The sequence below is a fragment of the Pseudomonas sp. CFBP 13711 genome (assembly GCF_014842265.1).
GTDB lineage: Bacteria > Pseudomonadota > Gammaproteobacteria > Pseudomonadales > Pseudomonadaceae > Aquipseudomonas.
In genome coordinates this window covers 57,672-113,884 of record NZ_JACYVI010000004.1, presented here as the reverse complement: position 1 = coordinate 113,884, position 56,213 = coordinate 57,672, and the positions used below count along the sequence as shown (strand labels likewise).

At 59.5% G+C, this 56,213-nt stretch carries 55 protein-coding genes and 2 pseudogenes (1 of these 57 only partly in view); 19 read left to right on the top strand and 38 right to left on the bottom strand.

Going from position 1 to position 56,213, the window contains the following annotated elements:
* Window positions 1–63 precede the first annotated feature (63 nt).
* The 4 genes from IFT47_RS09655 to IFT47_RS09640 all read right to left on the bottom strand — a co-directional run bounded on the left by IFT47_RS09655 (window position 64) and on the right by IFT47_RS09640 (window position 3,956).
* On the bottom strand, window positions 64–837 hold the full coding sequence (locus tag IFT47_RS09655; protein ID WP_192172857.1) for an NAD-dependent deacylase: 774 nt from the start codon (window positions 835–837) through the stop codon (window positions 64–66).
* 8 nt (window positions 838–845) lie between these two features.
* The gene (gene hda / locus IFT47_RS09650) at window positions 846–1,550 is read right to left on the bottom strand and encodes a DnaA regulatory inactivator Hda (protein ID WP_074890952.1); all 705 of its coding nucleotides are present in this window, start codon (window positions 1,548–1,550) and stop codon (window positions 846–848) included.
* 216 nt (window positions 1,551–1,766) lie between these two features.
* A complete protein-coding gene (locus tag IFT47_RS09645) occupies window positions 1,767–2,840 on the bottom strand; it encodes an AI-2E family transporter (protein WP_192172858.1) in 1,074 nt (357 codons plus the stop codon).
* A gap of 54 nt (window positions 2,841–2,894) precedes the next feature.
* Window positions 2,895–3,956 carry a DUF2066 domain-containing protein gene (locus IFT47_RS09640; RefSeq protein ID WP_192172953.1) on the bottom strand — a complete coding sequence of 354 codons (1,062 nt, stop codon included), beginning with the start codon at window positions 3,954–3,956 and terminating at the stop codon, window positions 2,895–2,897.
* Window positions 3,957–4,287: 331 nt separating this feature from the next.
* On the opposite strand from IFT47_RS09640, the gene purM reads away from it, so the two are divergent.
* The 4 genes from purM to IFT47_RS09620 all read left to right on the top strand — a co-directional run bounded on the left by purM (window position 4,288) and on the right by IFT47_RS09620 (window position 7,201).
* The gene (purM, locus tag IFT47_RS09635; protein ID WP_192172859.1) at window positions 4,288–5,346 is read left to right on the top strand and encodes a phosphoribosylformylglycinamidine cyclo-ligase; all 1,059 of its coding nucleotides are present in this window, start codon (window positions 4,288–4,290) and stop codon (window positions 5,344–5,346) included.
* An 8-nt stretch (window positions 5,347–5,354) separates the two neighbouring features.
* Complete coding sequence (gene purN / locus IFT47_RS09630; protein WP_192172954.1) at window positions 5,355–6,005, top strand: phosphoribosylglycinamide formyltransferase; 651 nt, start codon at window positions 5,355–5,357, stop codon at window positions 6,003–6,005.
* 8 nt (window positions 6,006–6,013) lie between these two features.
* Complete coding sequence (locus IFT47_RS09625; protein ID WP_192172860.1) at window positions 6,014–6,730, top strand: DUF3108 domain-containing protein; 717 nt, start codon at window positions 6,014–6,016, stop codon at window positions 6,728–6,730.
* 282 nt (window positions 6,731–7,012) lie between these two features.
* On the top strand, window positions 7,013–7,201 hold the full coding sequence (locus IFT47_RS09620) for a hypothetical protein (protein ID WP_122535701.1): 189 nt from the start codon (window positions 7,013–7,015) through the stop codon (window positions 7,199–7,201).
* 73 nt (window positions 7,202–7,274) lie between these two features.
* On the opposite strand, the gene IFT47_RS09615 is transcribed toward IFT47_RS09620, so the two are convergent.
* The 7 genes from IFT47_RS09615 to IFT47_RS09585 all read right to left on the bottom strand — a co-directional run bounded on the left by IFT47_RS09615 (window position 7,275) and on the right by IFT47_RS09585 (window position 15,886).
* A complete protein-coding gene (locus IFT47_RS09615; protein ID WP_074890960.1) occupies window positions 7,275–7,817 on the bottom strand; it encodes a DUF2058 domain-containing protein in 543 nt (180 codons plus the stop codon).
* 26 nt (window positions 7,818–7,843) lie between these two features.
* Window positions 7,844–8,677, bottom strand: coding sequence for a nucleoside triphosphate pyrophosphohydrolase (gene mazG, locus IFT47_RS09610; protein ID WP_192172861.1), 834 nt, complete (start codon window positions 8,675–8,677; stop codon window positions 7,844–7,846).
* A gap of 192 nt (window positions 8,678–8,869) precedes the next feature.
* The gene (gene relA / locus IFT47_RS09605; protein WP_192172862.1) at window positions 8,870–11,113 is read right to left on the bottom strand and encodes a GTP diphosphokinase; all 2,244 of its coding nucleotides are present in this window, start codon (window positions 11,111–11,113) and stop codon (window positions 8,870–8,872) included.
* Window positions 11,114–11,269: 156 nt separating this feature from the next.
* Window positions 11,270–12,625 (bottom strand): 23S rRNA (uracil(1939)-C(5))-methyltransferase RlmD, encoded by a 1,356-nt coding sequence (gene rlmD, locus IFT47_RS09600; RefSeq protein ID WP_192172863.1) that lies wholly within the window; start codon window positions 12,623–12,625, stop codon window positions 11,270–11,272.
* Window positions 12,625–13,527, bottom strand: coding sequence for a cysteine synthase CysM (gene cysM, locus IFT47_RS09595; protein WP_192172864.1), 903 nt, complete (start codon window positions 13,525–13,527; stop codon window positions 12,625–12,627). Before cysM ends, rlmD begins: the two co-directional genes overlap by 1 nt.
* A gap of 227 nt (window positions 13,528–13,754) precedes the next feature.
* Window positions 13,755–15,131: a sensor histidine kinase gene (locus tag IFT47_RS09590; RefSeq protein WP_192172865.1), complete on the bottom strand. Its 1,377-nt coding sequence runs from the start codon at window positions 15,129–15,131 to the stop codon at window positions 13,755–13,757.
* An 8-nt stretch (window positions 15,132–15,139) separates the two neighbouring features.
* Window positions 15,140–15,886, bottom strand: coding sequence for a response regulator transcription factor (locus IFT47_RS09585; protein WP_192172866.1), 747 nt, complete (start codon window positions 15,884–15,886; stop codon window positions 15,140–15,142).
* Between the two features lie 468 nt (window positions 15,887–16,354).
* Here IFT47_RS09585 and IFT47_RS09580 point away from each other — a divergent pair, with 468 nt between their 5' ends.
* The 7 genes from IFT47_RS09580 to IFT47_RS09550 all read left to right on the top strand — a co-directional run bounded on the left by IFT47_RS09580 (window position 16,355) and on the right by IFT47_RS09550 (window position 23,218).
* The gene (locus tag IFT47_RS09580) at window positions 16,355–19,108 is read left to right on the top strand and encodes a response regulator (protein ID WP_192172955.1); all 2,754 of its coding nucleotides are present in this window, start codon (window positions 16,355–16,357) and stop codon (window positions 19,106–19,108) included.
* Window positions 19,109–19,287: 179 nt separating this feature from the next.
* Window positions 19,288–20,274: a 2-hydroxyacid dehydrogenase gene (locus IFT47_RS09575; protein ID WP_192172867.1), complete on the top strand. Its 987-nt coding sequence runs from the start codon at window positions 19,288–19,290 to the stop codon at window positions 20,272–20,274.
* 85 nt (window positions 20,275–20,359) lie between these two features.
* Entirely contained in the window at window positions 20,360–20,797 is a 438-nt protein-coding gene (locus tag IFT47_RS09570; protein ID WP_065992852.1) for a hypothetical protein, read from the top strand.
* Window positions 20,794–21,198, top strand: coding sequence for an META domain-containing protein (locus tag IFT47_RS09565; RefSeq protein WP_192172868.1), 405 nt, complete (start codon window positions 20,794–20,796; stop codon window positions 21,196–21,198). Before IFT47_RS09570 ends, IFT47_RS09565 begins: the two co-directional genes overlap by 4 nt.
* A 290-nt stretch (window positions 21,199–21,488) precedes the next feature.
* Window positions 21,489–22,010, top strand: a complete 522-nt coding sequence (locus tag IFT47_RS09560; RefSeq protein WP_192172869.1) for a cysteine hydrolase family protein — start codon at window positions 21,489–21,491, stop codon at window positions 22,008–22,010.
* A 143-nt stretch (window positions 22,011–22,153) separates the two neighbouring features.
* Window positions 22,154–22,588 (top strand): GNAT family N-acetyltransferase, encoded by a 435-nt coding sequence (locus IFT47_RS09555; protein ID WP_192172870.1) that lies wholly within the window; start codon window positions 22,154–22,156, stop codon window positions 22,586–22,588.
* 153 nt (window positions 22,589–22,741) lie between these two features.
* Window positions 22,742–23,218 carry an NUDIX domain-containing protein gene (locus tag IFT47_RS09550; RefSeq protein ID WP_192172871.1) on the top strand — a complete coding sequence of 159 codons (477 nt, stop codon included), beginning with the start codon at window positions 22,742–22,744 and terminating at the stop codon, window positions 23,216–23,218.
* Between the two features lie 146 nt (window positions 23,219–23,364).
* On the opposite strand, the gene IFT47_RS09545 is transcribed toward IFT47_RS09550, so the two are convergent.
* The 4 genes from IFT47_RS09545 to IFT47_RS09530 all read right to left on the bottom strand — a co-directional run bounded on the left by IFT47_RS09545 (window position 23,365) and on the right by IFT47_RS09530 (window position 28,200).
* Window positions 23,365–23,931, bottom strand: coding sequence for an ankyrin repeat domain-containing protein (locus tag IFT47_RS09545; RefSeq protein WP_192172872.1), 567 nt, complete (start codon window positions 23,929–23,931; stop codon window positions 23,365–23,367).
* A gap of 53 nt (window positions 23,932–23,984) precedes the next feature.
* Entirely contained in the window at window positions 23,985–25,460 is a 1,476-nt protein-coding gene (gene katB / locus IFT47_RS09540; protein WP_244655949.1) for a catalase KatB, read from the bottom strand.
* A 14-nt stretch (window positions 25,461–25,474) separates the two neighbouring features.
* A complete protein-coding gene (locus IFT47_RS09535; RefSeq protein ID WP_192172874.1) occupies window positions 25,475–26,740 on the bottom strand; it encodes an acyltransferase family protein in 1,266 nt (421 codons plus the stop codon).
* A gap of 209 nt (window positions 26,741–26,949) precedes the next feature.
* On the bottom strand, window positions 26,950–28,200 hold the full coding sequence (locus tag IFT47_RS09530) for an MFS transporter (RefSeq protein WP_192172875.1): 1,251 nt from the start codon (window positions 28,198–28,200) through the stop codon (window positions 26,950–26,952).
* A gap of 103 nt (window positions 28,201–28,303) precedes the next feature.
* Here IFT47_RS09530 and IFT47_RS09525 point away from each other — a divergent pair, with 103 nt between their 5' ends.
* Window positions 28,304–29,272, top strand: coding sequence for an AraC family transcriptional regulator (locus IFT47_RS09525; protein ID WP_192172876.1), 969 nt, complete (start codon window positions 28,304–28,306; stop codon window positions 29,270–29,272).
* Between the two features lie 143 nt (window positions 29,273–29,415).
* On the opposite strand, the gene IFT47_RS09520 is transcribed toward IFT47_RS09525, so the two are convergent.
* Together IFT47_RS09520 and IFT47_RS09515 are read right to left on the bottom strand one after the other, a co-directional pair.
* A complete protein-coding gene (locus IFT47_RS09520; protein WP_192172877.1) occupies window positions 29,416–30,537 on the bottom strand; it encodes an alkene reductase in 1,122 nt (373 codons plus the stop codon).
* A 2-nt stretch (window positions 30,538–30,539) separates the two neighbouring features.
* Window positions 30,540–31,583, bottom strand: coding sequence for an MsnO8 family LLM class oxidoreductase (locus IFT47_RS09515; RefSeq protein WP_192172878.1), 1,044 nt, complete (start codon window positions 31,581–31,583; stop codon window positions 30,540–30,542).
* A gap of 90 nt (window positions 31,584–31,673) precedes the next feature.
* On the opposite strand from IFT47_RS09515, the gene IFT47_RS09510 reads away from it, so the two are divergent.
* Window positions 31,674–32,240: a tautomerase family protein gene (locus IFT47_RS09510; RefSeq protein ID WP_342345373.1), complete on the top strand. Its 567-nt coding sequence runs from the start codon at window positions 31,674–31,676 to the stop codon at window positions 32,238–32,240.
* Between the two features lie 100 nt (window positions 32,241–32,340).
* Here IFT47_RS09510 and IFT47_RS09505 read toward each other — a convergent pair whose 3' ends face one another.
* The gene (locus IFT47_RS09505) at window positions 32,341–34,152 is read right to left on the bottom strand and encodes an ABC transporter ATP-binding protein (RefSeq protein WP_192172879.1); all 1,812 of its coding nucleotides are present in this window, start codon (window positions 34,150–34,152) and stop codon (window positions 32,341–32,343) included.
* A 241-nt stretch (window positions 34,153–34,393) separates the two neighbouring features.
* On the opposite strand from IFT47_RS09505, the gene IFT47_RS09500 reads away from it, so the two are divergent.
* Window positions 34,394–34,777: a response regulator gene (locus IFT47_RS09500; RefSeq protein WP_192172880.1), complete on the top strand. Its 384-nt coding sequence runs from the start codon at window positions 34,394–34,396 to the stop codon at window positions 34,775–34,777.
* A gap of 112 nt (window positions 34,778–34,889) precedes the next feature.
* Here IFT47_RS09500 and IFT47_RS28095 read toward each other — a convergent pair.
* The 9 genes and pseudogenes from IFT47_RS28095 to tnpA all read right to left on the bottom strand — a co-directional run.
* Window positions 34,890–35,126: pseudogene (locus IFT47_RS28095) on the bottom strand (methyl-accepting chemotaxis protein); the annotation flags it as partial.
* A 48-nt stretch (window positions 35,127–35,174) separates the two neighbouring features.
* Window positions 35,175–35,894: pseudogene (locus tag IFT47_RS28090) on the bottom strand (PAS domain-containing protein); the annotation flags it as partial.
* Window positions 35,895–36,464: 570 nt separating this feature from the next.
* Window positions 36,465–36,905: a DUF421 domain-containing protein gene (locus tag IFT47_RS09490; RefSeq protein ID WP_192172882.1), complete on the bottom strand. Its 441-nt coding sequence runs from the start codon at window positions 36,903–36,905 to the stop codon at window positions 36,465–36,467.
* Between the two features lie 7 nt (window positions 36,906–36,912).
* Window positions 36,913–37,425: a hypothetical protein gene (locus tag IFT47_RS09485; RefSeq protein ID WP_192172883.1), complete on the bottom strand. Its 513-nt coding sequence runs from the start codon at window positions 37,423–37,425 to the stop codon at window positions 36,913–36,915.
* Between the two features lie 173 nt (window positions 37,426–37,598).
* Window positions 37,599–38,093 carry a bifunctional diaminohydroxyphosphoribosylaminopyrimidine deaminase/5-amino-6-(5-phosphoribosylamino)uracil reductase RibD gene (locus IFT47_RS09480; RefSeq protein ID WP_244655935.1) on the bottom strand — a complete coding sequence of 165 codons (495 nt, stop codon included), beginning with the start codon at window positions 38,091–38,093 and terminating at the stop codon, window positions 37,599–37,601.
* Window positions 38,090–38,659, bottom strand: a complete 570-nt coding sequence (locus tag IFT47_RS09475; protein WP_192172958.1) for a nucleotidyltransferase family protein — start codon at window positions 38,657–38,659, stop codon at window positions 38,090–38,092. The genes IFT47_RS09480 and IFT47_RS09475 overlap by 4 nt, the downstream gene beginning before the upstream one ends.
* A 119-nt stretch (window positions 38,660–38,778) precedes the next feature.
* A complete protein-coding gene (tnpC, locus tag IFT47_RS09470; RefSeq protein WP_192172884.1) occupies window positions 38,779–40,305 on the bottom strand; it encodes an IS66 family transposase in 1,527 nt (508 codons plus the stop codon).
* 60 nt (window positions 40,306–40,365) lie between these two features.
* Window positions 40,366–40,623: an IS66 family insertion sequence element accessory protein TnpB gene (gene tnpB / locus IFT47_RS09465; protein ID WP_192172885.1), complete on the bottom strand. Its 258-nt coding sequence runs from the start codon at window positions 40,621–40,623 to the stop codon at window positions 40,366–40,368.
* Between the two features lie 74 nt (window positions 40,624–40,697).
* A complete protein-coding gene (tnpA, locus tag IFT47_RS09460) occupies window positions 40,698–41,021 on the bottom strand; it encodes an IS66-like element accessory protein TnpA (protein ID WP_197983856.1) in 324 nt (107 codons plus the stop codon).
* 504 nt (window positions 41,022–41,525) lie between these two features.
* Between tnpA and IFT47_RS09455 the strand changes: the two genes are divergently transcribed.
* Window positions 41,526–42,938, top strand: coding sequence for a PIN-like domain-containing protein (locus IFT47_RS09455; protein ID WP_192172887.1), 1,413 nt, complete (start codon window positions 41,526–41,528; stop codon window positions 42,936–42,938).
* Window positions 42,939–43,252: 314 nt separating this feature from the next.
* On the top strand, window positions 43,253–44,329 hold the full coding sequence (locus tag IFT47_RS09450) for an RES family NAD+ phosphorylase (RefSeq protein WP_192172888.1): 1,077 nt from the start codon (window positions 43,253–43,255) through the stop codon (window positions 44,327–44,329).
* A gap of 197 nt (window positions 44,330–44,526) precedes the next feature.
* Here the strand turns inward: IFT47_RS09450 and IFT47_RS09445 are convergent, their stop codons facing one another.
* Together IFT47_RS09445 and IFT47_RS09440 are read right to left on the bottom strand one after the other, a co-directional pair.
* Complete coding sequence (locus IFT47_RS09445; protein WP_192172889.1) at window positions 44,527–45,525, bottom strand: NAD(P)H-quinone oxidoreductase; 999 nt, start codon at window positions 45,523–45,525, stop codon at window positions 44,527–44,529.
* Window positions 45,526–45,621: 96 nt separating this feature from the next.
* Window positions 45,622–46,797, bottom strand: a complete 1,176-nt coding sequence (locus IFT47_RS09440) for a saccharopine dehydrogenase family protein (protein ID WP_192172890.1) — start codon at window positions 46,795–46,797, stop codon at window positions 45,622–45,624.
* A gap of 110 nt (window positions 46,798–46,907) precedes the next feature.
* On the opposite strand from IFT47_RS09440, the gene IFT47_RS09435 reads away from it, so the two are divergent.
* Entirely contained in the window at window positions 46,908–47,807 is a 900-nt protein-coding gene (locus tag IFT47_RS09435) for a LysR substrate-binding domain-containing protein (protein ID WP_192172959.1), read from the top strand.
* 178 nt (window positions 47,808–47,985) lie between these two features.
* Here the strand turns inward: IFT47_RS09435 and IFT47_RS27370 are convergent, their stop codons facing one another.
* From IFT47_RS27370 to IFT47_RS09410, 6 genes are all read right to left on the bottom strand, one after another.
* Window positions 47,986–48,360: a class I SAM-dependent methyltransferase gene (locus IFT47_RS27370; RefSeq protein WP_197983858.1), complete on the bottom strand. Its 375-nt coding sequence runs from the start codon at window positions 48,358–48,360 to the stop codon at window positions 47,986–47,988.
* A 24-nt stretch (window positions 48,361–48,384) separates the two neighbouring features.
* A complete protein-coding gene (locus IFT47_RS27365; protein ID WP_197983860.1) occupies window positions 48,385–48,618 on the bottom strand; it encodes a hypothetical protein in 234 nt (77 codons plus the stop codon).
* A gap of 56 nt (window positions 48,619–48,674) precedes the next feature.
* Window positions 48,675–49,088 carry a nuclear transport factor 2 family protein gene (locus IFT47_RS09425; protein ID WP_133776318.1) on the bottom strand — a complete coding sequence of 138 codons (414 nt, stop codon included), beginning with the start codon at window positions 49,086–49,088 and terminating at the stop codon, window positions 48,675–48,677.
* 82 nt (window positions 49,089–49,170) lie between these two features.
* Window positions 49,171–49,770: an NADPH-dependent F420 reductase gene (locus IFT47_RS09420; protein WP_192172891.1), complete on the bottom strand. Its 600-nt coding sequence runs from the start codon at window positions 49,768–49,770 to the stop codon at window positions 49,171–49,173.
* 93 nt (window positions 49,771–49,863) lie between these two features.
* Window positions 49,864–50,631, bottom strand: coding sequence for an SDR family NAD(P)-dependent oxidoreductase (locus IFT47_RS09415; RefSeq protein ID WP_192172892.1), 768 nt, complete (start codon window positions 50,629–50,631; stop codon window positions 49,864–49,866).
* An 82-nt stretch (window positions 50,632–50,713) separates the two neighbouring features.
* Complete coding sequence (locus tag IFT47_RS09410) at window positions 50,714–51,448, bottom strand: SDR family NAD(P)-dependent oxidoreductase (RefSeq protein ID WP_192172893.1); 735 nt, start codon at window positions 51,446–51,448, stop codon at window positions 50,714–50,716.
* A 140-nt stretch (window positions 51,449–51,588) separates the two neighbouring features.
* Here IFT47_RS09410 and IFT47_RS09405 point away from each other — a divergent pair, with 140 nt between their 5' ends.
* Window positions 51,589–52,659, top strand: a complete 1,071-nt coding sequence (locus tag IFT47_RS09405) for a LysR family transcriptional regulator (protein WP_192172894.1) — start codon at window positions 51,589–51,591, stop codon at window positions 52,657–52,659.
* A 439-nt stretch (window positions 52,660–53,098) separates the two neighbouring features.
* On the opposite strand, the gene IFT47_RS09400 is transcribed toward IFT47_RS09405, so the two are convergent.
* The 3 genes from IFT47_RS09400 to IFT47_RS09390 form a co-directional block, all read right to left on the bottom strand.
* Window positions 53,099–54,118, bottom strand: a complete 1,020-nt coding sequence (locus IFT47_RS09400) for a zinc-binding alcohol dehydrogenase family protein (RefSeq protein ID WP_192172895.1) — start codon at window positions 54,116–54,118, stop codon at window positions 53,099–53,101.
* Window positions 54,119–54,128: 10 nt separating this feature from the next.
* Window positions 54,129–54,422: a putative quinol monooxygenase gene (locus tag IFT47_RS09395; protein ID WP_192172896.1), complete on the bottom strand. Its 294-nt coding sequence runs from the start codon at window positions 54,420–54,422 to the stop codon at window positions 54,129–54,131.
* A 229-nt stretch (window positions 54,423–54,651) separates the two neighbouring features.
* Window positions 54,652–55,650 carry a zinc-dependent alcohol dehydrogenase family protein gene (locus IFT47_RS09390; protein ID WP_192172897.1) on the bottom strand — a complete coding sequence of 333 codons (999 nt, stop codon included), beginning with the start codon at window positions 55,648–55,650 and terminating at the stop codon, window positions 54,652–54,654.
* Window positions 55,651–55,752: 102 nt separating this feature from the next.
* Between IFT47_RS09390 and IFT47_RS09385 the strand changes: the two genes are divergently transcribed.
* On the top strand, window positions 55,753–56,213 hold the 5' portion of the coding sequence (locus tag IFT47_RS09385) for a LysR substrate-binding domain-containing protein (RefSeq protein WP_192172898.1). 427 nt of this gene lie beyond the right edge of the window; the window shows 461 of its 888 coding nt (coding positions 1–461); it begins with the start codon at window positions 55,753–55,755; the stop codon falls past the right edge of the window.

Here is a 56,213-nt window from a genome sequence, read left to right as displayed (position 1 = left end):
CACGACCGTGGCTGAAGTGTAAAGAAGCCGAGACTATGCCTTCAATCGTACCCATTTGCAAATTCAATCGAAACAAATGTGACTTACGATGTCGTCCATCACTTCTAAGGCTCTACACCTCAGAAACGCATCCATGTGCGCGGAATGATCGGTCGGCGAAGGGTTTATCTCGGCAGTAAAGCCTCCCGTCACCCGAGCGCGCAGCATGGGCTCATGAATGTATGGGAAGCTGGCGGTGGTTCCGATGCTGAGCACAGCGTCAAAGCCTTTTGCCATCTCTTCCTGAAGCACGTTCAGTGCCAACTCTGGCAACATCTCCTCAAACAACACCACCGATGGCCTCAAAACGCCAGTACAGCGGGCGCACAGCGGTGGCAGTGGTCGGTTGAGGCGCTCGCTCAACAGCGGATCCTCGGCGCCACAAGATTGACAGTAGAGCGGCGCCAACTGGCCATGAATTTCGATCAGGCGTTCTGGCGGACTGCCCGCAGCGCGATGATAGCCGTCGACGTTTTGCGTCAACACCCAGCATTCCGGCTTGCGCCGCTGCAATTCGGCGATGGCATAGTGCGCCGCATTGGGACGTCCGCCCAGGCAAGCGCTGCCCAATTGTGCAATGTATTTCCAGCACAGCGCCGGATCACGACGCAGCATCGGGCCGGACAACGCCATTTCGATCGGCAGGCCGTCGTCGGTCTCGCCGTTGTACAGACCACCGACACCGCGATAGGTCGGCAAACCCGAATCCGCCGAAAGGCCAGCACCGGTGATGATCAGGATGCGTGTGGCATGGCGCAGGGCCGCGGCAGTTTGCAGGACCAAAGCCTGATCGACCACGGACGCGCTTACCAACCGAGGGTTTCTTTCAGGAACGGAATGGTCAGCTTGCGCTGGGCCTGCAGTGAGGCTTGATCGAGCTGTTCAAGCAGGTCGAACAGCGCACTCATGCTGCGCTTGCCGCGGGTGAGGATGAAATGCCCCACTTCGTCGGTAAGGTGCAGCCCGCGGCGGGACGCGCGCAATTGCAGGGCGCGGAGTTTTTCTTCGTCGGACAACAGGCGCATCTGGAACACCAGCGCCATGGTCAGCCGTGATTTCAGGTCCGCCAGCTTGACCGGCAGCTCTCGGGGCGAGCATGAAGCGGCGATGAGCAAGCGTCGGCCACTGTCGCGCAGCCGGTTGAACAGGTGGAACAACGCCTCTTCCCATTCAGGCTTGCCGACCACCGCCTGAAGGTCATCGAGGCACACCAGTTCGTACTGCTCCAGATGATCGAACAGGCCGATGCCTTGATCGAGCAGTTCGGCCATCGGCAGATAAACCGCCGGCTCGCCCATCTGTTCGAATCGCAGGCAGGCAGCCTGCAACAGGTGCGTGCGCCCTACCCCGTTCTTGCCCCACAGATAGATGAGGCTTTCTGTCCAGCCGGCCTCGGCTTCGCACAGCCGCTCGACATAGCCGAGTGCAGCGGCATTGGCGCCTGGATAGTAATTGATGAAGGTGGCGTCATCACGCAGACGCACACTCAGGGGCAGCTGAACTGGTTTCATGCTGGCTGAACGGTTCGTGACGAACCGCCAAGGGGCCTCTGTGAAAAGTGCGCAAAGTCTATACCCGCAGGGCTGGCCGCACAATGCGGCAGACCGCCAGCAAAATCAAAGGCTTGCGTATGTCACTGGTATCACTGGGGAATACGGGCAAAACCCGCCGAGAAAGGAGGCGCGCGGTGAGCACCGCGCGCCGGTACGCATCCTGATTCGCGGGAATCAGAGATCCGGGTCGTCCAGACCGCCGTAGATGTCCGAATCCTTGTACAGGTCATGAACATGGCGCACCAGGACCATGATCACCGCCGCCACCGGCAGGGCCAGCAGGATGCCGGTGAAGCCGAACAGCTCGCCGCCCGCCAGGATCGCGAAGATCACCGCAACCGGGTGCAGACCGATGCGGTCACCCACCAGCAACGGGGTCAGCACCATGCCTTCCAGTGCCTGACCGACCATGAACACCGCGACGATGCCCAGCATCGGATACATGTCGCCGCCGAACTGGAAGAAACCCGCCAGAATCGCCGAGCCGATGCCGATCACGAAACCCATGTACGGCACGATGGCGGCCAGGCCGGCAATGACACCGATCAACAGCCCCAGCTCCAGCCCGACCAGCATCAGGCCGGCGGCGTAAATCACGCCCAGCGCGACCATCACCAGCAACTGGCCGCGAATGAACGCACCCAATACCTCATGGCACTCGTCCGCCAGCGCGACGATCTTCTTCTCGCGGTGACGGGGCAGCAGGCTGCGCACCTTCGCCATCATCACGTCCCAGTCACGCAACAGATAGAAGCAGACCACCGGGATCAGCACCAGGTTGGTCAGCCAGCCGATCAGCGCCAGGGTCGAGGTCGTGGCCTGGGACAAGACGATGCCGACGATGTCGCCGGTCTGGCCCATGTGCTCCGAGATCGCCGCCTTGACCTTGTCGAACTTCCAGAAGCCGTCTGCCAGCCCCAACTTGGCCTGCGCCCACGGCATGGCGGTGTGTTGCAGCCAGTCGAGGATTTGCGGTGCCAGTTCGTACAGGCGGTAAAGCTGCTTGGCCAGCATTGGCACCAGCACCAGCAGCAGGCCCATGAAAATCAGGGTGAACAACAGGAACACGGTCACCACACTCATGGTGCGGGACAGCTTCAGTTTTTCCAGCCGGTCTGCCAGCGGATCGCCCATGTACGCCAGCAGCAGCGCCACGAGGAACGGCGTCAGAATCGAGTGCAGCAGCCAGACGAACAAACAGACCAGGACAACCCCGCCCAGCCAGAACCAACGACGCGTATCAGTCATTACTGCCTCTTTCCCCAGGATGATGTGCTTCGAGCAACGTCGTTATGAACCTGTTCACCAACGGAAGTGCAATGCGCTGTCCGAAACAGCAGGCGGCTGCGGTGCTACCGGCGTGCCGTCCGCAGCAACGGGCGCGGCGTTGACCGGCGCGCTGGCGATTTCACCGGCCGGCACTTCCTGCAGTTTCGCCAGCGCCAGTTGGGAACGCAATTGATCGGGGCTGCCGCTGACGTCGAACGCGATGCGATCACCGTCGGCTGATTTCAGGCGGCCGCCGAACGGTTCGAGCAGGCGCAACAGCTGCGCGTAACGCTCAAGATTCATGCCCTGCACATCCAGCACCATGCCCGTCGAGGCACCCGGCTTGACCACGAAGCGCGGCGCCAGACGCTGGCTTACTGCCAACAGTACCGCGTCCGCCAGTTCCGCCGAGCTCGCGCCGCTGGCACTGCCCTGCTCCATCTTGTCCCCCAGCCACAGGTGCCATTTGCCCTGCCACTGGCCGCCGTTTTCCTGCGCGTGAACCGCCAGAATCGCGTCCGAACCGTAACGCTCGGAAGCCTCCTTGAGCGGGCCGACGTTGTTGCCGTCGAGGGTCTTGGCGTTGCCGATGCCCTGCTCGCCAAGGTCTGCCAGCGGCAGACGTAACGGCAGACCGCGATGCTGAGCGGCGCGGCGAAGAGGCTCGGCAGAGGCTTGGCCGTCGCCGACCAGGTTGGCGCCGTCAGTGGCGTCGTTCAGCCACCAGGCCATGATCACCGGACGGTTGGTGCCCCACAACGACAGCCCCGCCTGACGCATCACGCGTTCGGTGCTCGCCGGGTCGAAATCAACCTGCAGGGTTTCGGGCGGGCCGGCGTCGTAGCCGTACTGGCTGATGATTTGCTGAGGGTCCTTGCGCACCTCGGCGAGGCCGCCGTTCTGCACGGCCTTTGGGTCGCCGGTCAGGCGGATGACCAGGGTTTCCAGCGCGGCCTGGGTGGCGCGGGTTTTCTCGTCCGGGGTCTGGCCGCTGACGGGCTCGCGCACCTGATAGAGATTGTTCACCGTCTCGGCGAACGCCGGCAGACTCATCAATGAGAGGCAACCCACGAACAGGCAGTTTTTTAGGCGCATGAAGGAAGGTGGACGCATGAAGGATTCCCGCTGGGTAAAAAGGCAACGCTATAAATAGCTGCATGAACACGAGTGACCCGACTCTGACCGCAGACGCGCCCGAATCGCTCACTCAGGCGCCAACGTTACACCGGATCCCGCCAGCGACGAACGGGTGCGGCGGGATAAACCGGGTTATTTTTTCTTCACGACAGTCCTGCCCGTCGGCCCAAGGATGGCCGCTTGCGCCCAACCCTGATAAAATCGCGCGCCTTCGCAGACCGGCGATGACAAGGCCCCGCGTCGTTGCCACTCGGTCGTTACCCCGAATCCCCCCCTAAAGGCCTGGATCATGAGCAAGCAACCCTCCCTGAGCTACAAAGACGCCGGTGTTGACATCGACGCCGGTGAAGCGCTGGTCGAACGCATCAAGAGCGTCGCCAAGCGCACCAAGCGCCCGGAAGTGATGGGCGGCCTCGGGGGCTTCGGCGCTCTGTGCGAAATCCCGGCCGGCTACAAGCAGCCTGTTCTGGTGAGCGGCACCGACGGTGTCGGCACCAAGCTGCGCCTGGCACTGAACCTGAACAAACACGACACCATCGGCATCGACCTGGTCGCCATGTGCGTCAACGATCTGGTGGTCTGCGGCGCTGAGCCGCTGTTCTTCCTCGACTACTACGCCACCGGCAAACTGAACGTCGACACCGCGGCTCAAGTGGTGACTGGCATCGGCGCGGGCTGCGAGCTGGCGGGCTGCTCCCTTGTCGGCGGCGAAACCGCTGAAATGCCCGGCATGTACGAAGGCGAAGACTACGACCTGGCCGGCTTCTGCGTCGGCGTCGTGGAGAAAGCCGATATCATCGACGGCTCCAAGGTTGCCGCCGGTGACGCGCTGATCGCCCTGCCGTCTTCCGGTCCGCACTCCAATGGCTACTCGCTGATCCGCAAGATCATCGAAGTGGCAGGTGCCGATATCGAAAACATCCAGCTCGACGGCAAGCCGCTGACCGAACTGCTGATGGCGCCGACCCGCATTTACGTCAAGCAACTGCTCAAGCTGATCAAAGACACCGGCGCGGTAAAAGCCATGGCCCACATCACCGGCGGCGGCCTGCTGGACAACATTCCGCGCGTGCTGCCCGAAGGCGCACAGGCCATCGTCGACGTGGCGAGCTGGACCCGTCCGGCAGTCTTCGACTGGCTGCAGGAAAAAGGCAACGTGGATGAGCACGAGATGCACCGCGTGCTGAACTGCGGCGTCGGCATGGTCATCTGCGTCGCCCAGGAACACGTTGAAGTCTCGCTGAACGCCCTGCGTGAAGCCGGCGAGCAGCCTTGGGTGATCGGCCAGATCGGCACGGCTGCCGAAGGCGCTGCGCAAGTCGAGCTGAAGAACGTCAAGGCTCATTAATGCCTGACATGCCCCAACCCTGTGACGTGGTGGTGCTGCTGTCCGGCACTGGCGGTAACCTGCAGGCGATGATTGACAGCTTTCAGGACAGCGCGAGCCCTGCCCGCATCCGCGCGGTGATCTCCAACCGCGCCGATGCGTTTGGGCTCGAGCGGGCCGCCCGCGCAGGGATCGACACCCTGGTGCTCGATCACACCGGCTACGAAGGTCGCGAGGCCTTCGATGGGGCGCTGATCGAGGCCATTGATTCGTTTCAGCCGTCGCTGGTGGTGCTCGCCGGCTTCATGCGCATTCTCACGCCCGGGTTCGTCCGCCACTATCACGGGCGCCTGCTGAACATCCACCCTTCCCTGCTTCCGCTGTATAAAGGCCTGCACACCCATCAACGGGTGCTCGACGCCGGCGATGCCGAGCATGGCTGCAGCGTGCACTTTGTCACGGAGGAACTCGATGGGGGGCCTCTGGTCGTACAGGCAGTTGTTTCTGTAGAGTTGCACGACACGCCCGCCACGCTGGCACAGAGGGTTCACGCCCAGGAACACCTGATTTATCCCCTGGCCATTCGCTGGTTCGCCGAAGGACGTTTGACCCTCAACGAACATGGCGCCTCACTGGACGGCCAGCCCTTAGGGCCCAGCGGCCACTTGATCCGACCTTAGGAGATATTATGCGTCGCGCTTTGCTCTTCGCTTTCGCCCTTTTCGCACTTCCCGCAGTCAACGCGGCAGACCTTCAACCTTTCTCCGCCAGCTATACCGCTGACTGGAAACAGCTGCCCATGAGCGGTGGCAGCGCCAGCCGCAGCCTCGAGAAGAACGCCAACGGCACCTGGACCCTGAGTTTCAAGGCGTCGATGATGATCGCCAGCCTGACCGAAGTCAGCACCCTCAAGGTCGACAAGGATCAACTGCTGCCACAGACCTACCACTTCGAACGTGGCGGCCTGGGCAAGAGCAAGACGGTGGATCTGGTATTCGACTGGCCCACCAAATTCATCACCGGCTCGGACCGTGGCAACGCGGTGAAAATCCCGCTGAATGCCGGCATCCTCGACAAGTCCACCTATCAGCTCGCGCTGCAGCATGACGTGGCGGCGGGCAAAAAGAGCATGTCGTATCAGGTCGTCGACGGTGACGAAATCGACACCTATGACTTCCGCGTGCTGGGCACTGAAAAGGTCGACACCAAAGTCGGCTCGGTTGACGCCATCAAGGTCGAGCGCGTTCGTGATCCAACGCAGAACAAGCGCATCACCGTGATGTGGTTCGCCAAGGACTACGACTACCTGCTGGTTCGCCTGCAACAGGTCGAAACCGACGGCAAGGAATACAACATCATGCTGCAGGACGGCACGGTGAACGGTAAGTCGGTCAAAGGCAGCTGATGCACGCCTGACATCGAGCGTCATACGAAAAACCCCGCCTTCATGGCGGGTTTTTTTTTGGCGTCGGAAGGTGAGTCAGGCCTACATGAAAGATTCTTCATGGCCTTCAACCGGGTGTGACAAAACGCCACACACCCTTCGAATACAAGCATTTAGCGCACTGTTACGAATTCGGTAAATAACTGTTGCCAGATGTGCACATTTACTTAGCCGGCTATCAAAAACTATAAAGAAGGCCTGCGACGTCCTGCCGCAGATATCCAAGAGTCAGGAGTTTGCACTATGACCGTAACTGTTACTGAACGCGACGACGCCCATATCTCCCACGAGACCATCGCCGATGGCATCCAGATCTGGGATGTACGCCAACAAGACCAGCTGGTAGGGATGTTTCATCACGAATCGGACGCACAGCGTTACGCAGCAGAGCTTGCCGAGCAAGAAGCCAAGCTACAGGCCAGTCACTCGTAATTTCGGAATCGCAGCAAAACAAAACCCGCCTGTTGGCGGGTTTTGTTGTTTTAGCGGAGTGCGCGACAGACGCTTACCACATCAGATCATCCGGGATCTTGTACGCGGCGTACGGATCGTCGCCCTCCGGCTCCTCGGTCGGGGCGCTGAGCATGACGATACGACGCGGGTCGCGCTCCTGCACCTTGAGGGCGGCTTCGCGGGGTATCACCTCGTAGGTGCCTCCGTGGTGCACGATGGCCAGCGCGCCGCTGCTCAGCTTGCTGCGCATCAGGGCGTTGACCGACAGGCGCTTGACCTTCTTGTCGTCGACGAAGTTGTAGTAATCCTCGGTAGTCAGCTTCGGCAGGCGCGTGGCTTCGATCAACTGCTTGACCTGGGCGGCACGGGCTTTCTGCTCGATCTTTTCCTGCTGCTGACGATTCAACTCCTGGTCGCGTTTGGCTTTCTCGGCCATCGCTTCCTGGGCCGCGCGCTGGCTGGTGTCGTCCGCCACTGCTTGGCCCTTGTGCACCAGACGCTGTTCCTTCTGCTTGCTCTTGCTGGCCTGCTTCGCCTGTTTTTCATTGACCAGGCCGGCTTTCAGCAACTGGTCACGAAGGGAAATACCCGCCATCTGTCTTCTCTCTCTAAATAGTCAACTCAACCGCAGTTGGGCGTGATCTTTTCCTGGCGCTTGGCTTCGCCCCAGAGCGCATCCATCTCTTCGAGGCTGCAATCTTCGATGGGGCGCCGGGTGTCGCGCAAGGCCTGTTCGATAAATCTAAAGCGCCGCTCGAATTTGGCGTTGGCGGCGCGCAGGGCATTTTCCGGATCGACCTTGAGGTGCCGGGCCAGATTGACGGCGGCAAACAGCAGATCGCCGACTTCTTCGGTGATGGCCGCGCTGTCGTTGTCGGCCATGGCTTCGAGGACCTCGTCGAGTTCCTCGCGCACGTTATCGACCACCGGCAATGCGTCCGGCCAATCGAACCCGACCTGGGCGGCGCGCTTCTGCAACTTCGCTGCCCGCGACAATGCCGGGAGTACACCCGGCACGTCGTCGAGCAGGGAAAGCTGCTCCGGGGCACTGGCCTTTTCGGCACGCTCCTCGGCCTTGATCTGTTCCCAGCGATGCTTGACCTGCTCTTCGCTGAGGCGCGGGGTTTCCAGCGGCGCGTACAGATCGCCGGTCGGGAACACGTGGGGATGCCGGCGAATCAGTTTACGGGTGATGCCGTCGACCACGCCGTCGAACTCGAAGCGCCCTTCTTCCCGCGCCAGCTGGCAGTAATAGACCACTTGAAACAGCAGATCGCCGAGCTCACCGCGCAGGTCATCGAAGTCGCCACGCTCGATGGCGTCGGCCACTTCGTAGGCTTCTTCAAGGGTGTGCGGCACGATGCTCGCGTAATTCTGCTTCACGTCCCACGGGCAACCGAATTGCGGATCGCGCAAGCGGGCCATGAGCGTGAGCAGGTCTTGGAGGCTATACATGGGGGTCTCTCTTAGTTCGCAGCGGTAAGCGACAAGCCACAAGCTTCAAGTTATCCGCGTACGGCTTGAAGCTGATCGTTCCCACGCTCTGCGTGGGAATGCCCGCCTGGACGCTCTGCGTCCCACGAGTGACGCGGAGCGTCACGGACTGCGTTCCCACGCAGAGCGTGGGAACGATCAACCGCCGTAAAATCACGGCGTTCTATTACGCCGCGTTTCGATGATGTTCGGCAGTTGCGAGATGCGTCCCAGCAGTCGGCCCAGCGCGTCCAGGCCCGGGATCTCGATGGTCAGCGACATCAGCGCGGTGTTGTCTTCCTTGTTCGAGCGGGTGTTGACCGCCAGCACGTTGATGCGCTCGTTGAGCAGGATCTGCGAGACGTCGCGCAGCAGGCCCGACCGGTCGTAGGCGCGGATGATGATGTCCACCGGGTAGGTGAGCACCGGCACCGGGCCCCAGCTGACCTGGATGATCCGCTCGGGTTCGCGCCCGCCCAGTTGCAGCACCGAGGCGCAGTCCTGACGGTGAATGCTCACGCCGCGGCCCTGGGTGATGTAACCGACGATCGCATCGCCCGGCAGCGGCTGGCAGCAGCCGGCCATCTGCGTCATCAGGTTGCCGACGCCCTGTATCTGAATATCCCCGCGCTTGCCCGGCTTGTAACCCGTGGCCTTGCGCGGAATCAGCTCCAGTTGCTCGTTGCCGCGTTCAGGCTCGACCAGTTGCTGGGCCAGATTGACCAACTGCGCAATGCGCAGGTCGCCAGCACCGAGGGCCGCGAACATGTCTTCGGCCATCTTCATGTTGGCCTTCTCGGCCAGCTTGTCGAAGTCCACCTGAGGCAGTGCCAGACGCGCCAGTTCACGCTCCAGCAATACCTTGCCGGCGGCGACGTTCTGGTCGCGCGCCTGCAGCTTGAACCAGTGCACGATCTTCGCCCGCGCCCGAGACGTGGTGATGTAACCCAGGTTCGAGTTCAGCCAGTCGCGGCTCGGCGTACCGTGCTTGCTGGTGATGATCTCCACCTGCTCGCCGGTCTGCAGGCTGTAGTTGAGCGGGACGATGCGGCCGTTGATCTTGGCGCCACGGCAGTTGTGGCCGATCTCGGTGTGCACGCGGTAGGCGAAATCCAGCGGCGTCGCGCCCTTGGGCAGGTCGATGGCGTGACCGTCCGGGGTGAACACGTAGACGCGGTCGGGCTCGATGTCGACGCGCAGCTGTTCGGCCAGCCCGCCGATGTCGCCCAGCTCTTCATGCCACTCGAGCACCTGACGCAGCCAGGAGATTTTCTCTTCGTAGTGATTGGAGCCGGACTTGACGTCGGTGCCCTTGTACTTCCAGTGCGCGCAGACGCCCAGTTCGGCCTCTTCGTGCATGGCATGGGTGCGGATCTGCACTTCCAGCACCTTGCCTTCCGGACCGATCACCGCCGTGTGCAGCGAGCGATAGCCGTTTTCCTTGGGGTTGGCGATGTAGTCGTCGAATTCCTTGGGAATGTGCCGCCACAGGGTGTGGACGATGCCGAGGGCGGTGTAGCAATCGCGCATCTCCGGCACCAGCACGCGAACGGCGCGAACGTCGTAGATCTGGCTGAACTCCAAGCCTTTGCGCTGCATCTTTCGCCAGATCGAGTAGATGTGCTTGGCCCGGCCGCTGATGTCGGCCTTGACGCCGGTGGCCAGCAATTCGTTCGACAGCTGCGACATCACGTCGGTGATGAAGCGCTCGCGATCGAGCCGACGCTCGTGCAGCAGCTTGGCGATCTGCTTGTACTGCTCGGGCTCCAGGTAGCGGAAGGACAGGTCCTCCAGCTCCCATTTGATGTGACCGATGCCCAGGCGGTGGGCCAGCGGCGCGTAGATGTCGAAGACTTCCCGGGCCACGCGGTTGCGCTTTTCATCGTCGGTGTTCTTCACCGCGCGGATGGCGCAGGTGCGTTCAGCCAGCTTGATCAGCGCCACGCGCACGTCATCGACCATGGCCACCAGCATCTTGCGCAGGTTTTCGACCTGGGCCTGAGTGCCGAGCACCAGGGACTGGCGCGGGCTGAGACTGGCGCTGATCGCCGCCATGCGCAGCACGCCGTCGATGAGCTTGGCGACGGTGGGGCCGAAGCGCTGGTTGACGTCGGGCAGCGAGATTTTGCCTTCGCGCACGCCGCGATAAATCACGGCGGCGACGAGTGAATCCTGATCGAGCTTGAGGTCCGCCAGGATTTCAGCGATTTCCAGGCCCGTCTGAAAACTCGACGTGCCCTCCGCCCAGAGGTTCTTGGCGGCGTTGTCCTGTTGCTCGGCGTGCCGGGCAAATTCACAGGCCTCTTTGAGGGCCTGTCGGTCCACCGCGAGGTCGACGCTGACCACGTGATCCAGCCACGCGTCGAGGTTGATACTGCCGTCTGTGTTGATCGGCTGGTGGGGTCTCACCTGTACCATGTTGCTTACCTTCCCTACGGCGCGATGAAATGCGCCTTCAGTCGCCGGCCTTCTTGAGCGCGTGCGCCTTGCGGGCCATGCAAGGTCGCGTACGCGCGGGCCAGTCGGATTAAACGAGACTCCGTGTAAGGCATCGGCGTTTCCTGAGCCGCCGCCTCACTTGCTCGCTTCAAATAACGCCATCGCCTCGACATGCGCTGTCTGCGGGAACATATCGAGGATTCCGGCACGTTTTAAACGGTAGCCCTGCTTGATCAATTCAACGGTGTCGCGGGCCAGCGTAGCCGGGTTGCACGACACATAAAGGACGCGCCGAGCGCCCAGTGACTTGAGCTTGCCCACTGCTTCGAACGCACCGTCACGCGGCGGATCGAGCAGCACTGCGGCGAAACCTTCCGCCACCCAGGCCGCCTTGTCCAGTGGCTGCGACAGATCGGCCTGATAAAACTTCACGTTGTTCAAACCGTTGCTGGCGGCATTGGCCGTCGCCCGCTGAACCATGGCGTCGACGCCCTCCACGGCCACCACGTCGCGCGTCATTTGCGCCAGCGGTAGAGCGAAGTTACCAAGCCCGCAGAACAAGTCCAGCACTCGTTCGTCCTTGCCGGGCGCGAGCCAGTCCAGGGCCTGTTCGATCATCGCGGTATTGACCTGAGCGTTGACCTGCACGAAGTCGCCGGGGCGATAGGCCAGGGACAGATTCCACGGTTCCAGGCGGTAGCCCAGTTGCGCGGAAGGGTCGACCGGGTGTGGCTCGCCTTCGCCGTGCAACCACAGCTGCGCGTCGTGGGTTTCGCAAAATGCTTTGAGAATTGCCAGATCGCTTTCAAGCAACGGCGCGGTGTGGCGCAGCAGCACGGCGTTGGCCGACCCGCTGAACAGCTCGACATGCCCCAGCGCCTGAGGTTTGCTCAGGCTGCGAAGCATGGGCGTCAGCGACGTCATGATCGGTTGCAAGGCCTGTACCAGCACCGGGCATTGTTCGATGGCGATGATGTCCTGACTCGCCGCGGCGCGGAATCCGACGTCCAGGCGTTTGGCGCGGACGTCCCAGCGCACGGCGACGCGGGCGCGACGACGGTAGGCATATTCCTCGCCGGTCAGCGGCGCGGCCCATTGCTCCGGCTCGACCCCGGCGATGCGGCTCAATTGCTCGGCGAGCATGCTCTGTTTCAGGGCGAGCTGCTCGGCGTGGGGCATGTGCTGGGTGCTGCAGCCACCGCAACGTCCGAAATGCGGGCACGCTGCGGGGCGCCGTATCGGGCTGGCCTGGAACACCCGCTCAGTGCGGGCTTCGACGACTTTGCCGTGGGCATTGAGCACGCGGGCCTCGACCTCTTCGCCAGCCAGACTGCCCATGACAAACCAGGTGCGACCTTCGACGAAACCGATGCCGCGACCGTCGTTGGCCAGCCGCTCGATGGTCAGGCGTTGTTTTTTACCGGCAGGAACCTGCGTGGTCCGGGTGCCGCCGCTGGGCTGGAAACGCAGGCCTGCATCACGCTTGGCCATCAGTTGGGCGCATCGTAGACGCCGGTCGACAGGTAACGGTCGCCGCGGTCACAAATAATCGCGACCATCACCGCGTTCTCGACTTCCTGGGACAGCCGGAGCATCCCGGCCACTGAGCCGCCCGACGACACGCCACAGAAAATGCCTTCTTCCCGCGCCAGACGACGCATGACGTCCTCGGCTTCGGCCTGGCCCATGTCCATGATCCGGTCGACACGGTCGGCCTGATAAATGCTCGGCAGGTATTCGGTTGGCCAGCGGCGAATGCCCGGAATCGACGCGCCGTCCATAGGCTGGAGGCCGACGATCTGGATGTTCGGGTTCTGTTCCTTGAGGAAACGCGAGGTGCCCATGATGGTGCCGGTGGTGCCCATGGAGCTGACGAAATGGGTAACGGTGCCGCCGGTCTGCTGCCAGATTTCCGGGCCGGTGCCGACGTAATGCGCCTGCGGGTTGTCGCCATTGGCGAACTGGTCGAGTACCTTGCCGCGACCTTCCGCCTGCATGCGCTCGGCCAGATCACGGGCGCCTTCCATGCCCTCTTCCTTGCTGACCAGAATCAGCTCGGCGCCATAGGCTGTCATGGCGGCCTTGCGCTCGGCACTGGAGTTGTCGGGCATGATCAGAATCATGCGATAGCCCTTGATCGCCGCGGCCATGGCCAGGGCGATGCCGGTGTTGCCGGAGGTGGCTTCGATCAGGGTATCGCCGGGGTGGATCTGCCCGCGCAATTCAGCACGGGTAATCATCGACAGCGCCGGGCGGTCCTTCACGGAACCGGCCGGGTTATTGCCTTCGAGCTTGAGCAGCAACGTGTTGCTGGTGTTCCCGGCCATGCGTTGCAGACGCACCAGCGGGGTGTTGCCGACGCAATCGGCGATGGTTGGATACTGCAGGGTCATGGCGTTTTCGCGATCCAGACGTGCGGGGGTCGCCTATCATACCGGCAATCGTTGCCAGCCCATATCACGCAAAGTGAGGGGGTTATCGCTGAATGGAATAAGGCAGAGGATTTCTGCACAGGCGAACCGGAGATATCCGGGATAACACGCCATCGCCCTGCCGCTGCAAAACCTGTGGGACCGCGTTATTCGCCCGATACATCGGCGCCTGGACCTCGAGGCGCTTCCTAAAAAGGTCGCGTCCCTCGGGCCGGCAAACGCATGATCATTCTCAAGCCCTGCCCCGTGTTTTCGGCCCACAAGTCCCCGCCCTGCAGGCGCAGCGAATTGCGCGCGATGCTCAGCCCCAGCCCGAATCCACCGTCGCCGGGGCGAGCGCCGTCCAGACGGATGAACGGCGCAAAAATACGCTCGAGATCGCCCTCGTCGATCCCGCCGCCCAGATCTTCCAGCCACAATAGCCAGTCATCCCCTTCGCGGCGACCGTCGAGGCGCACGATGCCCTCGGGCGGAGAATGGCGGATGGCGTTGCGCAGAATGTTTTCCAGCGCCTGAGCCAGGGTATTGAGATGGCCACTGACCCAGCATTCGCTGTCCAGATCGCAGCGCAACTGACGGGACGGCCAGCAGGTTTCGAAACAGGCGTCGTCCACCAGCATCTCCCACAGCGCCACCACCTGGATGTCTTCGCCGGGGAGTTTTTCACGTTCGGTGTCGAGCCAGGCCAATTGCAGGGTGTCGTCGACCAGGCGGCGCATGCCATCCACTTCCCGGCTCAGGCGCTCGCGCAGTTCGGGCAAGGTTTGCTCGCTGTCGCAGGCCACGCGCAGGCGGCTCAGGGGCGTGCGCAGTTCGTGGGAGAGGTCACGCAACAACTGCTGTTGAACCTGCACCGTCGAGTGCAGGCGCGCGGCCATGTGATCAAAGGCGCGGTTCAGCTCGCCCAGCTCGTCGCGTCGCTCGGTCATTTGCGGCGACAGTCGGCTCGACAATCGATCGGCGCGCCACGCGTTGGCCTGCTCGCGCAGTTGGTTCAGCGGACGAATCAGCAGGCGATACAGCCCAACGCACAGCAGCAAGGTAAACAGCGCGGGAATCAGTACATTGGTCAGGATTTGCCCGACCCACGCATACCGACCCGGCTTGAAGCGCTCAGGCAGTTCGATCACCAGACTCCCCGCGCCCGGGTTGCCGGGAAACGCGATCTTCAGCCAGGGCACGGTCTTCTGCCGCGTGCTCATCGGCCAGTCGATGCCGCGCATGAACGTCAGCCGTTGCGACTGCTCGCGGGTCAGCGGCGTGCTGCCAAGAGACTGCAAGTCGCTGCCGATCACCCCGACCCAGCCGGTTTCCTGCAGACGGACCTGTTTCAGCCATTCGTCGATGCCGCGCTGGCCGCCGCTGTTCCACGCCCTTTCGGCCTGCGCCGCATAGTCGTTGAGCACCTGATGGGCTTCGGCATTCAGATACGCGTTGCGGGTCTCGATGTATCGGCCCCAATACCAGCTGAGCCAGATCATCAGCAGGCAGAAGCCGACCAGCAGAACCGCGAGTTTCCAGAACAGCGAATGCCGGCCAGGCATCCGTTTGCGCGGCTCAACCATTCGACACCTCAGGCATCCTGCACCGCCGCCGTCAGCACGTAGCCTTTGCCCCAGACCGTGCGCAGCTGCCGCGCCTGATAGCCGACAGCCTTGAGCTTGCGGCGAATCTGGCTGATGTGCATGTCCAGGCTGCGGTCGTGCTGGGAATAGCCGCGCTGCAGGACGTGCTGATAGAGGAAGGCCTTGCTGAGGACGTCTTCCTGATTGCGCCAAAGGGTATCGAGCAGGCGGTACTCGCTGCCCGTCAATTGCGCGGGGCTACCGGCGAAGAAGACATCGCAGCGCCCGTCGTCGAAGGTCAGGCCGTCCTCTTCAGGTTTCTCCACGCCGGCATCGGGCTCGTGGGCGGTCAGGGCATGGAAGCGTCTTTCCAGCTCGACCCGGCGCAGGATCGCTTCGATGCGCACGCGCAACTCATCGACGCTGAAGGGTTTGGGCAGGTAATCGTCGGCGCCGTTCTGGAAACCGGTGATGCGGTCAGCCTCGGCGCCAAGGGCGGACATGAGGATGATCGGCACGGTGTGGCGGCGGCGCAAATGGGTGAGGATGTCGAGGCCGTTCATGCCCGGCAGCAGGATGTCCATCAGCACCACATCAAAGGGTTCGCGTTGCGCACAGGCCAGTCCTTCGGCGCCGTTCTGGCACCAGGTCACCTGAAACCCGCAGCGATCCAGCTGATCGTGGACAAAAGCGCCGAGCACGACATCGTCCTCGATGGCGAGTATGTGGGGGCGGTGGATGCTGGCGGGAGTCATTGGCGTCTGCGAGTGATTCTCAAGAAGCAGATTATTCAAGATTGCGCGCGACGGGGCAATGCTGGCCTGCCGGCGATGCGTTCTTTAGTAGGACCGGCTTCAGCCGGGAATAGGCCAGCGTGGGCAACATCAATTTTCGCGGTGTGACATCTAATGTCTTCCCGGCTAAAGCCGGTCCTACAATGGAAGTGTCCAGTCCCATCAAGTGTGCACGCTGCGCTCCCGTAGGACCGGCTTCAGCCGGGAAGAGGCCGGTTTGGGCACCATCAAATTCCGCGGTGTGACCTCCAATGTCTTCCGGGCTAAAGCCAGTCCTACAAGGGAAGTGTCCACTTCCATGAGGTGCGCGCGCGCCAGTCCCACTGTGTGCATGAAGCGCAAATGACTACACTGCGCAGTGATTGCGCGTCACACGCTGCATTGGCGCAGCAATTGCCTGAATTCGTGCCGGGTTGGTGGAGAAGAAGTGTGCTGAGAAAAGTGGGCATCAAAGGCCGCGTCATGCTGCTGACCCTGCTCCCGGCCTGCCTGATGGCGGCGTTGTTGGGGGGGTATTTCACCTGGATGCAACTGACCGAGTTGCAGACCCAGTTGCTCAAGCGTGGCGAAATGATTGCCAACGAGCTGGCGCCGCTGTCCGCCGGCGCGCTGGCCAGCGGCGATCAGGCCATGCTCGAACGCATCGCCGGGCAGGTGCTGGAACAGGCCGACGTGCGCGCGGTGTCGTTCCTTGACGCCGACCGCGCGATGCTGGCCCATGCCGGCCCGAGCATGATCAACCAGGCCCCCATCGGTAACAGCACGCACATGCTGCAGCGCTCGGAAAATGATGCCACCCGCTACCTGATGCCGGTGTTCGGGCGCAGCCGTCATCTGACCGGCGATGTCGTGCCCGCCGAAGCTGACCGTCTGCTGGGCTGGGTCGAGCTGGAACTGTCCCACAACGGCACCCTGCTGCGCGGTTATCGCAGCCTGTTTGCCAGCCTGATCCTGATTGTCATCGGCCTCGGCCTGACCGCCATGCTCTCCCTGCGCATGAGCCGCACCATCAACGGCCCGATCACTCAGATCAAACACGTCGTCGCTCAACTGAAGGATGGCAATCTGGAAGCCCGATTGCCGCCCATGGGCAGTTACGAGCTGGACGAACTCGGTTCGGGCATCAATCGCATGGCGGCGACGTTGCAGAACGCCCAGGAAGAATTGCAGCACAGCATCGAGCAGGCCACCGAAGACGTGCGCCAGAACCTGGAAACCATCGAGATCCAGAACATCGAGCTGGACCTGGCGCGCAAGGAAGCCCTGGAGGCCAGCCGGATCAAGTCCGAGTTTCTGGCGAACATGAGCCATGAAATCCGCACGCCGCTCAACGGCATTCTCGGTTTCACCCACCTGTTGCAGAAAAGCGAACTGACGCCGCGCCAGTACGATTACCTGGGCACCATCGAAAAATCCGCCGACAACTTGCTGAGCATCATCAACGAGATTCTGGATTTCTCGAAGATCGAGGCCGGCAAGCTGGTCCTCGACGCGATTCCGTTCAACCTGCGCGACCTGTTGCAGGACACCCTGACCATCCTCGCCCCCGCCGCCCACGCCAAACAGCTGGAGCTGGTGAGCCTGGTTTATCGCGACACGCCGCTGTCGCTGGTGGGCGATCCGCTGCGGCTGCGGCAGATCCTGACCAACCTCGTCAGCAACGCCATCAAGTTCACCCGCGAGGGCACCATCGTGGCGCGGGCGATGCTGGAGGAGGAACACGACACCACCGTGCAGTTGCGCATCAGCGTGCAGGACACCGGCATTGGTCTTTCCAGCCAGGACGTGCGCGCACTGTTTCAGGCGTTCAGTCAGGCGGACAATTCGCTGTCGCGGCACTCCGGCGGCACCGGATTGGGGCTGGTGATTTCCAAGCGGCTAGTGGAGCAGATGGGCGGCGAGATCGGCGTCGAGAGCACACCCGGCGAAGGTTCGGAATTCTGGATCAGCCTGACGCTGCCGAAAACCCGCGACGACCTCGAAGACCTGCCCGCCCCGCCGTTGCTGGGCCGACGCGTGGCGGTGCTGGAGCATCACGACCTGTCGCGCCAGGCCCTTGAGCATCAACTGGAAGACTGCGGCCTGCAGCCGATGGTCTTCAACAATCTGGAGAACCTCATCAACGGCGTGACCGTGGTGCATCAGACGCCCCACGCCATCGACATGGCCGTGCTCGGCGTGACTGCCCACGAGCTGCCGCCCGAGCGTCTGCGCCAGCAGATCTGGGACCTGGAAAACCTCAACTGCAAAGTGCTGGTGCTGTGCCCCACCACCGAACAGGCGCTGTATCAGTTTTCCGTGCCCGACGCCTACAACCAGTTGCAGGCCAAGCCGGCGTGCACGCGCAAATTGCGCCGCGCGCTGTCGGAGTTGATCCAGCCCAAGCAGTTGCGCAACGAGGTACCGGAGCCGCTGTCGAGCCGGCCGCCGCGCATTCTCTGTGTGGACGACAACCCGGCAAACCTGTTGCTGGTGCAGACCTTGCTCGAAGACATGGGCGCCAGAGTCAAGGCCGTCGACAGTGGTTATGCGGCGGTGCAAGCGGTGCAGGATGAACCCTTCGATCTGGTGCTGATGGACGTGCAGATGCCGGGCATGGACGGGCGTCAGGCCACCGAAGAAATTCGCAGCTGGGAGAGCGAACGTCAGGCCTCGTCGCTGCCGATCGTCGCCCTCACCGCCCACGCCATGGCCAACGAAAAGCGCGCGCTGTTGCAGAGCGGCATGGACGACTACCTGACCAAGCCGATCAGCGAACGTCAACTAGCGCAGGTGGTGCTGAAGTGGACCGGGCTGGCGCTGCGCAATCAGGCGCCGGAGCGGCACGTCGAAATCGCCCAGGGCGGTATCAATTTGCAGGTGCTCGATCACGAGGAAGGGCTGCGGCTGGCGGCGGGGAAAGCCGACCTGGCGGCGGACATGCTGGCGATGCTGCTGGCCTCCCTCGCCACCGACCGCGAAGCCATCCTCACTGCCCGCGAGGCCAGGGACAACGTCGCACTGATCGAACGCGTCCACCGCCTTCACGGCGCGACCCGTTACTGCGGCGTCCCGCAATTGCGCGCGGCCTGTCAACGCAGCGAGACCCTGCTGAAGCAGGAATCGGCGGACAGCGACAAGGCACTGGATGAATTGGAGAAGGCCATCAACCGCCTGGAAACCGAGGCCCGTGTGAGTGCTTGATCTGGGTCACTGGTTTTTTGTTCTGTGATGGATAGGCTGCAGGGTTCGGGGTGGGTCAGGTCAAATGAGGGCACTGACAGAACGCCTTCGCGAGCAAGCTCACTCCTACAGTGGATATGCGGGGTGCCTAAATCTCACGTTCGACGCGACATTGCAGGCCCATCTGTAAAGGAACAACCATGCGCACGCTTGTTTACAGCAGCCAGACTTACGACCGCGAGAGCTTTCTCGGCGCGCAGATCGCGCCGGACATCGAACTGCATTTCCAGCCCGCGCGGTTGACCCTGGACACGGTGGCGCTGGCCGATCAATACGAGGTGGTCTGCGCCTTCATCAATGACGACCTGAGCGGGCCGGTTCTTGAGCAACTGGCCGCAGGCGGCACCAAGCTGATCGCCCTGCGCTCGGCCGGCTTCAATCACGTCGACCTCGCCGTCGCCAAGCGCCTCGGCCTGAGCGTCGTGCGGGTTCCGGCCTACTCGCCCCATGCCGTGGCCGAGCATGCGGTGGCGTTGATCCTATCGTTGAACCGCCATCTGCACCGTGCTTACAACCGCACCCGCGACGGCGATTTCAGCCTGCACGGCCTGACCGGTTTCGATCTGGTGGGCAAGACCGTCGGCGTGGTCGGCACCGGGCAGATCGGGGCGACGTTCGCACGGATCATGGCCGGCTTCGGCTGCCAACTGCTGGCCTACGACCCGTACCCGAACCCGCTGGTCGAAGCACTGGGCGCCCGCTATCTGCCCCTCGACGAATTGCTCGCCGAAGCGCAGATCATCAGCCTGCACTGCCCGCTCAACGAGCACACCCGGCACCTGATCAACCCGGATTCGCTGTTGCGCATGCAGCACGGCGCGATGCTGATCAATACCGGGCGCGGCGCGCTGGTGAACACGCCGGCGCTGATCGACGCGCTCAAAAGCGGTCAGCTGGGTTACCTCGGGCTGGACGTCTATGAAGAGGAAGCGCAGCTGTTTTTCGAAGACCGCTCGGACCTGCCGCTGCAGGACGATGTGCTGGCGCGCCTGCTGACATTCCCTAATGTGGTGATCACCGCCCATCAGGCGTTTCTGACCAAAGAAGCCCTCGGCGCCATCGCCCAGACTACGCTGGATAACATCACCGGTTGGGCGGCGGGCAGCCCGCAGAATCTGGTGCAGTGAGTGCGTTCTCTGCCGATCCCGGGCCGGGCGGCAGCGAGAATCCCCTCTCTAAAGTGTTAGCATGCGCGCCTATTTGGAGACCCCCATGGCCGAACACGATTTCCGTTACAGCATGCTCACCCCGCAACACACCCTGATCGAATGCCGCAGCCTGGCCGTCGGTCGCTATCAAGTGACCGGCAACGGCGGCTCGATCAAGCCCGACGACGTGCTGCTGGTCACCGTCAAAGGCAGCAAAGAGCTGTTCATGCGCTTGAACGTGGAAAAAGTCCGTCACCTGATCAACCCGACCGGTCAATGGGTCGCCGTTGCCAATGGCCCGGCGTTCACCGAGTTGGCGATCCATCAATGGAAAGTGAACTGCAACGACTGCGGTAAAGAGCGCGACATCGAATTCATGGTCGACGGCAAGGACGGCAAAAAAGCCCTCAAGCCTGCCGCCACCGCACGCATCGAGGAACTGGGCTGGAAGGTCGTCGGCGAGAATCACCTCTGCCCTGCCTGCGCGAAGAAAGCCGCATGAAACCGCTTTTGCTGACACTGCTGGCGGCCACGCTGCTGGCGGGATGCGCCACCGAAACCCCTGCCCTCAAGCAGGACCACGGTTACGTGCTGGAGTGGATCGGTGAACGTCCGTTGATCGACAACAGCCACCTGACCATGACCCTGGGCAACGACGGCCGCGCCTACGGCAACGCCGGCTGCAACCACTGGTTCGCGTCGTACCAGTTGCAGGGTGATGCGATCAGCTTCGGCCCGGTCGGCAGCACCCGCAAACTGTGCGCGCCGGCGCTGATGGAACAGGAACACCGGTTCCTTGAGGCGATGGGCAAGGTGCAGCGGTGGGATGTGTCGCCCATTGAGCAATTGCGGTTGTGGCCGGCGCAGGGCAAACCGTTGCGGTTTTGGCTGGAAGAGGACTGAGGCTGACTGGCATTTGCAGGAGCGTGGCTTGCCCCGCGACATGGCGTGAAGCGGCAGTGGAAATGACATTCATCCTGAGCATGTTCACTTGCAAGACCGTCCCGACAACGTTAACTTCGGGCTCATGACTACGCCACGCTTCGAATCAACCACAACCTTCACGACCGCCACTGGTGGGTCGCGAGAGGTTGTGTGAATTAAACCAGCACACAATCCCAAAAGACCCGCCAGCAATGGATCGGGTCTTTTTTTTGCCCCGGTTTTGCTGGCACCTACGTAAGGAAACGCACATGTATGCACTTCTGATTCTCGACATGCAGGTAGGGCTTGTTCATGGCCCGGACAAACCTTGGGAAGTCCGGGCGCTTATCAATACATTGAATGAACTCATGAGGAGTGCCCGAGCAACCGGAGCCCCCATCTTTCTTGCCCGCCATATAGGTCCAGCAGGGTCTCCAATTGAGCCGGGCAGCCCGCTCACCGAGCTTGTCCAGGAGTTGCAGCTAATGGGTGACGAAGTCATTTTCGAGAAAAAACGCCCCAACGCCTTCGCTCAGACTGACCTGGCAACTCTGCTACGTGAGCGCGAGTGTGACGGCGTCGTCGTTACAGGCATGAAAACTCAATACTGCGTAGACAGTACCTGCCGCGCCGCCCGCGATTGCGGATTTGATGCTGTCCTCATCGCAAACGGACACACCTGTTCCGATACTCCAGGACTCACAGCAGAGGCCATCGTTGCCCACCATAATTCGACGCTGGGTGGACCATTCTGCCGAGTCGTCCAAGCTGAGGAGTGGAGTTTTAGTTAACTCCCCTGATCGGCCCTGCCAGCGTCAATCTGCCCTTGGCGCTGTCCTTGCCACAACCCGTTAGCGGTCATAAACAGCCAATCGAGCGCCGATAGGAACGGCACTTGCACGGAATGTTGATACAACGGACATAAGGAAATGACATGAAGGAATGGCAAACATGCCGCATTAGCGAGCAGCAACTGCAGGCCGTGTCGGAGGGCGTTTTAAAACACGGTCAGAACTTATCCCGTGAACGGGGCGGCGTTGCGAATCCTATCGCTTGCATGGTGTTGGAAGATGGAATCTTGATAGGCGGTGTGACGGGCCGTACCGAATTCCGACGTCTTTTTATCAATTACCTGTGGGTAGACGCCGCTTGCCGAGGGCGGAAACTCGGCACTGTGCTTTTGCACCGACTTGAGGCGCTGGCTCTGGCGCGTGGATGCCGAGAAGCACTCATTGAGACCCTCGATGACGGGGTGGCTGACTGGTATAAACGCTGCGGTTACCGAATCGTTGCGCATCTTCCGGGATACTGCGGGCCTTGGAGTCGCCACACACTTTTGAAAACACTGAATCCGGAAAGTGGTGCTTGAGGGGCGACTTGCCCGAGTCACCTTAACCAGATCAGGCTATTTATGCTCTACGCTCCCACGCACAAAGGCTGCACTGTTGCACAGGTGAGAGGCCCAAAACCTGGCAGAGCTAAACGCGCGTTCGACACCCAGCATTTGCTCAGGAAAACTTCAATGCGACGTGCTTACTCAGTCCACGTTTTTCTGACCCGTTCTTTGGTAGGCGAACGCCAGTATCTGATTTTCCAGCGTGCGGCTCGCAACGATCTAGACTTGCCAGCGTTCTTTCAGGGCATATCGGGCGCGCTTGAAGATCAGGAAAGCTTCCAGGACGCGGCAGTTCGCGAAGTGTTCGAAGAAACTGAGCTGTGCATCAACAGCCCAATCTACTCCGGATTCAGTCACCACTATCCGATCAAGGAGCAATGGCGAAAGCACTATGGTGCGGAGCCTCAGCAAGTAGAGGAGCGCGTCTTTACGGTAGATGTTTCGGGCATGGAAGATCCCGTCCTCTCAGCGGAGCACACATCATTTCGCTGGCTTCGGCTTGCCGAGGCGCTGCCATTGCTGACTTACGGCGCAAATGCGGAATGTCTTCTCAGTGTTGATCAACTATGGTCGCGCGCCATTGGCCAAGCTGTTCCCAACTGAATGAGCGCGGCATGCAATGTTTCTTTGAGCTCAAACTCCTTGGCATCTTCGCGAGCAAGCTCGCTCCCACAATTTCGTGCATCGGCAGAGCCATCTGGGTGTTGTTTGATGAGGCTGGCTGGGCTGACGGATGCGTTTTGCATCCGTTACCTGTTCGACGACAGCGGCTGAAACTCGCCGCGCTCCAGGTTTTGCACCTTATTGCCCATGGCGTCCGTCGCATTGAGGTCCGCACCTTTGGCGGCCAGTGCGTCAAGAACATCCTTGCGATGGAACAGCGCCGCGTACATCGCGGCCGTCTGACCGGCGTTATTGCGTTGATCGGGCGCGCAATTGGCGTCGACCAGTTGCCGAGCGATGCTGAGTTCGCCTTTGAAGATCGCCCCCATCAACGCCGTGTTGCCCCTCAGATCTTTGGCGCAGGGATCAGCGCCCGCATTGAGCAGTTGGGTCACGGTCGATTGTTGGCCGTGGTACGCGGCGAGAATCAGGGCGGTATAGCCTTTTTCGTCCTGCACGTTCAGATCGAACTTTGCGTTGATGAATTCGTTGAGCATGTCCTGGCGGCCGTCTCGGGCGGCCTGGAAAAACAGCTCCCGAAGTTGCGCCTGGGTGTCGCCGGCAGTGTCGGCACCGTTGGCGCTATCGGATGGGCTGGCTTGGGCCACGCCCGCCGCCAGACACAGCAGCAACACATAAAGGGTTCTGCGCATGTGATGTCCTCCAGAAACCCCGACCCGCCGTGCAGACGGGCCGGGGTGGTCGATCAGTCCTGCAGTGCAGCGGCCAGTTGCTTGACCTTGGCCAGATCGCCATTGGCAACCTTGGTCACGCCAGTGCCGTATTCCGGATCTGCCTTGTAGAGAAACGACAGCATGATGTTCTTGCTCTCGGTATCGGTGGTCGCCAGGGATTCACCAAAGCTCTGGATCAGGTCCTTGCGGTCCTTCTCGCTGTAGGAACGATACAAGTCGCCCGCCTGCTTGAAGTTTTGCTCTTTCTGGATCTTGGCTTGCTGTGTGCTGCCGGACAGTGGCAGTTGGCTGTAGCGCGCCTCTTCAACCGCTGGACGCGGATTGAGTCGGCTGGGCTCGTAGTTCACGCCAGTCGTGGTGTGCCCGGTGTTGAGCGGGCCGTCCTGGTTGCCGTTGTTGACCTTGACCCGTGGCGCGTTGATCGGGAGGCTCAACACGTTAGGGCCCACGCGATAGAGCTGGGTGTCCGCGTAGGAAAATACCCGGCCTTGCAGCAGGCGATCTTCCGAAGGCTCGATACCCGGGACGACGTTGGCGGGCGCCATGGCGACCTGCTCGGTTTCCTGGAAGAAGTTGTCCACGTTCTTGTTCAAGACCATCTGGCCGATTTTGCGCTCGGGAATATTCGGCCAGATTTTGGTGGCGTCCAGCGGGTCGAAGTCGAACTTAGCCAGGTCTTCAGGCTTGACCACCTGGACGTACAGGTCCCATTTCGGGAAGTCACCCTTGTTGATGGCGCCCACCAGATCGTGGGTCAGGTGGCTGTAGTCCTTGGACTGCACTTCAGCGACCTGCTTGGGATCGAGGTTCTTCAGGCCCTGCAGGCTCTTCCAGTGAAACTTCACATAGTTGACTTCGCCCTTGGCGTTCACCAGTTTGTAGGCATGCACGCCGTTGCCGTCCATGGTGCGATAGCTGGCGGGTGTGCCTTCGTTGGAGTACAGCAAGGTCAACGTACGCGTGGCTTCCGGGACGTGGGAGAAGAAATCGAAACGTCGCGAATCATCATCCAGGTTGGTGCGCGGGTCAGGCTTGAAGGCGTGGACCATGTCCGGGAACTTGATCGCGTCGCGGATGAAGAACGTCGGGAAGTTGTTCCCGACCAAGTCCCAATTGCCATCGGCCGTGTAGAACTTGGTGGCGAAGCCGCGCGGGTCACGCAGGGTTTCAGGGGAGTGATTGCCGTGGACAACGGCGGAGAACCGCACGAACACCGGGGTATGCTCGCCTTTGCGGAAGACCGTGGCCTTGCTCAGATCGGAGGCGTCGTCGGATGCAACGAATTCGCCATGCACGCCAGTACCGCGAGCATGCACGACACGCTCCGGAATGCGTTCACGATCAAAGCGCTGGAGTTTTTGCAGCAACTGCACATCTTGCAGCAGGACCGGACCGTTTGGGCCGGCAGTCTGGGAGTTCTGGTTATCGCCGACGGCGGCGCCGTTGTCGCGGGTCAGGGTGTCAGCGTACGCTGCAGAACTGACCATCAGGCTCGCGCCAATCAGGCTGGCTGCGATAGGGGATCGGGGTAAGTACATCTCGGTCTCTCTCTCTGTTTTGGTTGTTCTGAGAGTGAAAGCCTACGGCCAGAGCCCGCGATTGCTGAATTAGTTCTGGCTATGCGTTTGATAGGTTTAAAAATATTGACGGTCAACCGACGGGCATCACCATCCTGCGCCGCAACAGCTGCTTGCCCTCTGAGCTCGACATAGTGATAAGTCGCGCTGGAAATCGTCACGACTACCGCCAGAATCAGCAGCACCATCAGGTTATTCAACCAGCCGTGCCCGGTGTCCAGGTAGCGGATGTCATCCAGCATCGGCGCGGCAGCAAAACCGGTTTTTTTCTGCACCACCATAAAAGCCGAAATCACGAAGAACAGCACGGCCAGATGGGTCAGGTAGATGGAGTAGGACCACCGCCCCAGACGGGCGAAGCATTCGTGCTTGAGCACCCGCGACAGCGCCCCGCCATCAAAGGCAAACAGCACGATGGTGACGCAAAACACCGCGCTCGCCGCCAATACCTTTTGCGGCAACTCACTGGTCAGCACCCACCAGATGCAGATGGCTGCCAAGGCTTCCAGCACGCTAAGCAGCGCAAAGCCCGGCGCAATCCAGCGTCTGAGGCGGTTGAAAAAGCCGTAGGCCAAGGCCCCGGCAAAGAAACAGCCCAGGCCTTTTTGCGCGTAGACGGTCAGTACATCAATCTGGCTGTACAGCAGCGCAAATCCGCCGAGGGCGATGACGGTCCACAGCAGGTATCGGCGAGTGGACGCCATGAACAGGGTTGCGGCGAAGACCATGTAGGTCCAGTACTCGATGCTGATGCTCCAGGACGCGGTGTTGAATGACAGGTTTTCCGTCAGGTGCGTCCAGCTTTGCAGCAGCAGGAGATTGGGCAGGATCTCCGACGGTGCATAGATGCCGGTAAACGGCGGCTGGTTAAAGGAAAAACCTTTTTTGTAGGCGGCGTATTTGAGAAATTCCAGGCCAATGAATACCGCCAGCATGAAGACATGCAGGGGTAGCAGGCGAAAGGTGCGGGAAACCAGGAAGTGGCTGACGTCCAGATGAGGCTTGCTGCCGTAGGCGTGAGCCATCACGAAGCCACTGAGGACAAAGAAGAACTCGACGAACAGGTCGGCGTTGGAGAAGAACGTCCACTCCGTGATGCTGCCGACGAGATGGGTGTGATAAAGGACGACCGCTATTGCGCAGAGACCGCGCAGGCTGTCCAGCGCGTGAAATCGTGTCACTTCTTGCATGTAAACCCCCGATTGGTTGCCATCGCTCGAAAGCGCCTAAAGCAACCCATCGGGTTCGGTCGCGTACTACCTCAGGCAGAACCATAGTGCAGGGATGGGTTTGTGCAAGGAGCGTTGGTCGAAGATGTAACGGAGTTGAATCCCGGGGCCGCAGGTATCTAGGCAGAGATAAGCCGCTAGGGCCGATCGGCGCCCCTTGGAGCGCCAAATCACAAATGCAGTGCTGGCCCTTTAAGCACAGCGCCATCTGCCGAAGGAACTCGTACACGCAGTGCAATCAGCAACGCGGCCAGCAGCATCAGCACGGCCGCCGCCAGAAAAACGCCTGCGCTGCCACCGACGCTGAACATGGCACCACCCGCAGCTGCGCCTGCGGCGATGGCCGATTGTACAGACGCCACCACCATGCCCCCGGCGCTTTCCGCCTGGTCAGGGACCGCGCTGGCGACCCAGTTCGACCACGCCACCGGCACACCGCCAAACGCCAAGCCCCAGACCGCCAGCAGGACGGCCTGCCCTGGCACAGAGGCTGGCAACAGGACCAACGCCAGTGCCGCAACGCCTACCAGCGCGGGCATCAACACCAGGGTGGCCAGCGGGTGACGAGTCAGCAACCACCCCGCCACCAACGTGCCGACAAAGTTCGCCACACCAAAACCCAGCAGCATCAGCGACAGCCCCTGCGGGCCAACGCCAGTCGTGCCTTCGAGGAATGGCCGGATATACGTGAACATCGCAAAGTGGCCGCTGTGCACCAGCACGCAACCGAACATCCCCATGGCGATGCCCGGGCGCAGCAGCACTTCAAGTACCGTGCGCAGACGGGCCGGACGGCGTGGCGCGAGACTCGGCAGCGTGAACGACTGGAATGCCAGGGTCACCACCCCCACCGCTGCCGCTGCAAAGAACGCGCTGCGCCAGCCATATAGCCCGCCCAGATAACTGCCCAGCGGGACTGCAACCACTGTCCCGATGGCGATGCCGCTGAAAATGATCGAGAGCGCTCGCGGCAACAAGGCCCCCGGCACCAAGCGCATCGCCACCGCCGCCGCCATGCTCCAGAACCCGCCAAGCGCGATGCCCAGCAGGATACGCATCGCCAAAAGCACCGCGAAACTGGAGGAAACCGCGACCAACAGATTGGAAGCGATCATCAACGTGGAAAAACCCAGTAGCACCCAGCGGCGATCAATGCTGCGAGTCAGGCCGGGCACCAACAGGCCCGCGAACAGTGCCACCACAGCGGTTACCGTTACCGCTTGGCCAGCCAGCGCTTCGGACACCGCCAGCTCCTTCGCCATTGGCGTCAACAGGCTGGCCGGGAGGTACTCGGCAGTCAGCAAACCGAATACGCCCATGGCCAACGAGAACACGGCCATCCACGCGGGGGTTGCAGGTTCTACATCCGGCCCGGTGCCGGAACGGCTGTCGGGTACGGCATTGCATGTAAGGTCGGTCATTGCACAGATCTCCCAATCTTCAATTGCGACCCGCAGTCTAGGCGGGTGAATCCGGATGATCTATGATCGAAAAACCCGTTTTTTTGACTGAAACTCCTGAACAATGCCACCAGATCAATTTGCTCTTTCTTCCGATCTCATCAACGAGCTGTTGCGCGGCATGCGCCTGCGCGGTGTCGAGTACCGGCGCATCCAGGCGGGCCCGACCTTCGGCCTGGGCTTCGATGCCAAACCCGGACATGCCTGGTTCCACTTCCTGGCGGTCGGCAATGCGGTGCTGCGCATGGATGACGGGACGACCTATGCGCTGTCCGCCGGTAACGCCGTGTTCATCTCCCACGGCGCAGCCCATCAGTTGCTCTCGCATGCGCACGCGCCCGTGCAGGACATCGACCTTCTGAACGGCGAGCCCCTTGGCGACACCGTCAGCGCCGTAGATACCGGAACCGATGCCGGCTCCACGCCGACCACGCTGGTGTTCAATGGCTGCATGGAATTCGAGTTGGGTAGCCTGCATGGCCTTGGGAAGCTGATGCCGGGCCTCATGCTGATCGATGCCGGCGGCCAGCGTTATCCCGGGCTGGTGCCTATTCTCGCCACCATGGAGCGCGAGGTCAGCGCCGCACGCGTCGGCTTCGCTGGCATCCTTGCGCGACTGGCCGACGTGGTCGCCGCCATGGTCGTTCGCGGTTGGGTCGAGTGCGCTTGCGGCAACGCTTCCGGCCTGGTCGCCGCTCTGCGCGATCCGCGGCTGGCAGGTGCCCTTCTGGCGCTGCATCAGCAACCGGGCCTCGACTGGACCGTCGAGCAACTGGCGGCGCACTGCAATACGTCCCGCTCGGTCTTTGCAGAGCGTTTTCAACTGACGATTGGCATGACCCCGCTGCGCTACGTCACTGAAGTGCGAATGCGGCTTGCCAGCCAGTGGCTGACGCTGGAAAGGGTACCGATTGAAGAGGTCGCGCAGCGTTTGAGCTATACGTCTCAGGCAGCGTTCAGCCGGGCGTTCAAGCGTGTTACGGGTAAAACGCCCGGGTTGGGTCGTAGGTTGAGCCAGGCGGCTGCGACCTGACGCTGGGTGAAGGTAGCGTTACTACCTACGTCCACGTGATGGAACATTGACAATCGGTAGACGGCACGCTGGCTGAAGCGTGCCTTCGGCATCACATCGCAGCCTTCGCGCTGAACGCTTACAGGCACGCATCGCTTCTTCAATCAGCCCATGTAGGGCGGATAGTCGACATAGCCTTTTGCATCGCCGCCGTAATAGGTGTCGCGATCCGGCTCGGTCAACGTCCAGCCGTTTTTCAGCCGAGCGACCAGATCAGGATTTGCAATGAAGGGCTGCCCGAATGCCGCCAGATCGATCAGGCCGGCGTGGAGCAGCTCTTCAGCGCGTTCACGGGTCATGTCCCCGGCAAGAATCAATGCGGTCTTGCCCAGCTGGGTTTTGCAGTCTTTGAGCAGGTCACGAAGCGCTTGCTCCTGCGCAGCCGAGCCTTCCTCTGCCATGAAGAAGTGGGTCTGATCCATTACGTGAACGTAAGCGATGCCGCGCTGGCTCATGCCCGCACAGAGCGCTGAGTAGGTTTCGTCGATCTGCGGATACAGCGGCATATCGAACAACTGGCCGTATGGCGAAATCCGGATACCCACTCGATCAGCGCCGATTCTGGCGGCTGCCGCATCGACGACCTCGAATACGAAACGCAAACGATTTTCCAGCGTGTCTGCTGAGTAGCGATCGGTTCGGTCATTCACCAGCGGATTCAGGAATTGCTCAAGCAGATAGCCGTTGGCGCCATGAATTTCCACCCCGTCGAACCCGGCCGCGATAGCGTTTTCAGCAGCCTGGGCGAAATCTTCAACCACGCGTGCTACCTCTTCGGTGGTCAACGGTCGTGGCGTGGATGTGGCCACAAAACCCGGCTCCCCGTCTTCCGTGTAACCAAAGGCAACTGCGCCTTGGGCTTGTTTGCTGGTAGCGCTGACGGGCGCTTTGCCGTCGATCTGAATGGAAGTGTGGGACACGCGGCCAACGTGCCACAGCTGGGCGAACATCTTCCCGCCGACGCTGTGGACCGAGTCGATGACCAGCTTCCATCCTTTGATCTGCTCTTCGGTATAGATGCCCGGGTTGAAGAGATAACCCTGGCCCTCACGAGAGATCGGCGTGCCTTCCGAAACAATTAAACCGGCGGTGCCGCGTTGGGTGTAGTGCAAGGCGATTTGCTCCGTCGCAATGTCGTCAGGGGCGCGCGACCGGGTCATCGGTGCCATGACGATGCGGTTGCCAAGCGTTGTGGCGCCGAGTTCGTATGCTTCAAATAAGGTCATGATTAGTTCTCCTGAAGTGCCCGCTGTGGGGCGCGAAGGTTGGATTCGTGGTTGGCGCGAGCGAGCAGCTCGATAGCACGCTGTCGGTTTGCTTCGCCGGGGATCATGGGGATGACCATCATCTGATCGGTCTGATACTGCGACGCGATGCGCTGCAGTTGCTGAATCGCCAACGGACCGTCGCCAACAACCACGCGCATGCGGTTGAGCGCGACTCGATCGCGTGCTTCAGCGCTGTATTGCGTAGGGTCGACCGCCTCGGGCAGCGCCAACGCCTCGGCTGGGGCAACAGACTCTGCCCGCAGCAACCAGTCATCAAAGCTGGTCGCCAGCCGCTCGGCCTGCTCGACGGTGTCGGCCACTACTGCGAATACAGCAACGATGACACTGGGCGCGGCATGCAGTTTTGATGGACGAAAGTTGGCGCGATAATGCTCGGCGGCCAGCACACCTTGCTGATGATGGGGGTTGATGAAGTGCGCAAACGTGAAGCCCATCCCTTCCAGAGCGGCCAGTTCAGCGGTACTGCCGCTGGCACCCAGTATGTGCAACTCAGGGAGGGTCGTGATCCGAGGTGCAGCGTAGATCGGCTGCGGCTGATCGCCTGCCCCCTCTTTGTCATCAAGGAGCAGAGCCTTGAGGTCCTTGAGCTTGGCCGGGAAAGGAATCTGGTGTGTCTTCTCATCATTGAGGGCACGAGTGACGCGTTGGTCCGCTCCGGGCGCCCTCCCTACTCCCAGGTCTATCCGCCCCGGGTACAACGCCTCCAGCACACGCGCTGTCTCGGCAACTTTGTACGCGCTGTAATGCGGCAGCATGATGCCACCCGAGCCAACCCTGATCGTCTCCGTATGGGCGGCAATCTGCATCATCAACAGCTCGGGGCTGCTTCCCGCCTGAACCCTGGATTGATGGTGCTCCGCCACCCAGTAGCGTTCGTAGCCCAAAGACTCGGCTGCTTGCGCCAGCCGCGTAGTGGCCCATAGCGCATCGCCGGCGGTAAAGCCGTCGTCTACTGGGGAATGGTCAAGAATGCTAAGTCTCACTGCGCCCTCCGGACAAAGAACACAGCCTATTGGAGAAACGATGCGAGATTTCGGCTCATTTTTACCGAATCACATGAATTCAATTCACCAATGAGCTTTTCTACCCGGCTAGAGGACCTTCACAGTGGTATCACTGCAACTGGCGAACCTGCTCGTCTACAAAAACGCATCAAGAAGACAGGACATGGGGCAATTGGAGGCGTGGGTCAGGCTCCATTTCCCTTTAGTATTACGTCCGTCACTTCATCACTGCCTGAAGAGGAATACGCTATGCCGCTTGTACGGATTGATATCTCCGCCGACACACCCGATGGGACAGTTGCCGCAATCGGTGACGTGATTTACGAAGCAATGATCAGCACGGCGAACGTGCCCGAACATGACCGATTTCAGATCATTCACCGCCATGCCAGCGATGAACTGGTGTATCCGGCTGAGGGCTATCTGGGCATTACCTACACAAAGAACATCGTGTTCATTCAGGTGGCCTGGAACGAAGGGCGAACCATTGACGTGAAGAAGGCGTTTTATAAGGCTATCGCCCAAGGCATTCATGACAGGACCGGGCACAGACAGGAAGACATCTGGATCAGTCTGATTGATAACAAGAAGGAGAACTGGTCCTTCGGAAACGGGGAAATGCAGTACGCGCCCTGAAATAAACAAGTAGACGTGCGGACGGGCCGCTAATGGGCCGATAGCCGGCAGCTATGGCCGGCTTCATCCAGTCGCCCGCAGGAACTATGCGGGTCGGCGACTACCGATACCCACGCGCCTGGATGCTGAACAGGCTCGCATAGCGCCCGCCGCCAGCCATCAGTTGCACGTGAGTGCCTTGTTCCAGAATCCGGCCCTGATCCAGCACGATGATGTGATCGGCGTTGCGCACGCTGGAGAATCGGTGAGAAATGAGCAACGTCATGCGCCCCTTCGCGTACTCGCGGAAGTGCTCGAACACGGCGGCCTCGGCGGCAGCGTCGAGGGCGGCCGTCGGTTCGTCCAGAATCAGCAGATCGGCATCACGGCGCATATACGCCCGCGACAGCGCCAGCTTTTGCCATTGCCCACCGGACAATTCCTGCCCACCGGCGAACCAGCGCCCCAACTGCGTGTGATAGCCGTTGCTCAAGCGTTCGATGAAGTCGGCCGCGATTCCTTGGGTGGCCGCATCGCGCCAACGGTCCTGGTCATCGAACGCGTCGACGTCACCCACGCCGAGGTTTTCGCCGACCGTCATCTGGTAACGGATGTAGTCCTGAAAGATCACCCCGATGCGCTGGTGCAAGGCCTGTTCGTCCCAGTCCTGCAAATCGCTGCCGTCCAGCAGGATCCTGCCTTGGTCGGGCGTATAGAGTCGGGTCAGCAGTTTGATCAATGTGGTTTTACCCGAGCCGTTTTCGCCCACCAGCGCCAGGCTCATGCCGGGCGTCAGGTGCAGGCTGATGTCGGTGAGCGTGGGATTCGCAGCACCCGGGTAGCGGAACCCCAGGCCCTCGCAGCGCAGGCCATCGCCCGGGCGTGCACCGGCCTTCAGCGTGCCGCGTACAGGTGCGACCGGCACCCCAAGGTATTCGTAGAGGTCAGACAGGTACAGGCCGTCCTCGTACAAACCGGCAATCGCGCTGAGGCTGGCAGTGATGGCGACCTGGCCTTGCTTGAACAGCACCAGGTACATCGTCATCTGCCCGAGTGTGGTCTGGCCGCGCACGGTGTCCATGACCACCCAGGCGTAGGCCACGTAGAACGCGGCTGTACCCAATAGCCCGAGGGCAAAGCCCCAAGTGTCGCGTCGCACGGTGAGTCGGCGGTCTTCGGCGTACAGGCGCGTGAAATTGTCGCGATAGCGTTGCAGCAACAACGGCGCCATGCCGAACAGCTTCACTTCTTTGGTATGCGCCTCCTGGGACAGCAAGGCCTCCAGGTAATTTTGCTGGCGGGTTTCCGGGGCGCGACGCTGAAACAGGCGGAAGGCATTACCGGAGAAATGCGTCTCGGCGAAGAACACCGGCAGCGCACCGAGCACCAGGATCAGCAGCGCCCAAGGGGAAAAATGCACCAGCAGCACCGCAAAGCTGACCAGCGAGATCAGGTTTTGCGTCAGCCCCAAGCCTTTGGTGACGAGGCCCAATGGCCGGGTCGATGCATCGCGGCGCACGCGCACCAATTTGTCGTAAAAGGTCGAGTCCTCGAACTGCAGCAGCGAAAGGGTCTGGGCCTTTTCCAGGATCATCAGATTGACCTTCTGCCCCAACTGCACCCGCAGCAGCGCCTGTTGCATTGAAAGCGCCCGTTGCGCCGCGGCCAGCAACGCCAATACGCCCGCCTCGGCCAACACGTAACGCAGGACAGGCCACACCGGCGCCTGGCTGCCATTGGCGTGGATCTGCAGCGCCTGAACCACCGCATCGACGATCCGCTGGCCGATCCAGGCAGCCAGCGCGGGCAAAATGCCGGCGATCAGCGTCGCCACGATCAAGCCGGCGAACAAGGGGCGGGAAGTCGCCCAAACAAGGCCGACCGCCCTGCCGCTCTGGGTTGAAAATGCAGTCAAACGATTGAACAACGACATCAAAGGCGCAGGCTCCGGATTGGCGGTGACGGGGGATTGTAGCGGCTAGTTCGGCACGCTTCCCCGGTCTTGTGGGTAGCCATCTGGATAATCAGGGGCGATTCAGGCTTTGCATAGAACTGCAGGCCACTCCGTCAGGGCGGTATAACCGTGCAGAGAGACTTGAGCTACGGATGTAACGGAAATGGGAACCCGCAGACAGCGGCCCAGTCCAAAACGCACAACAAACCAGGATGGGCAAATGACAGTGTTATCAACCGTTTTAGTGGTGGAAGATGACTGGCTCATTCGCAGTTTGATCCATGAAATTTTAGAGACGGAAGGCTTCGAGGTCGTCACAGCAGAGACAGGCGACGACGCTTGGGACTGGTTGTGCAAGACCTCGGGAGGGGCGGATCTCATCCTGTCCGACATCCATATGCCGGGTGGGCTGAGCGGTATTGGCTTGGCAAACCGGGTGCAAGCTCAATGGCCCCGCATCCCGGTGATCTTGTCCTCGGGAGGACGAGGGCAACAAATCCTGGAGTCTGGATATGCTCCTCTTTTCATCCCCAAACCTTGGCACTCCCTGGATATCGGCACCATTTGTCGGCGCGCATTAGCTCTGGCGATTAACCGAGAGTGATGCTGCCGACCCCATGGCGGTTACGTTGGAGAGTCTTTTCCGAACCACTTCTTTTCAGACCTCAACCCGGTTCAAGGAACCAGGGGTTCGAAGAAAGTAAGGTCTAGCGGGCAATCATGCCGGCTGCCTGTTCAGTCGCTTCAGTGGTACGCGTCGCCAACTTGCGAACCTCGTCGGCAACCACTGCGAAGCCACGACCCGCCTCACCCGCACGTGCAGCCTCAATGGCCGCATTCAGGGCCAAAAGATTGGTCTGGCTCGCGATGCTCTGGATCGTCCCCACGATCTGGGACAATTGCGCGATATTGTGCTCAAGCGTCTGCTGATGCTTGACCTCTGTTTCCCTCAGCACGTCCTGCTCGTGTTGCAAGTTGACGTCCACAAGCGCACCGACTACTCGCAGCGGCAGGCCGGCGGGGTCACGCCTGGTCTGGCCTCGCGCACGGAACCACCGATATTCGCCGCTTTTCATCCTCAGCCGGTACTCGATATCAAAGGGTGTCTTGCCTGATCTATCATTCAGATGAGCCCCGAAAGCGCTGAGGCTTCTGTCCTTATCATCCGGGTGTAACCTGGATGCCCAGCTGTCCAACACATCTGGAAACTCCTCAACCGTTTCGAAACCCAGCAGCCGACGAAACTGAGGTGACCACCAGAACGGGTTTTTGGGGTTTACAGGGTCTCCGGCAATGACCTCCATATCCCAAAGCCCATCCGAGAGCATTTCCCGAGCCAGCTCGAATCTGGTGATGATGACGTCGTGCTCCTGATCCCGCTCCAGCTGGTCATGGATATCCCGGAGCGAGCCAGCGACCCGGATGGGCGTGCCTCGCTCGTCGCGGAGTGTCTCACCCTGTGCGTGGAACCAGCGATATGAACCGTCTTTCATGGCGAGCCGGTTATTGACTTTGTATGGGGTCATTCCGGACTTGTCGTTGAGATGGCGAGCGAAGGCGTCGAGTGTTGCCTGCTTGTCCTGCGGATGGAGCCGATCGGCCCAACTGGCGAGCACATTTGGAAAGTCTCTTTCGTCCTTGAAGCCCAGCAGGCTGCGGAATTGCTGCGACCACCAAAAGCGATTTCCGGGGTTGACCGGGTCGCCGGCCACGACCTCCATGTCCCAAAGACCTTCACTGGACGCGCGATTGACCAAATCGAATCTGATCTCGTGAGCTGACGCGGAGGCTGCTGATTCGCGAAGCAACTCGCGGGCATCCTCAAGCTCCTTTTCGAGTTGGGCTACGCGGGATTGGTATTGATCATTGGAGGACTGGATCAGGCGCCAGGCATCCAGCACTGCTGGACCTTCTTTGCACTGGGCGACCTCAGGATGTTCGCCGCTCATGATCGACGTCAGCAATTGCTTCAGGGCGCGACGATCGCGGCGAAGAAGGAAAAAATTGGGCATGTTGTACAAGCTCGAAATGCGTGACGGGCCTCCTCCATGGCACCTTGCCATTCTTATCGTCTTGAGCGCCAGAAACTTTATCTGTCTGGCTGAATAAATGGCCGTCAACCCGCTGAAATTCCTCAGTAATAGAGGATCTGCTTACGAGGTGTGTGTCTAACGAGCCACGCGGAGGGAACCATGGTCAGATCTGTTTTCCTGGCTTTGGCATGCCCCGCCTGACCAAGCCGTTCGCGATGCTGGATAGCGCTTCTTATCAGGCCGTAACGGGGCAGAGAGTCAGGCAGGAATGATCGAGATCGTGCCGTTCCGCTCAAGGATCGCGTACTTGATCTGCTCCACCCGCTCGAAACCCTGCTCTATTCGTGCGGCCTCCAAGATGTCGTCTTCCTGAATACGGGCCTCGTGCATGCGATGTCGCAGGAAAGCGCCGTTTTCAACGATGATCGTCGGCCCCCCATCGATCAGCTTGGCCAAGCGTTTGGACCGCCGCTTGACGAGGGAAAGCCCGATGTCGATCACCATTAAGGTCACGATGACCAAAATCGCATTGGTCACGGAGAAGTCATCGCCCAGCAGCGCTTGCTGGGTGGCTTCGCCAATGACCATCAGCAGCACGAAATCAAACGACGTTAGCTCCCCCAATGATCGTCGGCCAGAAATCTTGAAGAGCACCATCAGTGCCAGATAAATCGCGCCCGCGCGTAGTACGGCATCCATTGAGCACCTATGGGTAAATGAACTGAGTGACTGGAATGTGGCCGCCGCCCACGACACTGATCTGACTTTTGAAAAGCCCGATGCCGTCGCTGCGCCATGAGATGAAGAGCGTGACGTGCCCGCTCTTGTCGGTGGGAAACGTAAGGCTCAAACCCTGGGGACTGCCCACCGAGCTGACCGGCTGCGGCTGGAGAGACTCGATGCTGAAGCCATCCAGCATAGGCTTGCTGATCGACAGTGTGACCTCTTTGCCCGGCTGCCCCGTGGCCTGAACGATCATTGGATTGGTCCCACCCGCTCGGTGGAAACGCTCGTACTGCACCGTCAGGTCACCCTGCTCACTCACCGACTCGAGCGTGCTGAGCGGGCCTCTGGAAAACAAACCAAGCAATGTCAGGATGACCACCGCTGTCAGCACATACCAGCCAACCCTCTGGAACTTCCAGACTTTGCGCTGCAGCGCAATGTCCTCTGCCACGGGGTGTTCACGGTCCTGCATTTCCTGCTCTAAGAGGCTCATACGCATCACTCGTCGGGACTAGCGATGTGACTGCTTTGGTCTGTGGGAAGTTCTGGTGGGGTAAGCGTGTGCTGCTGATTCCGTGGGGGGGTTGTCTTTGGGTTCAGCGCTTCGATAAGGCGTAACCGTCCGGCATTCCACCTTGTGCTGCGATGTCGATGAGCTAAGACGATCTACTCATCGTTGCGATCCACTGATTCACCTGGTTTGTTTACGAAAAAACCACCCAAGTCCTTAATGGCTTCCTCGGCCAAGAGCCCGACAACAACAGTAATGCCCGCATCTCGCAGCATTTTTATGCCCGCTCCCGAGTTTCTCGGATCGGGATCAAGCAGCCCAACAAACACTTTCTCGACACCGCTGTTTAACAGTGCCAGCGCACATGACGGCGTTCGACCATGAAAGGAGCATGGCTCAAGCGTGACAAACGCGGTAACCCCAGAGCAATCACTAGGTAATTGGCTCAACGCCATTGCTTCCGCGTGATATAGCCCAGGTGGCTGTGTGTAGCCTTGGCTGATCACCAAATTATCCTTTACCAGCACGCAACCTACCGGCGGGTTCGGAAGGCACTCAGGTAAGGCTAATCGCCCCTGAGCGAGCGCAAGACGCATGAAATCGGTGTTGGAAGAAGGGTTAGGCATACCGTAATGATCCGCAGGGTTCATGAAATGTGAGGTTCTATGATCCTGAGCCAAGGCCAACGAGCTTGGTAACTTTTGGCCTTCTGGTCGAACAAGTCTGGCTGAGGATTTTTCGGATTGATACGAAGAACGCCTTGCTCTACGTCGGTCAGGCCATATGGCGCATAGACTTCACCCGTTTCAGGGTCTAGCCCAATACACGTACCGGCAATCAGGTAACGATCAATACCATCTTTTGCCGACTGAAGCTGAGAATAAGACCTGCCAAACCGCTGACTGTACCAAAGGTGGACGCGGGCCTGATTCTTGATCTCAACGTTAACTTCAAGGTCTTGGAAGAGAGACTGAGCTGAGTTGATGACCTCATTTTCAGCCTCCCAAGACAGATCACTATCGAAGTAAAAAACGTCGTAATCCTTCACACCCCAATCCGACGGCAGGTGCGACTGATGATTCCAGACGGCTTGGAACAGGCATCCCGCAGTGAGCATGCATTGATTCAAACCGAGTGAAGGTAAGCGTGAGGTGATTTCAGCGTTTATTGGATTGGCCATTGCTATCCTGACCAACCTTTCGCCAGGTAATGTCATTTTCATCCCTTTGGAATCGATCTAGTCCTAGCGACTGACAATACATCATCGCTTTTTAAGATTTCCCGAAAGACAACTTTTCTACACAGGTGTCCGCCCGGGCATCCTGTCTTTCGTAATTAATCCGGTTGCCACCTATGTGGCAGCAACTGATCGATTTCACTTGCCCGCTGCGTCGGCAGGCGCGTGAGAACATCCTTTAGATAAGTGTACGGATCATGACCATTCAGCCGCGCTGACTGGATCAAGCTCATGATCGCCGCCGCCCGTTTTCCGCTGCGTAGCGACCCGGCGAAGAGCCAGTTTTTGCGTCCAAGAGCCCACGGCCGGATCTGGTTCTCCGCCCAGTTGTTGTCAATGGGTACAGCCCCGTCATTGAGGTAGCGCGACAGCGCTGCCCAGCGTTTGAGGCTGTAATTGAGTGCTCTGCTGATAGCCGAACCTTCGGGCACAAGATCACGCTGCGCGATCATCCAGGCATGCAGCCTATCCATCACCGGCCCGGCTTTTTCTTGCCGTATTCGGCGCCGTAAATCCGGCTCCAGGTTACGCACTTCGCTCTCGACTTCGTACAACAGCTGGATGTAGTGCAGGGCCTGCTCGGCGATCTGGCGCTTGTTGGTTGCATGCAACTCAAAGAACTTGCGCCGGGCATGGGCCATGCAGCCGATCTCGGTCACGCCGAGTTCGAAGCTGGCCTTGTAGCCGCCAAAATCATCGCAGACCAACTTGCCTTTCCAGCCTTGAAGGAAGTTACGAGCATGCTCGCCAGCGCGGCTGGGGCTGAAGTCGTAGACGACAGCGGCTGTGTCGCAGAACTGGCTGGTGGCATAAGCCCAAACATACGAGTGGTGGGTTTTCTTGGTGCCCGGAGCGAGCATCTGCACGGGTGTTTCATCCGCGTGCATGACCTGTTGCCCGATCACTACGTCACGCAAGGCATCGACCAAGGGCTGTAACTGCACGCCTGTCATGCCAACCCACTGAGCCAACGTGGAGCGTGGAATCGCCAAGCCGGCACGACCAAAAATCGATTCCTGACGGTAAAGCGGAAGATGGTCAGCAAACTTCGCAATCATGACGTGAGCAAGTAACCCGGCAGTCGGGATGCCCTTGTCGATGACCTGCGGCGGCACAGGTGCCTGGATCAGCGTTTCGCAGTCATCGCAAACCCACTTGCCACGAACATGGCGCTCAACGGTAAACTCGCCCGGTGTGTAGTCCAGCTTTTCACTGACATCTTCACCTATGCGTTTCAGTGCGCACCCGCATGGGCAGTGAGTGTTGTCTGGTTCGTGATGGATCAACGTTTGCGGAAATTCTGCCGGCAATGTCGTGCGCTTGGGCTTTTGCTTTTCCTCGGTCGCCGCTGGTGCTATTTGCAACGCCTGAAGCTCGGCCTCAATCGCCGCGATATCAGTATCGATCAGGTCATCAAGCCGGCTGGCCTGATCAGGACTCATCTGCTCACTGCGCTTGGCAAACTTCAAACGCTTGAGCTGTGCGATCTCGAGGGTCAGCTTCTCGATCACCGTTTGATCGCGGTTGATCTTCTTGCCCATGGTCTCGACTTGCGACAGCAATTGCGTAGCGAATGCACGCAGTTGGTCGGGAGTCATTTGATCGAGATTGGGTGAGGAAGTCATGCCTTGGATTTTACCAAGCAGACCGTCTGCGACAGCAAACCAAGATGCTAATTACAGTTTCTAAAGCACCGTGATTGCACCGCCAGCGCCAACCCGTTGCCAAGGCAGGCCAAGCACCAAGGCCTGAAGTTGCTCTACATCCAACTGCAATTCACTGCCTTGCCGAACACCTGGCCAATGAAATTTACCTTGGTTCAAGCGACGTGCCGCCAGCCAGACACCAATCCCATCGTGTACCAGCACTTTGACCCGAGTCGCGCGGCGATTGGCAAACAGATAGGCGCAGTGCGGCTTCGCCGCACCGAACACCGCGATCACTCTGGCCAGAGCCGTTTCAGTTCAGGCGCGCATGTCCATGGGCTCGGTGGCAAGCCAGATGGCGTCGATGCGGATCATCGCAAAAGCTCTCGAAGGAATGCGGTGCAGGCGGCAGCATTATCGGTTGGCCAGTTCACTTTGACGGTACCGCGCGGGTGCAGAATCTCAATGCTGATATTCGGTGAGGATCCGTGGCCTGTTTCGTGCACAGGCAACGGGATGAATGCAGGCTGGAGCGCCGTGCTTTTCTGTGCTTGCACCCGAATCCATTTGTGGACAAGGTTCGCGTTAAGGCTATGGCTGAGGGCAACGCTGGCAATCGAAGCGCCGGGTTGGACACACTCTTTAATGACCTGGGCCTTGAAGGATTTGGAATACGAACGGCGCGTCTGCTGCATGAAATACCCGCTTAAAAGGCTAGAACTGGTGCCCACTTAAAATTTAAGTGCACACCATGTCTTTGCTTTGCCGGGCTGGGTAGATGACTTTGCCGGACGCATACGATAAGGCTAAGGGCCGCTTTTGGTCGAAGCCGCCGGTGACAACCGGCCGCTATCGGCCAGGAGCTGCCATTTGAAGAGCGCAGTTTTTGATCCTTAGGGCACCCTGGTCTCGGTCTGTATTGGTTCAATTGCAGCGGCTCACAGGCCATAACCTTATTGATCTTAATATGAACTCTCGCTCGGATTCCTTCTGCGGAATTCTCGACCCGAAACCAAGTGCCGTAGCATTCTCGATAGACGGGCGAAAGGTATTAGGGACCTGCAATGGAACGACCGGTTAGCCCTCGAATGCGTCAGCTTAGCCCGATTTGGTCAGTTGGGTGCCAACAGCGGAGCGCAGGTGTTGTCGATCGCTGTCCTGGGTTTTGATATGATTGGCCACAAAACAAGGATGGAACGATGAAGTCTTTATTTCCTGAATTCAAAGCGCTAACAGAAAAAGAATATCAAGACGCCTGGAAGCGTGGGCTTTTGGTTTTTGACACCAATGTGTTGTTAAACCTCTACAGATATCAAGCGGCGACACGTGATGAATTAATTACCGTCCTTAAATCATTGTCTAAGCGGATATGGATTCCTCATCATGTAGCCCTCGAGTTTTACAGAAACCGCTCTGGGGTAATATCTGAGCAACATCAAAAATACCGACAGGTCCGCGAGGTTGTCATTACTTCAGTTGACGACCTGCACAACAGGATTGCGAATCTTAATCTTAGAAAGCGCCATTCGTCGATCAGAACAGAAGATCTCCAAAGTAAAGTAAATGATGCAATTACCGGATTTCTTGAGGAGCTTAAGGTGCTGGAGGAGGCAAACCAACCACCTACTTCTGTAGATTTTATTAAGGACGCAATAGAGCAGCTATTCGAAGGGCGTGTCGGGGCCAGTCCCGCGGAGCAGAAAGATGTAGATGGTCTCTATAAGTTGGCGCAAGCTCGCTATGATTTGAAGATTCCTCCGGGATACAGGGATAAGGAAAAGGATAAAGCACAGCCCGATGAATACCTCCATAACGGTATAATTTACAAAAGAAAATATGGTGATTATTTAGTATGGAGACAAATGCTGGAACAGGCTAAATCCGAATCAAGCAACTGGCTGATATACGTTACTGATGATCGAAAAGAGGATTGGTGGCTGAAGGGAGATTCAAATAAAATCCTCGGTCCGCGACCGGAGCTTATTAATGAGGCTATCTCCTTAGGAGGCGTTCGGCACTTCTTGATGTATTCCCCAGAGCAGTTCCTGTCTCATGCTAAGCAAATGCTGAAGGCCAGCGTCTCAGACGAAACCCTTACGGAAGTTAGGGATATATCAGACAATGCGGTCATGCCTTCTAGGGTTGGCATGGATGAAGTTCATGCTAGTGCAAAAGCTGCAGTTCAGAATTGGGTTGCCTCTATTTACACTTATGAAGTTTTGAGCGGCTATAGAGAACCAGACTTTGTTGTCTACAAAAACGACAAGACAGTGGGCATCATTGCCGAACCGCTACCAGGCAAGAGATTGGCAGCACAAATACTCCGTCGGCTTCCACTGCTTCAGTCTCAGGCCAGTTATCAGTTAACTAAAAACAAACTTGACGCGGTGATTATTGTTTACGCGTGCTTGGATGAGCTAGATGTCGAGGAGACAATCGGATTGATGAGGAAACACTATTCGATTTCCTCACATGCTTCCACCGGAATTATTGTTGGGCACTTTAACTCGGATCCACAAGAGTTCTTCCCCATAGAGTGGATTGTATACGATGACTTGATGGACATTGGGGTGAGCCCTTCTCATGATAATTTAGCCGACGGTCTCGAATAACGGGGAGCTTCGATCATCTAACTCTAGACATCCACCTAGCCTGCTTAGCAGGATAGGTGGATGTCTAGAGTTCGAGAGTTAAATATGTAAGATGCCAACACTGTCGGCAGTCTCACTTTCCAACTGATAGCGAGTGTTTGCAATGAAGCGGCTAATGGGTGAACTGACAGTTTTCGATCCAGCGTGAACGGGTAATAAGGCTGCTTTCGACCAAATTCGGACCCTAGCAGCCGGGCTCAATTAAGCCCAAAACCCGAGCGATCCGCTTGGTCTAAAGTTTGAGTTTCCCCCCATAAATTTTCTACGGTAGGACTATGGCAGAAGAAACTGCGAAGTCGAATCAAACCCTCCTTTGTTCTGAATGCTTCACGGATGAAGGACTGCGGATAGATGCATTCAAGCTCGGCACCGAGGAGCATGTGAAATGTCCGAACTGCCACAGCCAAGAAGGCCGAAAGCTGACGAAGGAGCTTATTGAGGCTCTTGCATGGCGTTTTTTTGTGGGTGGTACTACCGTCCGTTGCGACTACGGTGCAGCGCCTGTTATTCAGTGCAACGAGCATCACTTTGGGAGGAGCGATATATCGCCCTCGATCTGGCTCAAAGATGACATCAGGCTTCTTGAGGAGGCTGGTCAGATTGGCTTCTTCTACTACGGCCCACGCCTTTGGATGGTTGGCGAAGTCGAGCCACTCAAGGATCTTCAGGACGAATCGAAGCGGTCGAAAATCATCAAGCGCGTAATGAAGGAATACCCAGAAAAGACACTTCAAATGGGGCAGAAATTTTATCGCCTACGAATCTGCCCACAACGTCCAGGTGATCCGATAGAGTACGACAGCCCACCTATTGCACTCGCTGGAAAGGGGCGACTCGATTCGCCAGGCTTTCCTATCATGTACGGATCGCAGGACATCGACGTTTGCATCCATGAATGTCGAGCATCGACAGATGACGACATCTACGTTGCTACCCTGGAGCCCAAGCGGAACTTACGGCTTTTGGATCTTACTCACCTACTCGAAGAAGATGTGACGGAGTTCGAAAGCTTGGATATGGCTATCCATATGCTCTTCCTGGCACGTTCCCACTCCTACGAGATTTCCAGAGCAATCGCATTAGCAGCCAAAGAAGCGGGCTTCGACGGCATAATTTACCCGTCGTTCTTTAGTTTGATTCGCACTGGCGGCCATCCTTTTGAAACCGCCTATGGCATGTCGCTGCGGCGCTGTCACCCTGATCGGGAAAAATACGCAGAGGCATACACAATCAAAAATTTTGCCTTGTTTGGACGTCCGCTGGAGAACGACCTGGTAAGCATCCAATGCATTAATCGTTTGGTACTCACTCAGGTCGGATATAGAGGACACTTTGGCCCCGTGCAGTATTGACCGAAATGTTAGAGGTGCTCAGATTAAAGGCGGCTACTGCCCTTCCTTGAAGGGTAGCTTCGGGTCGGTAGCGGTCAATGGCGGAAGGCTGCTTTCGACCCAAGGCAGCCGCTCGCCCCCACACAACCACGAACACCTCAAACAAAAAAAGAACAACGCCCGGCGGCAGTTAATGACACGCACCGGGCGATTCCCGTTCACACCACCTTCAGCACGATTTTGCCGATATGGTCGCCCTGCTCCATTCGCTGATGCGCTTGTGCTGCGTCGGCGAGAGGGAAAACACGGTCAATGATCGGCAGGCATTCGCCTTGACTGAGCAGCGGCCAGACATTGGCGAGTACGGCGCGAGCAATCTCGGCTTTTTCCTCCGCGCTGCGCGAACGCATCATCGACCCTGTCACCGAGCCTTGCTTTTCCATCAACGCCAGCAGATTGAAGTCTTTGACGGAGCTGCCGCCCAGAAAGCCGATAATGACCAGTCGACCGCGTCGTGCGAGTGACGCTACGTTGCTCTCGAAATAGCTCCCGCCCATGATGTCGAGAATGACGTCCACGCCCTTCTCGTGGGTTTGCCGGGCGATCTCTTGAGCGAAGTTCACCTCGCGGTAATTGATCGCTTCGCCACCCAGTTCGCGGATCCGGTCGCACTTTTCCTGGCTGCCGGCCGTTGCAAAAGCCTTGATCCCCAAGGCCTTGCACAGCATCAGCGCGGTCGTGCCGATGCCGCTGGTGCCGCCATGGATCAATACGGTGCAGCCCTTTTGGGCACGGCCCAGCTCGAAAAGGTTGGCCCACACGGTAAAGAATGTTTCCGGAATGGCCGCGGCCTGAATCATGTCCACGCCGTCGGGGACCGGTAATGATTGGGTGGCCGCCACAACGCAGTATTCGGCGTAACCACCGCCATTGGTCAGCGCACATACCTTGTCGCCCAGCTTGAAGTTGGCCACCTTTGCGCCAACCCCAACGACCTCACCGGCCACTTCCAACCCGGGCACAGGGGTCATGCCGGGTTTCATCGGGTATTTGCCCGAACGCTGTATGACATCAGGACGATTGATGCCGGCGGCGTGAACCCGGATCAGCAGCTCGTGATCACCGGGCGTCGGCACATCGGCCTGCATTATCTTTAATACTTCGGGGCCACCGGGTTCGGTGATCTCGATGTAGTTCATACGGTTTGGCAGATTCATGGTTCACCTTTTGTTGAGAGGGCTAATTGTTGAGAGGGCTGAAGACTCTGAAAGCTGAACGTCAAAGACATTCAGCTTTTTTAGCGGCCCATAGAATCAACCCTCGACTGTGAACCTCAGTCCGGCTTTTTCAGTCAGGCGTTTGAGCAACGCCTCATTCAACGCCGCCGCGGGCGTCCAGCAACCGCCCGGGGTCTCCTCACGTGTCACATCGAACGCCAGCGCCATCGCTGACTCGGCCAACATCTTGGAGGTCGACAGGTAGCCCGGATCCTCGTCGCAACTCACGGATGCCTTGAGCACCTGACCGTCTGCCAGTTCTGCGATGAACAACACATCATAAAAGCCTGCATCAAGCTCCTTCTGTGTCGGCCCTTGCCCCGGTTGCGGATGACCGCCCTCATTGAAGGAGAAACCTGCCAGGCCAAGCTCATCGTCTTCGCTCGGTTGTGCATCAAGCATCAGCATTTCGTCGTACTGAAACGACGTGCCCCACAGGTGCCCCTCCAGCAAGTTGGTGCGATGCACTGCCTTGGAATTGATGCCCGACATGATGAAAGGCCCGACCCAGGTCTGAGCCAGTTCATCCTGGTAGGGGGTCTGGTCATCAGGTTGCTCGACGCCTTTGAATCCTGGTGTGTAGGCAAACGGATCGGCCACCAGTTCACCGAGAGCGGGATCTTGCGCCGCGGCTGCAACCACAGCATCGACACTCAGGAACGTGCCACCGGAGAGCACGCCTTGCATGCTGCGCACGCGGCCCCTGATCCGAGGCGCGTAGCGAGCGAACTTCTTCATGACCTGCTGCTGGGTGAACCATACGCCGAGGTCGAACGGCACCGAATCGAAACCACAGGAGAACACCAGTCGCGCGCCCGATGCCTGGGCTTGAGCCTGATGGCTGCCGATCATTTGGGCAATCCAGGGAATCTCCCCCGAGAGGTCGACGTAGTCCGTCCCCGACTCGGCGCAGGCTGCCACCAGGTCCGAGCCGTAAACCGAAAACGGCCCTGCGGTGGTAATCACGACCCGGGTCGCGGCAACCATCTCGCGCACGGACGCGCGGTCTTGGGCATCGGCCACGATCAGCGGCAGCGCTGCGGCGTTTGCCCAACTGTCCCGAATGGCTTCCAGCTTGCTCAAGCTGCGACCGGCGATGGCCCATTTAACAGGGCCGTCGACGCCGTATTGAGCGAAGAGGTATTCAGCGACCAGCCGACCGGTGTAGCCCGTAGCGCCAAAAATGATCACATCGAATGTTTGTTTGCTCATGGAAAAGATGATTCCTGAAAGTGCCGCGAAGCGAAGGCGACACTCTAGCCATCCTGCCTACAAATGATTAGATGGTATGGTTGGAATAGACCTATAACCGCAGAGCATCAATCGTGCGCGACAATGTCACCGACCTCCTGGCCCTCCTGCGGGTCGCCCGTGAAGGCAGTTTTACCAAAGCGGCGGCGCAGCTTGGCGTTTCCCAGCCTGCGCTGAGCCGCACCATCACCAAACTGGAATCGCGCCTGGGTGTGCAATTGCTGACCCGCAGTACCCGCAGCGTCGCACCGACCGAAGCCGGCGCGCGCCTGATCGACAGCATCGGGCCGCATTTTGACGGGATCGAGTCAGGCCTCAACGAGCTGAGCGAACTGAGCGGCATGCCGGCGGGTAGCCTGCGCATCACCTCCATGGAGCACGCAACCCATCTCGTCCTTGCCCCGGCTGCGCTGCAATTGATGACCGACTATCCGGGCATCAAGGTCGAAATCAACGACAGCTACGCATTGGTCGACATCGTTGCAGAGCGCTTCGATGCCGGTATCCGCCTGGGGGCGCAGCTGGCTCAGGACATGATCAGCATGCCCATCGGCCGGGATTTTCGCCTGGCATTGGTGGCCGCCCCCGCCTATCTCGAACACCGCGCTGAACCACTGACGCCACAGGATCTGACCGAGCACGCCTGTATCAACCTGCGCCAGCCCACCTCGGGAGGATTGTGGGCTTGGCCTTTCGCAAAAAACGGGAGAGAAATCAAAGTACGCGCCGACGGGCATCTGGTGAGTAACAACATCTGGCTCATGCGTGATTTTGTCAGGGCGGGCGCCGGACTGGGCTACTTCCCGGAGCATCTGGTCGAGCAGGATCTGGCACAAGGTCGCCTGGTGCGGCTGATGGAGGACTGGACTGGCACCGTCACCGGGTATCACCTCTACTACCCAAGCCGGCGCCAACACAAACCGGCTTTTCGTCTGCTTCTCGATGCATTGCGTGATCAGTCAGGGCGCTGACTGTCTTCTTTTGGCCGCTAGCTGACCTCAACGAGCGGCCGATCTAGGTCGGAAGCGGTCAGCCACGACCGGCTGCTTTCGACCCAAAGCCGCCCCTCGTGAATGGCAGCATTCGGCCAACAAGAGACGTTCGTCGTGGCCGGAGTGTGCCCCGCCAAGCGGCCGTCGCTGGCAGCCGTCACGGCCTCACAAACCGGTAGACGAAGCGATCGGTCTCGCCCTTGATCGCGGGATCGAATACCTTGACTGATCGCGGATCATCCTTGCTCGCGAGCATGTTGCTTTCCGCGTCCAGCAGGAAGCCGGCCGCCTCCACCTCCTTCCGAACGGAGGCGGGGTCGATCCGGTGCAGCGACTGGGCAACACTGGTGCCCGCTGTGCCAGCGGCGGCGTGGTCGACGATGACGTAGTACCCACCCGGCTTGACCCTATCGCACATGGCGCGATTGAAGTCGGCCGCCGTCGCGTCCTTGGACTGCACCAGCGCGGTGTGGAGATCGTGGTAGAACAGGTGCATCCACAGGACATCCGCGGGCTGCGTGACTTCCGGCATGGCCACGAGGTTCGCCGAAACCGCCTAGACGTTTGCCCGGCCCGGCTCCTTCGCCAACGTACGCATGTTGCCGACAGGATCGTTCTTGAAGTGGGCGACTTCGGCAGGCACGAAGCTATAGACCCGTCCGTTGGGTCCCACGGCGTCAGAGAATAGACGCGTCCAGTCGCCGTCGCCCGGGTAAACGTCGATGACGGTGGCGCCTGGATCAACGCGTGCGAAGCGGATCAACTCGGATAGCTTGGATGTGTCGTACATGGGGACCTCCTACAAAGTTTGGTATTCGAATGGCGAGGGGCCCCAAACGGTTTTTGCTACGTGAGCCCGGATGCGTCGATCTGCGAGGCTCGTGCCAGTGCCTGCGTGTCAATGTACTCGCGGATCTTCGTCAGTCTGCCGTCGCGGACCGTGATGGCGAAGATCCAGTCATCTTCGAACGTCTTATTGGTGGCTTTGATCTTCCCCTTGGCGAAACCGACGACCAGCACCCGGTCTCCCTGCGCGATGAACTCCCGGGGCTCGGTGGATGTCTCCATCGACCTGGATGCGGTCTCGAGCAAATCCGCAAGCCCCGCATGGCCGTGGCGCGTACCGGCCAGAGGCCAGTCTTCGCCCGGGATGATCCACTCGATGTCTTCGGCGACCAGCGCCAGCAGACCGTCCTTGTCGCCGCGGCCAATGGCCGCAAAGAAGTCCTTCACGGTCTGGACGTTTTTCTCGGTATTCATGGGGATTTCTCCGCGTCGATCGAGTCGACTTGCGCTCGACCCGAGCGCGTTCGTTGTGTTGTTATCGTTGGGTACGTCCTGCTCAACCGGCGAAAGTGACGAGGTCCTTGAAGATCAGTCGACCCCAGCTATTTCCGCGTGCGTGGACCAGCAGCCCGCCCTCGGAAAGCCTGCCAAGTTGGACCGGCGAGAAACCGAGATTTTCTGCAAGCGCGCCGATCTCGGCCGCGGCCTCGTCATCGTCGCTGGCCAGGAACACGACCCGCCTGCCGCCATGCACGGCCGGATCCTGGGCGAGGACGGATGCACCCAGATGGTTGAAGCCTTTGACCAGCCTGACACCCGTGAAGGACCGCGCAACGACCATGGAAGAAGGCTGTCCTCCCAGTTCCTCTGTGGGCACTTGGGTGTTGGTTACATCGACGATGGTCTTGCCTTTCCAGGTCGACAGCGCGTTGGCGACATCCTGGTGCGAGTCGAAACGGACGGCCAAAAAGATGATGTCCGCCTTGACCGCTTCCGCCAGTGTTTTGGGAAGGATGGTGGGACCGATCGCAGCGGCGACGGAGGCAAAGCTTTCCGGGTCGCGCGCGGTGGCCACGGATACGTCGATGCCCTTGCGGGCAAACGCCTTGGCCAGTGCCTGGCCGATAGGGCCGAAGCCGATAATTGAATAGGTCATAGGAGTTTTCTCTGAGTTGGGTTGGATCCTGCTTGGATAAGCGCGGCCCCACGGCTTGCCGCTAGGGTGGCCAGCCAAGGGGCCGCGCTGGGGTCAGACCTGCGCCAGGCCGCCATCGACGGGAAGATCGATACCCGTGACGAACGAACTTTCCTCGGAAGCGAGGAATACGACGGCAGCCGCGATTTCCTCCGGCTTGCCCCAGCGACCCATGGGAATCTGCAAGGCGTACTGGGCGGCCGCTTCCTTGGCCTGGTCGGCGGTAAGGCCCGCCGTCTTTTGCAAAGCGCCCGTCTCGGTGGGCCCGGGACTGATGCAATTCACGCGGATCTGGCGATCTTTCAGCTCCATCGTCCAGGCACGCACGAAGTTGCGCACAGCCGCTTTGCTTGCACCGTAAGCGCTGAATCCAGCCGTTCCCAGGACGTTGGTGACCGAAGAGGTCACTATGATCGAGCCGCCGTCTCTGAACAGCGGAAGGGCCTTCTGCACCGTGAAGAAGGTGCCCTTGACGTTCACGTCGAAGGTCTGGTCGAAATGAGCCTCGGTAGCGGCCTCCAGCAGCGCGACCGTACCCGCGCCCGCATTGGCAAAGAGCACATCAATGTGACCATGCTTCTCTTTCACGACAGCAAAGAGCCGGTCCAGATCTTCCAGGCGGGACACGTCGCCCACGACCGTCGTAACGTTTCCCTTCAAGGTGGCTGCCGCCTCCTTCAGTTCGTCCTCCCTTCGCCCAGTGATAACGACGTGCGCACCTTCTTCAAGGAAGCGCTTGGCCGTGGCCAGGCCAATCCCGCTGCTTCCACCGGTCACGACCGCAATTTTTCCCGCCAATTTTTGTGCACTATGGTTGTTCATATATTTTGCCTTTCTAATGTTCGTTATTGAGCAGACCCTGCGGTGCTCCGAACCATCGAACGGAGCGCCGACGCGTCGTGGGTCAGAGTTGCGCCAGGCCGCCGTCGACAGCGAGTTCGCTCGCGGTCATGAAGCTGCTGTCCGAGGAGGCGAGAAACACCGCTGCCGCCGCGATTTCCGAGGGCTCGGCCATGCGCAGCAGGGGCGTCATCGCGCCATAGGACTTCTGGCCTTCCTCGCCGAGCGCCGCCTTCGCGAGTTCGGTTGCCGTAGCGCCAGGCGACAGCACGTTGACCCGGATGCCGGTGCCCTTCAGATCCTCTGCCCAGGTCCTAGCGAAGTTGCGCACGGCCGCCTTGCTCGCGCTGTAGGCGGTAAATTCGGGAGCACCCGTGGTGCCGGCGCTCGATCCGGTCAGGATGATCGAACCGCCCTCGCCCATCAGCGGCAGCGCCTTCTGGACCGTGAAGATGGTGCCCTTCACGTTGGTTTCGAAGGTTTCGTCGATATGGGCGGCGGTGATCTCGCCCAGCTTGAGTGGGCTGCCGGTGCCGGCATTGGCGAAGAGGATGTCGAGGGTTCCGCGCTCGGCCTTCACTGCCACATAGAGTCGGTCTAGGTCGGCCTCATCGGAGACCGAGCCCGTTATGGCGCGGGCCTTTGGACCAAGCTCGGCCACGGCAGCGTCGAGCGCTTCCTGCCGACGGCCGTAGATGAAGACGAAGGCGCCTTCCTGGATGAAGCGCTTTGCCGCCGCGAGACCGATGCCGGTCGCGCCACCGGTGATTACCGCGGTCTTGCCAGTTAGTCTGTTCATGTTCGTATCCTTGGCTCAAGCGGTGGAGGCAGTGACCTCCGTTTGCTGTTGAGACCAATGTAGTGCAGCCGCTGCCAGTGTATTAGTCGGCCTTTTTGTGAATAATTGTTCCATCAATGGAATAATCGCTAGAATGCTCCATGAATCGAGATCTCAATGACACTTTGGTGTTCGTCAAGGTTGTGGAGTTGGGCAGCTTCACGGCTGCCGCGAACACGCTGCACATGCCCAAGGCGACCGTGAGTCGTAAGGTGCGGGAGCTGGAAGAGCGACTGGGTGCGCAGCTATTGCATCGCACAACCCGCAAGCTCGGCTTGACCGAGGCGGGCAACATCTATTTCGCGCATTGCCAGCGCATTGCGCGCGACCTGGACGAGGCGGAGAGCGCCGTCAGTGAGTTGCAGAGCGGGCCGCGAGGCTGGCTGCGCGTGACTGCATCTCATCCGGTGGGCAACACTTGGGTCGCGCCCTTACTCAGCGAATTCCACGCACGCCATCCGGACGTTCGCGTGGAACTGCTGCTGAGCAACGACCAGGTCGACATCATCGCCGGCGAAATCGACGTGGCGATGCGCGTTGGCACGCTGGCGGATTCCAACCTGGCGGCGCGCAAGCTCGCCGTGTTCCGTACCGCGATCTACGCCACCCCCGGTTACATCGAGCGTTTCGGCGAGCCGCTGCATCCCGACGATTTGATTAACCACCGGGCAACCGTGCAGACCAATCACCGAAGCGCCCACGGCTTCGCCTGGACCCTCGATGATGGAAACGGCAAGCTGCGCGAGTTCCCGGTCGACCCCGTCGTGATCGCCAGCGATCCGAGCGCCCTTCGCACTGTGATGATGGATGGAGAAGGCCTGATGCTGACCAGTGACGTCTTTGTGCGGGCGTTCGTCGAGCAGGGTCTGGTGCAGCGCGTGCTCACCGGCTGGCGTGGCACGGACCTCGACCTGCATGCACTGTTCCCGCGCGGTCAGGTGCAGTCACCGAAAGTGCGTGCCTTCGTCGACTTTCTAGTCGAGCGGCTGAATATCGAGGAGGGCTACCTGGAGGTGTTGAACGGCGATACCGCGCACGGTCCGCCCTGCGGCCGCGATGGAAGCCCAGCGACGGCAGCGGCAGATAGGCACCGGATGCAATCTCAGTCAGCGCCCGAGTCAGGGCCGGCAGCCGCACGCGGTCAGGGCGAGAGATCGCGCACGACCGTCTAGCTGTATGAGCCCAGCACGTTGTTCAGTCGTATCCGCGAGATAGCTAAGAGGTCGTGGAAGCTGGCGTGAGGCCGATTCCAGTTACCCTGCGCGAGGAACGCATTCGACGTCGCGTATGGGTTGCCTGCCGTGGGAGACCAGCGAATCTGATTCCTCAGCAAACGACACTGCTGGACAACGCCGCGACGAGGGTCGACGAATTGGTCATCGGAGTCTGCGACGCGGTGGGATCGAGAGGCCGCTATGGGTCGAAAGCTGTCTGTGAGGAGGGCCCCATGGCTCCGCTGTGTTTGGTCTTTATCGCGTTGCTTGAGGCCGATCGCGGCCCGGCAGTCTCGGGCTTCGATGCTTTCCGTGCGTGTCCAAGCGCCTGAAGCAACACGGTTTGCGCAATGGGTACCTGGAGCTGGAGATTACCCAGTCGTTTCTGTAGTACCTCTTAGAAGCCCTTCAGAACGATCTTGCCTTTCGCCTTGCCGCTTTCCAGTAGAGCATGGGCACGACGAAGATTTTCTGTGCTGAGGCGTCCGTAGTTATCGCCGAGAGTGGTGCGCAAGAGACCCGAATCAACGTGCCGCGCAATTTCGTTGAGGATGTTGTGCTGCTCCTGCATGTCCTCGGTTTCGTAAAGCGAGCGGGTATACATCAGCTCCCAGTGCAACGACAGGCTCTTACGCTTCAGCGGTACAGCGTCAAGCGTGGCCGGATCATCGATCAGGCCCAGCTTGCCCTGAGGCTTCAGTGATTCGATGATTTGCTCGTAGTGCCGATCAGTCTGGGTCAAGCTTGCGACATAGCTGACTTGTCCAATGCCAATGCGCTTGAGCTCTTCGCTGAGTGGCTTGGTATGGTCGATGACGTGATGCGCACCCAGCTCGGCGACCCAAGCCTGGGTTTCCGGGCGCGAAGCCGTGCCGATGATTGTTAGTCCGGTCAGTTGACGCGCCAACTGAGTCAGGATCGAACCCACCCCGCCCGCAGCGCCGACGATGAGCAGCGTTTCGCCCCGGTCGGTGGTATCACTTGCAACACCGAGGCGATCGAAGAGTAACTCCCAGGCGGTCAGGGAAGTCAGTGGCAATGCCGCAGCCTGGCTGAAATCCAGCGACTGGGGCATTGAACCGACGATACGCTCGTCCACCAGTTGCAGCTCACTGTTGCTGCCCGGGCGGATCAACGATCCGGCGTACCAGACCCTGTCACCAGGCTTGAACAGCGTCACGTCGCTGCCGACCGACTTGACCACACCGGTAGCGTCCCATCCGAGGATACGGGGCTGGCTTTCGTCTTCGTGCGGTACGTAGCCCTGTCGCACCTTGGTATCGACAGGATTGACCGATACGGCCTTTACCTCTACGAGCAGGTCGCGCGGCTTCGTCACTGGCTCGGGTATATCGATCTCCACCAAAGCGTTGGGATGTTCGATAGGCAGGCATTTGAAGTGTGCAATGGCTTTCATTCGAAGAACCTCAGGAGATGCGATACATTTTCGTGATGGTGAGTTTTTCAGCAGCACGCTCGATGAAAGGGAGCGCGGCCTGAAAATGCGGTGTCGCTTCGTGAGCAGTCAGCGCCGCTTCAGTGCGCCACTGTTCGATCATGTGGAGAGTGCGAGCCTGCTCGGCATCACGATGGAAATCGTACTGGATGCAATCCGCTTCGGCTCGGCTCGGGCCTTGCAGGCGCTGCAGCGTCTCCTCGAGTTCGGCTTCAAACCCGGCCTTGGCGGTCAAAGTGGCAATCAGTGTCAAAGGGGTGGTCATCAAACCTCCTGCTTGTGGGCGTTATAAAGAGAGAGCGCATTGGCTGGCACGGGTGTATCGAAGATATCCATGCCGTCGGCCGTGCGACCAACAATTTGAATCCGCGGTGCTGCGAGATGGCGGCCTGGTCGAGATCCAGGTTATCGGCACGACACACATGAACTCGTCGCAGGGGAAGACTGAGTCACTGTCTTCTAGGCCCGGTGCACACGATCCTGTGTCGGCGTGACTAAGCCTTTCGCTCAATGACGACTTTGCCAATGGCACGACCTGACTCTAGGCGATCATGTGCCGCACTGACGCCCGCAGCAGTGAAATCATGGCGCTCATCGATCAGTGGCTTGACCAAGCCGCGATCAACCAGGGCAGCCAGTCTTTGCAGGATCTCGCCATGGTGCTTGCGGTCTTGGTTATGAATGATCGAAACAGCCATAAATACCAGGTCGAGTCTCAATGCCTTGAAGTGCATTTCGGTCAGATCGTAGGTGTCGTAACCGATGATCGAGACGACGTGGCCCTTGAGCTTCGCGGCTTTCAGCGAGTTCTGTAAGACCTCGCCGCCCAGGGTATCGAAGACCGTATCGAATCCCTTTCCTCCAGTGATTCGCTGACTGTATTCCTCAGGCGTCTCGCCGTTATAAAAAATAATTTCATCGGCGCCCAACCGACGGGCAATTTCCGCTTTTTCCGGTGTGGAAACCGTCGTCGATACCTTGGCTCCCAGAACCTTGGCCAATTGAATCCCTATGTGCCCTACACCGCCGGTGCCACCATGTACAAGGACATTGTCATTGGGTTTGATCGAAGCACGGTCGATCAGCGCCTCCCATGCAGTAATCGCCACGAGCGGCAAGCTTGCTGCTTCGCCAAAAGAGAGTGACGTGGGTTTTAGCGCCAGCATATTGGCATCGACCTCCATCTGATCTGCCAGCGCACCGGGAATCCCCACGAAGCCGCCGAAACAGCCATAGACTTCATCGCCTGGGTTGAAGCGAGTCACGCCAGTACCGACGGAGCTGACCACCCCTGAAACATCAATGTGAAGAGTGGCCGGGAAAGTCAGACCAGCCGTACCTTCGCTGCCACGGCGAATTTTCGTGTCCACTGGATTCACGCTTGTCGCCCGCACATCGACAATCACATGACCTGCTCGCGCGCGGGGATTGTCCGTCTGAATTTCGACAAAAAGGTCTGAGCTACCATGCTGATTTATCACAATGGCTTTCAAGGGTTTAACTCCGAGGAACTATAGGCCACCAAATTATCATCAATAAAATTGGATAAGTACGTTAGAGTTGTTGAATCTTTCGGTCCTGTTGGTTGGTAATAAGTGCTGGATTCCATCGATGAATTGCGTTTGTTTGTTGCCGTTTTTGAAGAGGGATCCATCCGTGCGGCTTCCGAACGGCTGGGGATGACAGCTGCGGGTGGAAGTAAGCGTCTTCTGGCCCTTGAAGACAGCGTGGGCCGGAGACTTTTTAACCGAACCACCCGTAAACTCAGCCCCACTTCTGACGGTGAGAAGCTTTATCAGCATGCCCTGAGCATCCTCGAAAGCGTCGAGAAGGCCGAGGGAGGATTTTTCCAGAAGACCGAGATTACCGGTCATCTGCGCATAACCGCTTCCGCGACATTTGCCCAAGGTTATTTATCGAGCGTCGTAAGCAGTTATCTCAAACGCTACCCTGGCGTCATCGTCGATCTTCATCCAACGGATCAACTGGTTGATCTGGCCGCCCATGGTACCGATCTTGCGATTCGGCACGGCGTGATGGCCGATTCGTCCCTGAT

Bases quoted from the DNA above. Each gene is read 5' to 3' on its own strand.
- hda (WP_074890952.1), bottom strand. From the start codon at position 1,550: ATGAAACCAGTTCAGCTGCCCCTGAGTGTGCGTCTGCGTGATGACGCC.
- IFT47_RS09645 (WP_192172858.1), bottom strand. From the start codon at position 2,840: ATGACTGATACGCGTCGTTGGTTCTGGCTGGGCGGGGTTGTCCTGGTC.
- IFT47_RS09640 (WP_192172953.1), bottom strand. From the start codon at position 3,956: ATGCGCCTAAAAAACTGCCTGTTCGTGGGTTGCCTCTCATTGATGAGT.
- purM (WP_192172859.1), top strand. From the start codon at position 4,288: ATGAGCAAGCAACCCTCCCTGAGCTACAAAGACGCCGGTGTTGACATC.
- purN (WP_192172954.1), top strand. From the start codon at position 5,355: ATGCCCCAACCCTGTGACGTGGTGGTGCTGCTGTCCGGCACTGGCGGT.
- IFT47_RS09625 (WP_192172860.1), top strand. From the start codon at position 6,014: ATGCGTCGCGCTTTGCTCTTCGCTTTCGCCCTTTTCGCACTTCCCGCA.
- IFT47_RS09620 (WP_122535701.1), top strand. From the start codon at position 7,013: ATGACCGTAACTGTTACTGAACGCGACGACGCCCATATCTCCCACGAG.
- IFT47_RS09615 (WP_074890960.1), bottom strand. From the start codon at position 7,817: ATGGCGGGTATTTCCCTTCGTGACCAGTTGCTGAAAGCCGGCCTGGTC.
- mazG (WP_192172861.1), bottom strand. From the start codon at position 8,677: ATGTATAGCCTCCAAGACCTGCTCACGCTCATGGCCCGCTTGCGCGAT.
- relA (WP_192172862.1), bottom strand. From the start codon at position 11,113: ATGGTACAGGTGAGACCCCACCAGCCGATCAACACAGACGGCAGTATC.
- rlmD (WP_192172863.1), bottom strand. From the start codon at position 12,625: ATGGCCAAGCGTGATGCAGGCCTGCGTTTCCAGCCCAGCGGCGGCACC.
- cysM (WP_192172864.1), bottom strand. From the start codon at position 13,527: ATGACCCTGCAGTATCCAACCATCGCCGATTGCGTCGGCAACACCCCG.
- IFT47_RS09590 (WP_192172865.1), bottom strand. From the start codon at position 15,131: ATGGTTGAGCCGCGCAAACGGATGCCTGGCCGGCATTCGCTGTTCTGG.
- IFT47_RS09585 (WP_192172866.1), bottom strand. From the start codon at position 15,886: ATGACTCCCGCCAGCATCCACCGCCCCCACATACTCGCCATCGAGGAC.
- IFT47_RS09575 (WP_192172867.1), top strand. From the start codon at position 19,288: ATGCGCACGCTTGTTTACAGCAGCCAGACTTACGACCGCGAGAGCTTT.
- IFT47_RS09570 (WP_065992852.1), top strand. From the start codon at position 20,360: ATGGCCGAACACGATTTCCGTTACAGCATGCTCACCCCGCAACACACC.
- IFT47_RS09565 (WP_192172868.1), top strand. From the start codon at position 20,794: ATGAAACCGCTTTTGCTGACACTGCTGGCGGCCACGCTGCTGGCGGGA.
- IFT47_RS09560 (WP_192172869.1), top strand. From the start codon at position 21,489: ATGTATGCACTTCTGATTCTCGACATGCAGGTAGGGCTTGTTCATGGC.
- IFT47_RS09555 (WP_192172870.1), top strand. From the start codon at position 22,154: ATGAAGGAATGGCAAACATGCCGCATTAGCGAGCAGCAACTGCAGGCC.
- IFT47_RS09550 (WP_192172871.1), top strand. From the start codon at position 22,742: ATGCGACGTGCTTACTCAGTCCACGTTTTTCTGACCCGTTCTTTGGTA.
- IFT47_RS09545 (WP_192172872.1), bottom strand. From the start codon at position 23,931: ATGCGCAGAACCCTTTATGTGTTGCTGCTGTGTCTGGCGGCGGGCGTG.
- katB (WP_244655949.1), bottom strand. From the start codon at position 25,460: ATGGTCAGTTCTGCAGCGTACGCTGACACCCTGACCCGCGACAACGGC.
- IFT47_RS09535 (WP_192172874.1), bottom strand. From the start codon at position 26,740: ATGCAAGAAGTGACACGATTTCACGCGCTGGACAGCCTGCGCGGTCTC.
- IFT47_RS09530 (WP_192172875.1), bottom strand. From the start codon at position 28,200: ATGACCGACCTTACATGCAATGCCGTACCCGACAGCCGTTCCGGCACC.
- IFT47_RS09525 (WP_192172876.1), top strand. From the start codon at position 28,304: ATGCCACCAGATCAATTTGCTCTTTCTTCCGATCTCATCAACGAGCTG.
- IFT47_RS09520 (WP_192172877.1), bottom strand. From the start codon at position 30,537: ATGACCTTATTTGAAGCATACGAACTCGGCGCCACAACGCTTGGCAAC.
- IFT47_RS09510 (WP_342345373.1), top strand. From the start codon at position 31,674: ATGAGCTTTTCTACCCGGCTAGAGGACCTTCACAGTGGTATCACTGCA.
- IFT47_RS09505 (WP_192172879.1), bottom strand. From the start codon at position 34,152: ATGTCGTTGTTCAATCGTTTGACTGCATTTTCAACCCAGAGCGGCAGG.
- IFT47_RS09500 (WP_192172880.1), top strand. From the start codon at position 34,394: ATGACAGTGTTATCAACCGTTTTAGTGGTGGAAGATGACTGGCTCATT.
- IFT47_RS09490 (WP_192172882.1), bottom strand. From the start codon at position 36,905: ATGGATGCCGTACTACGCGCGGGCGCGATTTATCTGGCACTGATGGTG.
- IFT47_RS09485 (WP_192172883.1), bottom strand. From the start codon at position 37,425: ATGAGCCTCTTAGAGCAGGAAATGCAGGACCGTGAACACCCCGTGGCA.
- IFT47_RS09480 (WP_244655935.1), bottom strand. From the start codon at position 38,093: ATGAACCCTGCGGATCATTACGGTATGCCTAACCCTTCTTCCAACACC.
- IFT47_RS09475 (WP_192172958.1), bottom strand. From the start codon at position 38,659: ATGACATTACCTGGCGAAAGGTTGGTCAGGATAGCAATGGCCAATCCA.
- tnpC (WP_192172884.1), bottom strand. From the start codon at position 40,305: ATGACTTCCTCACCCAATCTCGATCAAATGACTCCCGACCAACTGCGT.
- tnpA (WP_197983856.1), bottom strand. From the start codon at position 41,021: ATGCAGCAGACGCGCCGTTCGTATTCCAAATCCTTCAAGGCCCAGGTC.
- IFT47_RS09455 (WP_192172887.1), top strand. From the start codon at position 41,526: ATGAAGTCTTTATTTCCTGAATTCAAAGCGCTAACAGAAAAAGAATAT.
- IFT47_RS09450 (WP_192172888.1), top strand. From the start codon at position 43,253: ATGGCAGAAGAAACTGCGAAGTCGAATCAAACCCTCCTTTGTTCTGAA.
- IFT47_RS09445 (WP_192172889.1), bottom strand. From the start codon at position 45,525: ATGAATCTGCCAAACCGTATGAACTACATCGAGATCACCGAACCCGGT.
- IFT47_RS09440 (WP_192172890.1), bottom strand. From the start codon at position 46,797: ATGAGCAAACAAACATTCGATGTGATCATTTTTGGCGCTACGGGCTAC.
- IFT47_RS27370 (WP_197983858.1), bottom strand. From the start codon at position 48,360: ATGCCGGAAGTCACGCAGCCCGCGGATGTCCTGTGGATGCACCTGTTC.
- IFT47_RS27365 (WP_197983860.1), bottom strand. From the start codon at position 48,618: ATGTACGACACATCCAAGCTATCCGAGTTGATCCGCTTCGCACGCGTT.
- IFT47_RS09425 (WP_133776318.1), bottom strand. From the start codon at position 49,088: ATGAATACCGAGAAAAACGTCCAGACCGTGAAGGACTTCTTTGCGGCC.
- IFT47_RS09420 (WP_192172891.1), bottom strand. From the start codon at position 49,770: ATGACCTATTCAATTATCGGCTTCGGCCCTATCGGCCAGGCACTGGCC.
- IFT47_RS09415 (WP_192172892.1), bottom strand. From the start codon at position 50,631: ATGAACAACCATAGTGCACAAAAATTGGCGGGAAAAATTGCGGTCGTG.
- IFT47_RS09410 (WP_192172893.1), bottom strand. From the start codon at position 51,448: ATGAACAGACTAACTGGCAAGACCGCGGTAATCACCGGTGGCGCGACC.
- IFT47_RS09405 (WP_192172894.1), top strand. From the start codon at position 51,589: ATGAATCGAGATCTCAATGACACTTTGGTGTTCGTCAAGGTTGTGGAG.
- IFT47_RS09400 (WP_192172895.1), bottom strand. From the start codon at position 54,118: ATGAAAGCCATTGCACACTTCAAATGCCTGCCTATCGAACATCCCAAC.
- IFT47_RS09395 (WP_192172896.1), bottom strand. From the start codon at position 54,422: ATGACCACCCCTTTGACACTGATTGCCACTTTGACCGCCAAGGCCGGG.